Here is a 57,671-nt window from a genome sequence, read left to right on the forward strand (position 1 = left end):
CTTTGTCAAAGTTGAAAACTTTGACAAAGGTTTTTTTACATCATTCATCAACACGAATTTATCAAAAAGAATAAAAAAGTAGTAATTCGCTGTCACGAATTTACTAAAAAATAGTGAGTACATCACCTTTGTCAAAGTTGAAAACTTTGACAAAGGTTTTTTTACATCATTCATCAACACGGATTTATCAAAAAGAATAAAAAAGTAGTAATTCGCCGTCACGAATCTACTAAAAAATAGTGAGTACATTACCTTTGGCAAAGTTGAAAACTTTGCCAAAGGTTTTAATAAGTAATTAGCTAAGATGAATTTACTAAAATGAATTTAAAATAAGTAATTCGTCTTCACGAATTTATTAAGATAAATTGAAAAATAGTAATTCGTCTTAACGAATTTACTGAAATGAATTTAAAATACGCAATTCGCCTTGACGAATTTAGTCTTATAAATTGAAATAACTAATTCGTCTCAACGAATCCATTGTTATAAACTAAAATAACAAATTCGTCGAGACGAATTTTGTGAAATAAAAATAAACAGTTAATTCGTGTTGGCGAATAGATAAAACACTTGCAAGTTTACCTAATTCGTCTTGACTAATTAGTATATTTTTCTTTTATGATAGAAAATAATCCTGACGAATTTCCCTTTGAAGGGGGGAAGAGGGATATCTTTCTCTCGGATACTCGTCTAAAAGAAAATTTTAAGCAAATTAATCCCAATGAATGACTTAAATATAGTAAAGTTAGGATAAATCGCCATGTCCATTCCCCTTTTGAAGCGTGTTAGAAAGATATTCTCCTCTCCAAATCCCCCTTTGAAGGGGTTGGGGGGATGTCCTTCTAAAATAATAACTTAAATATGCTAAAAAGCATATCAATATGGATAACGAATTGCAATTCTATATTTTATAAAAGCAGAAAAAGGAAGAGGCATACAGAAAAATAATACTATTTGCATAGGTATCTTGACACTGATTATTGATTTATTTATATGTAGAAGTAATTCGTGCGCACGAACGATTATAAAATAAATTGAAGCGCCGGTGCAGGGCGTACGTTTTTACCAAACCGACGTAAAACGGATAAGATATAGCTAACCCATTTTAAATTGTAGTTGTTTTCAAGAGTGATTTTCGACCTTGGAGACGAAGCGTTAAAAAAATCAATGAATGAAGCGTGGAAAATATCCGCTGTTCGAAGCGACCGCAGGGAGCAAGTTCGGAGATTTTCAGCGAAATAAAATTGATTTTTAGCGTAGTATCCAAAGTCTTGAATTTTTGGTTCTTTTGTTTCAAGACAAAAGAACAGATATAAAAAGACAAATTACATAGAGGTAGCTATATACCGGCAGAATTACGCCACAATCCTGACCCATACGGCAAAAAACAAAAAATCCGAAAGAAAATAACTTCCGGATTTTTTGTTCTGTATTACGATGAGTGTGTCAAACGCAGAAAGCTGAGCATCAATCTTCATTGATTCTTGTTTTGCGTTTGTTTTCGTTGCGTTCAATTTTATGTGCGGGGCGTGTCCATTTAGGGTTTTCGCCTAAGGCAACAAATTCGGAATCTTCCGCCTCTACGGTGGTGGGTTGGGCGTGCTTTTCAAAGGGTTTTTGCGTGCGAAGTCCCAGCATTTCAAACATCATCATATCTTCATTGATGTTCGGATTGGGGGTGGTCAGTAGTTTGTCGCCCGCAAAAATGGAATTGGCTCCTGCGAAGAAACACATTGCTTGCCCTTCACGGCTCATTTGGGTTCGTCCTGCCGAAAGACGCACCTGTGTTTCAGGCATCACGATACGGGTGGTAGCAATCATCCGAATCATTTCCCAGATTTCAACTGGCTTCTGGTCTTCCATCGGCGTGCCTTCCACCGCCACCAAAGCGTTGATGGGCACGGACTCGGGTTGCGGGTTTAGCGTGGAAAGTGCCACGAGCATTCCCGCACGGTCTTCCAACGATTCACCCATCCCGATGATGCCACCGCTACACACGGTGATGTTTGTTTTCCGGACGTTTTCAATGGTTTGCAGCCGGTCTTCAAAGCCTCTGGTCGAGATGACTTCTTTGTAATATTCTTCCGAAGTATCCAAATTGTGGTTGTAGGCGTACAAGCCGGCTTCTGCCAGTCGTTTCGCCTGATTTTCAGTAATCATACCGAGCGTGCAGCAAACTTCCATATTGAGTTTGTTGATGGTTCGCACCATTTCAAGCACTTGGTCAAATTCGGGTCCGTCTTTCACGTTTCGCCACGCGGCGCCCATACACACGCGTGAAGCCCCCGACGATTTGGCTCGTAAGGCTTGGGCTTTAACGTGCGAAACACTCATCATTTCCTCAACTTCAACTCCCGTGTGATAGCGGGCAGCCTGCGGGCAATAACCACAGTCTTCCGAGCAACCTCCCGTTTTGATAGAGAGCAAGGTCGATACCTGTACCGTGTTGGGGTCGTGGTGTTTACGATGCACGGTGGCGGCTTCGTAAAGTAAATCCATCAGGGGTTTGTTGTAAATGGCGATGATTTCTTCTTTGGTCCAATTATGTCGAGTTTCAGTCATATTTTTTTTTCAGTTTTTATATCTATTAAATAGTGGTCGGGCAAACGAGGTGGTTTTTCAGAGTGAAAACAAATCCGACCCGAAAAATTTTCGAACTGCAAAAATAATAAATATAATGAGTTGTTAATTCTTTTTGAAAAAAAATATTTTCACGAGGCTGTTTCTGCCTAAATGACACCAAAATTATAAAACTCTTGGGGTTGTGTTAATGCGTTTATTATTAGATGTTTATTGTTTTTGAGTTAAATTTTATTACGGCTAATTGAAAAAACTTTTTTATTTTTAAAATTTATTTTTCTACCTTTGTAAATTGTTAAGAAAAACATAATTGTTTATATATGGGACTTGTGAGTGCGCAAGAGGTGGCAAAAGCCATCAATCTTGATAAATATGGGGTTGTAGGAACTTTTGGGGGTTGGACGCTGATGAAGTTGCTCCGACTTTCAAAACTCAATGCCATTTACACCCGAAACAAGCATTTGCAAGGCATTGAATTCCTTAATAGTATCTTGGATGAATTTGAAATTCAGTTTCAAATTCCGGAAGAAGATTTACGAAATATCCCCAAAGACGGCGCTTTTATTACCATATCCAATCACCCTCTCGGGGGAATTGACGGGATTTTATTGCTAAAATTATTGCTTGAAAAACGTCCCGATTTTAAGATTATGGCGAACTTTCTGTTGCAACGTATTGAGCCGTTAGCCCCGTACGTGATGCCCGTTAATCCGTTTGAAAACCACAAAGATGCAAAGTCGAGTGTGTTGGGTTTTAAACAAACAATCAAGCATTTACAAGAAGGAATGCCACTGGGGCTTTTCCCCGCAGGCGAAGTTTCGGTAAGTCGTGAAGGAAAACTCGTGGTGGACAAGCCTTGGGAAGAAGCCGCGATGAAGCTCGCCAAAAAAGCAAAAGTGCCTGTTATCCCGATTTATTTTCACGCCAAAAACAGCAAATTGTTCTATACGCTTTCTAAAATAAGTGATACGTTGCGCACGGCAAAATTGCCTTCTGAATTATTAACGCAAAGAAAAAGAACGATTTATATCCGAATTGGGAAGCCCATTTCCGTTCAGGTACAAGAGGAATATAAAGATATTGAATCGTACACCGAGTTTTTGCGAAAGAAAACGTATATTTTGGCCAACGCCTTTGAGCAGAGTAATAAATTTATTCCGTTGGGAACTGTTTTAAAGTCGAATAAAACGGCAAAACAGCCTGAGGAAATCATTGAGCCTGTTGGTGCAGAACTCGTTGAAAATGAAATTAAATTGATTACCGATAAGGGCTTCCGATTGCTGAAAAATAACAATTACGAAGTGTTTTTAGCACCTTATTGCGAAATTCCGAATATAATGAAGGAGATAGGCAGGCTTCGTGAAGTTACTTTCCGTGAAGTAGGGGAAGGAACAAATGCTTCCATTGATTTGGATAATTTTGATGAATATTACCACCATTTATTCCTTTGGGATTCAGATAATAAAAAAGTGGCGGGAGCTTATCGTATGGGCTTGGGAGCTGAAATTTTCCCTAAACACGGCATTGATGGGTTTTACACGCATAGTTTGTTCCGTTTTGAACCGGAACTTCACGATATGATGAGCAAAACCATTGAAATGGGACGGGCGTTTGTAATCCCTGAGTATCAGCAAAAACCGATGCCGTTATTCTTACTTTGGAAGGGAATTGCTCACACCACATTGCGCCACCCTGAGCATCATTATTTGTTGGGAGGTGTGAGCATCAGTAATCAGTTTTCAAACTTTTCAAAATCGTTGATGATTGAGTTTATGAAATCAAATTTTTACGACCCGTATGTAGCTCAGTACGTGCGTCCTAAAAAAGAATTTAAAGTAAAACTCAACGATGCTGACAAAGATTTTATCTTTGACGAAACACAAGCCGATTTGAATAAATTCGATAAAATTATTGACGAACTTGAGCCCGGAAATCTCCGTTTGCCGGTTTTGATAAAAAAATATATCAAGCAGAATGCCAAGGTGATAGCCTTTAATGTTGATCCGATGTTTAACAACGCCATTGACGGATTGATGTACATCCGCATTGCCGATTTACCCGAAAGTACAATGAAACCGGTGATGGAGGAATTTCAAGCCGAGTTGGAAGCCAAAGCAAAAGAAAAAAACGAAAACGCAGGCTGATTTCCTTATTTTTAAAGCAGTAAATAACTTTTCTTAAATCACTTACCTTTGAAGTGAATGTAAAATCATATATGAGTCCGATACTGAAAAAAACTACTTTCTTTTTGTTTATTCTGTTGATTAACAGTGTTTTTTCACAAGAAATGCCGCCGTTATTCCGCATTGAAAATAACGTGCTGAAAGGTTGTGATTGTGAACAAATTCCGTCAAGTGGGCATATTGAAATCCCATATTTTGTTAAAAAGATTGAGAAAGAGGTTTTTGCAAATTGTTACCAATTAAAGTCGATTGAAATTCCCGATACAATTGAGAGTATTGCAGAGAGAGCATTTTTTAATTGTAACAATATCAAAGTGATAAATATCCCCGATGGTGTTTTACGGATTGAAAAAGAAGCCTTTGCGTCTTGCTCAAATCTGGAAGCACTGCATTTTGCGGGGTCGGTTCAAAAAATTGGTGATGCCGCCTTTAAATCCTGCGTGAGTTTAGAACGAATCACCTTGCCTGAATCCATTATTTCTTTTGGAGCGAGTGTTTTTGAAGATTGCACAAGTTTAAAAAGTGTGATTCTTCCGCAGCAACTTATCAGTTTGCCGTATCGTACTTTTTTTCAGTGTAAAAGCCTAAAAACAATCACTATTCCGCAGCAAATTGCCCACATCGGGGCGAGTGCGTTCGCTTTCTGTAATTCATTGACTTCCGTAAAGATAACGGGCGAATTACAAATTGTTGGTAACGACGCTTTTGAAAATTGCAGGTCGTTAAAAGAAATTCATTTGCCGGAAACCGTTGCCGAATTAGGAGCCAGCGCTTTTTATAACTGTACGCAACTTGAAGTTGTAAGTTTGCCCAAGCAACTTACGCACATCAAGAATGATACCTTTCTGGACTGTACTCAATTGCACACCGTTATATTGCCTGAGAAGTTACAGAAAATTGGAATGAATGCCTTCCGGAATTGTCACAACATCACATATATTGAACTGCCTAATACGGTTACGGACATCCTTTTTGGGGCGTTTAGCGGTTGCAAAAATTTGAAAGTCGTTAAATTATCAAAATTAACGAGCCACTTGGGATATAACGCCTTTGCGGGTTGTGAAAATTTACAACGAATTGAACTGCCTGATATGCTAACGGAAGTGAGCGACAAGGTTTTTTATGATTGTAAACGTTTGGTTTCGGTAAGGATGCCAAAAAATGTGCAACATATCGGGGTGCAGGCTTTTTACGGGTGCGAATCGTTAAGAAGCATACGCATTCCGGAAAGTGTTTCAAAAATTGGTTTGGAAGCCTTTCGAGGGTGCTCCGCTTTGCAAGAAATTCGTTTGGAGGCACTTACCCCACCTGAAATCACTCGCTCTATCGGATATAAGGGAATTATCATCGTGCCTAAAAAGAGCAAACAAGCCTATCAAGAAAATCCGTTGTGGAATGGCAATGTCTTGAAATAGTAGCCTACGCACAATTGTGCATTAGTCCCATCATATAAAAGAATAAAAAGCAGTGAGCAAAATTCGGTAGAACAATAAAAAGAAGGTTAAGCATAGATGTTCTTGCTGTAAAATAATTAAAAGAATAGAAAACAGCAATAAAAATTTGCTTGCAAGAGATGAAATGATAAAAGCACAATTATTAATGATGTACTTCAAGTTGTTTTAAATAGAAATATACACAAAATGTTTTGGCTCAATAAGCGCTGTTTTATGCAGACTTATTGAACCATTTTTATGTTTTGTTTTGATACGCGCACTATCGCCCACGCACTTTCTTTTCCCATTTCCAAGCCGAAGCCATTGCTTCATCTAAGGTTGATTTTGATTTCCAGCCTAAAATGTTGTTTGCTTTGTCGGTATTGGCGTAGGCAGCTGTGATGTCGCCTGCACGTCTTCCAACGATTTGATAATTCAATTTTTCACCGGAAACCCGCTCAAAACTGTTTATTACTTCCAAAACACTGCTTCCCGTTCCTGTCCCCACGTTGAAAACTTCGTAATTTTCAGTGTTCTTCCCGTCCAACAAACGTTGTAAGGCAACTACGTGTGCTTTTGCTAAATCCACCACGTGAATATAATCGCGAATGCAAGTGCCGTCGGGGGTTGGGTAATCATCACCAAAAACAGAAAGTTTTTCACGCAAGCCAATGCCCGTTTGGGTGATGAACGGAACTAAATTTTGAGGAACGCCAATAGGAAGCTCGCCAATTTCAGCCGAAGGGTGCGCCCCAATCGGATTGAAGTAACGCAGTGAAATTGCTTGCAAATGAGGTGTTACTTTGCAGGTGTCGGCAATAATTTCTTCGCCAATTTGCTTTGTGTTTCCGTAAGGCGACTCTGCTTTTTTCACCGGCGCATTTTCCGTAATTGGAAGTTCATCGGCTTGACCATATACCGTGCAGGAGGAGCTAAAAATGAAGTGTGCTTTGTCTTTTTTGCTCAGTTCTTGCAGTAAATATACTAATGTACTGAGGTTATTTTCGTAATAAAGCAAAGGTTTTTCTACGCTTTCGCCCACCGCTTTTGAGGCGGCAAAGTGTATCATTCCGGCAAGGTCTTGATGCCGTTTGAAGAAATCAATAACGGCTTGTTTGTCGCGCAAATCAAATTTCTCGAAAATAGGCTTTATGCCCGTGATGCTTTCAATGCGCGGAAGCACATCTTCTGACGAATTTGATAAATTATCAATGATAACAACCTCGAAACCCGAGTTTTGTAACTCAACTACCGTGTGCGAACCGATAAATCCGAGTCCGCCCGTTACAACAATTTTTTTCATATCTATAAACTATTTTTGTATTTCAACTAAAAATGAGTAAGGCAATTTTTGCTTGAAAATTACCTTATTAATAGCCTGTTCCCGTTTTTCCGGTTACGATGGCAATTCCGTTAGATGTTCCGATACGTTGCACACCCAAATTAATGTATTCCATTGCTGTTTGGAAGTCTCGAACACCGCCCGAAGCCTTAATTTTTGCTTTTCCGCTCACGGACTCTTTCATAAGAGTTACATCGGCAAGTGTAGCCCCGCCGGTGCCAAATCCTGTGGAGGTTTTTACAAAATCAGCCCCTGCTTGCACCGAAAGTTCACACGCCAACCGTTTTTGAGCATCGGTCAGGTAACAAGTCTCTAAAATGACTTTCAGCACCTTATTGCCACAGGCTTTTTTGATGAGCGTAATTTCGTCAAGCACTTTCTGAGTCTCACCCGATAGCAACCAACCTACGTTGATAACCATATCAATTTCGTCGGCTCCATCGGCAAGAGCCTGCTCAGTTTCAAATACTTTTGAGTGGGTGCTCATCGCCCCAAGCGGAAAACCGACAACACTGCATACCTTCACATCGGTTCCGGCTAAAAATTCTTTTGCGTAAGGCACATAACAGCTATTTACGCAAACGGAGAAAAAATTATACTTTACCGCTTCCTCGCAAAGCGTTTTTATTTCCGAAACGGTTGCCGCAGCTTTTAAGAGCGTGTGGTCGATATATTTGTTAAGTTCCATATTTTGATTTTAATATTTATTTTTAGTAAAAGAGTTCAAAATTTTTTAATAATAATATTGGTGAAAGTTGAGTCGTTTTTGTAACTGCTTGCAGAAATGAATTGCAAATTTACGGACTTATTCATTTTTGTGCAACCCATATAGAAAAAATGACGATTTTCTAAGTTTATTTTATTGAAAATCATATCCCTCTGCTCCTTTCAAAGGGGAAATGATACTGATAAATTAGTGTAAATTGCTATGTTTCAAAAGAATCTTCAAATGTTCATCACTGTTTAGTGCTTCACGTAATTTTTCTATATTTTTAACGCTCACCAACACTGTCTCCCCATTTTTTAAGGAAATAAATAACCCTTTGTTACCTGAAATATGATAAACCTTTCCGTATTGTGAACTAATTCTAATACCTGCTTTCATTTTACGATACGTGATGAGTTCCATTGCTTGAATTTCCTTAATAGGAATCGTTTTCTTTGAAAAAGGGAATGCTTCAATTTTAACAGACTGATTTGTAAGGGTTAATGATATATTCATCACGGAGAAAGTTAGTATGACAACAAACCAGAACAAAACCAAAAAAAGTAGCACCATATGCAATATTGGCGACTCTCCAAAAGGATTTTTTACAAAAAGATGTCTGTAAGCCCAGTAAATGAATAGAAGGCAAAATAACCACAAACCTATTTTAATCCAATCGGGAAGTAGTTTCTGTTTTTCAAAAAATAATGCATTTAATTCCATAAAAGTAATCGGTTTTTTAGTACAAAAATACTAAATCAGTTTGTTTCTGTCAATTAAAAAATATAAAAAATGCAGTCAGAGGTAGTGCTGACTGCATTTCGGAGTTTATTTACGTCTTTTTTTTGTTTTTTTGGAAGAAGAAGCGTTTTTCTTCGGATTTACGAGTTTCATTTCGTCAATCAAGTGTTTAGCTCCTGCATATTTGTCAATGACGAACAAAACATAACGAATATCCACCATTATATTACGGCAAATCGACGGGTCGTAGTGAATGTCGCTCATCGTGCCTTCCCAAACTCTGTCGAAGTTCAAACCGATTAAATTACCGTGCGCATCGATGGCGGGGCTTCCTGAATTGCCTCCCGTAGTGTGATTGGTGGCGATAAAACACACCGGCATTTTGCCGTTTTTGTCGGCATAGATTCCATAATCCTTCGTTTGGTAAAGCATTCGGAGTTTCTCGGGAACGTCAAATTCATAGTCTCCCGGCACATATTTTTCCATAACGCCCTCCAAATAAGTAACCGGCTCATAATGAACGGCATCAGAAGGCGAATACCCTTTCACTTTTCCGTATGTTACACGCAATGTGCTGTTGGCATCGGGGAAAATCCGGTCTTCCGGACGTGAAAATTCTAAAATTGCCTTCATATAGGTGCGTTGCAGGGCTTCAATTTCCGCATTGAGCTTGCCGTAAGTCGGGGCAACCTTCGCAACAAAATCATCAATCAAAACCGAAACGAATTGCATTCCCAAGTCGTTTTTAACAAGCTCTTTAAACTGTTCAGGAGAAGCGTTTAACAATTTTTCCACGCCTTCGGAAGAAGCAAGCAACGAATTGTTATACAACTGCTCGGGCAAGGTTTTTGCATCAAATTGCTGTAAATTTCGGCTTAAAAACTGCTTCGGCATATGTTGGGCGTAAAACAACGAGGCTTTTTCGAATACATCTCTGTCCACTGCCTTGTCATAGTCCTTAAACACATTGTTGAAGGTCGATTTTAGGTTTTTCTTTCTATCTTCAAACGACTGAACGCCACGATTTTCCAACACTTTCTCCAATTGCCAAATTCGGTAACCATTTGTAAGCAAATCAATGTTCCGCATTACGAATTCACTAAATAAGTCATTTGCGAGGCTATACGCTTCAATTTCTCGGTATTTTTGCTCAAAACTTGGTAATAAATGCCCGTATTCAGCCGATTTTCTGCTGTTTTTTACATTCTTCTTAAAAATTTCCTCCTGTTTTTGTTTCAAAGCCACGGCATTGGTTTTTTTCAAGCCTTGACTCTCGCCAATCCACTTTTTCCAGTAATTGGCAACGCGTGCATATTTGGAAGCGTACTTAATTTTAATGGCTTGGTCTTTGCGCATATATCCGTCCTGTACTTTTAGAACGACATCACGAATTCCGATTTTTGCAGGGTTTAAAACATCGGTAATCTGCTTAACGGCAACTGCCGGAAGGTATTCTTGCGTACGTCCGGGGTAACCGAAAACCATTGTGAAGTCATCTTCTGCAATTCCATCCAACGAAATGGGGAAATAATGCTTGGGCGTGTAGGGGACGTTGGTTTTTGCGTATTCGGCAGGTCGATTGTTTTGGTCTGCATAGATGCGGAAGAGTGCAAAGTCGCCCGTATGTCGCGGATACGCCCAGTTGTCGGTGTCTGAGCCAAATTTCCCGATGGAAGACGGCGGAGCACCCACCAAACGCACGTCCTTAAAGGTTTCAACAACAAATAAAATATATTGGTTTCCGTTATAGAAAGCCCGCACGCGGTTTTCCTGCCACGCCTCTTTTGGAGCGGATTTGACCAGTTCAGCAGTGTTTTTTTCTATCATTTGGGCTTTTTCGCTCTCGGACATTGCTTTTTCCGTTCCTTTAAGGATAGAAGCCGTAACGTCTTCGATACGAACTACAAACGTAACGGAGAGGTTTGGATTGGGAAGTTCTTCGCTCAAACTTTTTGCCCAGAAGCCCTCAGCCAAGTAATCGTTCTTAACCGAGGAGTGGGACTGAATTTCGCCGTATCCGCAGTGGTGATTGGTCAGCAGTAAGCCTTTGGGAGAAATTACTTCGGAAGTACAGCCGCCGTTAAAGTGTGGTACGGCATCTTTGAGCGACGAATGATTAACGCTGTAAATATCAGCCGCCGACATCTTCATTCCGAGTGATTGCATTTCTTTTTCATTCATTCCTTCCAAAAGCGAAGGAAGCCACATTCCGCCCTGCTGTGCGTAGAGCGAAACACAAAAAAGCAGGCATAAAAATTTTACGTATTTCATTATCTGTATTATTATGGATTAATTTTTTAAATTTTTTGGTTTTTTTATGTGTTATTTACATTAAAAATAATTCCCTGTTGGTATGGGCATATTGCATACGTCCGTTTACAATCCCCCATCGTAGGGGCGAATTGCAATTCGCCCTTACACAGGACGCACGTTGTAGGGACAAAATATTTTTTGCTCATTTATGTTTCCACATTGGTAGGGGCGTATTGCATACGCCCATTCACAATTACGAATTACGTGGGCGAATTGTAATTCGCCCCTACGCGGGATGTATGTTGTTTCTTTATGTTGCATACACCCATTCACAATTACCCATTACGTGGGCGAATTGCAATTCGCCCCTACATTGTGCATATATCATATTCCCGTGTTGAATATATCCGAAAATATATATTTATGGGTGTACGCACTGTGGGCGTATGCAATACGCCCCTACGGGTGTGTAAAAAATGTTAAATAACGTAACGAATAATCATTATATTATAACAATATATTGTGTATATTCATTTGTGTTTCCGCATTGGTAGGGGCGTATTGTATACGCCCATTCATAATACCCCATTACGTGGACGAATTGCAATTCGCCCCTACATTGTGCACATATCATATTCCCGTGTTGAATATATCCGAAAACATATATTTATAGTCGTACGCATTATGGGCGTATGCAATACGCCCATACAATGATGTTTGCACGTGCGGGCGAAATATATTTCGCCCCTACGGGTGTGTAAAAAACATTTTTTGATGGATTAACAATCCTAAAAAACTTATTTTTTACTGCGGCGGGCAACCGTGGTGTTTGCATCGTCAATCACTTGGGCAACGACCTGATAAAAATTTACGTATTTGTTTTCTTCCCGTAAGGCAGTCAAATAATTGACCAACTTGGTGTTGATTGTGGAAAGTAAAGGTCTTTTGAGTGATGTTGCCGATGCTTCGGCTTCGCGGGCAGAGATGGCTTTTTCGTATGCCATTCTTTCGGTTGAAAAAGCGGACTGACGACTGCGAAGCTCCTCAATCGTTTCGGAAACACCCGAAAGTTTACTGATACTTTCTTCCAACTCGGCTACGGAAAGGTCGCGCAAAAGTGAATCGATATGAGCCGACGCACTGGAATAATTCTCGCGCGTGATTTTGGTTCCGTAACGTTCGAAAACGGAATAAAGTTTATCGGCACTCTCCCGAATCTCGGTGGAACGCATTGACTTATATCCTTTAAGGATATTGTTCAGGTTGATGACAGTTTCGTCCCGTAAATTGTCGGCCTCCTCTAATTTTGACACAGCCATTTCTCTTTTTATGGCTACGGAGAGTGCGCTTGTTTGTGATTCGATGTTTGCGAATAGTTTTTTCAAAAACCAATCGGATTGCAATTCGGCTTGTTGTCCAAAAAGTTGAACCAAGCGATTGGCGATGTCTGCCAATTCGGATACGCGTGTTTTGTAATTTATTGTATTCATCTTGTTTTTGATTTTAAAAAATTGTTCTGTTTATAAGTTTGTATTAGTTTAGTAGCAAAAATGATGCCATAAGTTTTATAAAAATTACTCTTTTATGTAAAAAGAAGGTAATGCACAATTGTGCGTTGCTCTCTTTTTGGTTAAGAAGTGAATTTTCTGTTGTTAATTTGCTTCTTTTGGGTTGTGTTAGTAATTTATTGTTGTTTGTTGTGTTTTATTATGTAAAGAAAATAAGTTGCTTTGCTCATTGCTTTTCTTTTTGATAAAGGAATAAAAGCACAATTGTTTGTTGTTTTCTTTTTATTGTTTTGGTTAATTTAGATTTCAAAAATGATTTCTTCTGCCGGAATGCGTGATTTGGGTGTAATGTTCGGCTGATTGCTGTCGTTTGGGTCGCGATAACCGATGGCAACGGCGAAAAGCGTTTTGTATCCGTCTTGTTTTAAAATTTTGTCGTATTCTTCACATTGAATGCCTTCCATCGGGGTGCTATCGATGTTCATTGAAGCGCAGGCGCTTAAAAAATAACCCAGCGCAACGTATACTTGGCGGTGTAGCCAGTTTTTGGTTAGTGCTTCGCCTTGTGGTTTCATTTTTTGGAGGTAGTAATTTGTTTGTCCTTCGTTTAAATATTTTTTGATTTGTGATTGAAAGGTTTCGAGTTTCTCAATTCCTAAGAAGACAATTAAGTGACTTGCATTGTTTATTTTAGGTTCGTTAAAGAAGGAAACTTTTGCCAATTCGGCTTTTTTAGCTTCGTCGGACACAATCACAAACCGCCACGGCTGTGAATTGATGGAAGAAGGTGACAGGCGCAAAATTTCTTTCAGCTGCGCGATTTTCTCATCGGATATTTTTTGTTTTTGATATACTTTGGTGGTATATCGGTTTTTTGCGATTTCTAAAAAGTTCATTACAATTTGTTTAAAAAATGAAAATATGTTGTTTGAGACTCCAAAGGTAGGAAATAATTTTTAGTTTACGAAATTTTTCACGGATAAAATTAACGGCTTGTGCAGGCGATTTGTTTTTCTCGCCGTTGTTTGCAATGGTTTTGAATGGAACTTAATGCGCTTAAAAATACTTTTTTAGTCTCCTTTTTGGATTAAATTTTTGTTTTCCTCAAAAAAAATGTATTTTTGCAGTCTTTACGAAAAAACGATATGAAATTAAAGCACGCATTTCTTGTTATTTTACTAATTTTGATTGTTGACCAATGGAGCAAAATCTACGTTAAAACGCATTTTGTGTTGAATGAAAGCGTAGGGGTGTTTAGTTGGTTTAAAATTCTTTTTATTGAAAATGACGGGGCTGCGTGGGGAACAAAAATACCCGGTGAGTACGGCAAACTTGCCCTTACGCTCTTCCGGATTGTGGCTGTTTGCGGTTTCGGCTATTGGTTGTTTGATGCCGTTAGGAAGAAGCAAGCCTCGGTGTTAATCCTTTCCATCGCGTTGATTTTGGCGGGGGCTTTGGGTAACATCATTGATTCGGTGTTTTACGGGGTTATTTTTGACCACAGTTATGACAATATTGCCACGTTGTTTTCGCAACAACCTTACGGGACGTTGTTCCACGGTAAGGTGGTTGATATGTTTTATTTTCCGCTGATTGATACGAAACTGCCCGATTGGCTTCCGTTTTTTGGCGGTGAACGTTTTCGTTTCTTTGAGCCGGTTTTCAATGTGGCTGATGCAGCCATTAGCGTGGCAGTGGGCTTGCTGCTTGTCTTCAATAAAAAAGCCTTCCCGAAGAAATAAAAGTTTTACGCCTTATTTGCTGAATTTGAAGATGTTTGACGGTGTGATGCAGTAGTTTAGCGCGATGTCAAACGGATTTGTTTCGATAGTTTCCGTCTCCGGATTGAAGAAGGAAAGCCCTATTTTTATGGTTTCGGGCGAACATTGTTGCAAAAAACGGTCGTAAAAACCGCCGCCATACCCAATCCGATTTCCTTTATGGTCGTATGTCAATAGTGGTATGAAAACCACGTCTATTGCGGCAGGCGGGATTTCTTGTCCGTTTACGGGTTCGGGAACGCCCCACGGATTTTTTTTGAGCAGGGTTTCATCAGTGAGCAAAAAATGGCGTAATGTTTTGGTTTTGAGCTCTGTTTTAGGTACGGCAATTTGCTTTTCTTTTCCGTGCAGAATGGTCAAGATGTAACCGGTATCTACTTCTGCCAGTTTTTCAATCGGAAGGAAAATATGATAGGTTTTCAGGTGCCAAATGGGTAGTTTAAGTGCCTGATTGGCAATGTTGATGCTCATCGTATCGCGTTCAGTTTTTGAGAGTGCGAATCGGCGTTCTTTGCATTTGGTGCGGAGTTCGGCTTTTGTCATTTTACTGCTTTAAGGGATTAAGATTTCTTTTATTTTTTCGCGACTTCCGTTGTAAATGTTCAGGTCAATTTTCACTTTTGAACCCGGTGTAATACCATTTTCGGTGAATTGCCACATTGTCCAGTGGTGGAGCGGGGAAGGGGCTGGGACATTGTTGTAGTTGGCTATCCAAAGCGGGTATTTTCGGAAGCGTTGGTGCAGATAATCGTCGTAAAAACTGATATATGTGTAAATAATAGGTTTTTTTCCGTATTTTTTTTCAACGATATCAAGCCAAGTTTGGACATCGTTTAGAAACACGTCGATTGACTTGCTTTTGGGAAGTTTTTCAACGTCCAACACGGGGAGCAAGTCGCCTTTTTGTAATTTTACGTTTCTCAGATATGAATTTGCCTGTAAAACGGGGTCTTCATCGGGTCGGTAAAAGTGATAAGCCCCGCGAATAAGTTTGTATTTCTTGGCTTTTTCCCAAAAGAAAGGAAAATTTCGGTCGGTAGTGTTGTTGCCCATTGTTGCTCGAAAAATGGCGAACTCAAAGCGTATGTTTTTGTTTTTCAGATGGAGGCTGTCCCAAATGATGTCTTCTTTTTCCTGATAATGTGAAAGGTCAATGCCAAATACGTTATTTTTGTGTAAATCAATGATTTTATCAATGCGATGTTCTTCATACAGCGTGTTTATTTTTTTTGAAGAAATTTTATTTATAAGTTTTTGATAATAAGCAGGATATTGATGTCTTACATACAAAATGCCTGCGATGCTGCCACATACGCAAATGAAAAACAACAGCCAAAAGACATTCCACCGCGAATGCTTGTTTTTATGTCGATGTATTTTGCGTTTGTGTTTTTTCATTTTTATTTATGGTTTAAAAAACGGAGTGGCAGCAAGCCAATATTACGGATTGTTTAAGAACCTAAAAATCCGAATCCGTTGAGCTTGTTTTCATCGGTAACCTCAAAAATACTGATAGCGTATCCGCCTGCCGGAACTGAAACAAGTTTGATGGTGGTTTGAGGGGTTACAATTCCTTTGGCTATGTGATAAGCCTGCGGATTGTGTTTATAATCGGCGTTGTGCGCATCGCAGTAAATCGTGGCGATGTATTTTTTGTCGGCATCCAAAAAGTCGAGCAAAATCTCGGAATGAAAATGATGATATCCGGCTACATTACCGATAAACCAGTTGTTGGTGCCTTTGGCTTTTCGGGCTACGGTGATGTATTCACCGGGTTCGGCTTCCAGATAAATGCTTCTGTCCCAATCTACTGCAACATCCTTAATAAACTGAAAAACATCAGGAAAACGCTCATAATGTTCAGGTAGATCGCCTGCCATTTGTAAAGGGCTGTACATCGTAACGTAAAGTGCCAATTGATTACACAAAGTGGAATTCACACGCGAATGGTTTTCAGGATTTATATTGCTGAGTTGCATTTCAAAAATTCCGGGGGTGTAATCCATCGGGCCGCCCATTAATCGGGTAAAGGGCAAGATGCAAGTGTGATTGGGTCTGTTTCCGCCAAAGGCTTGAAATTCTGTTCCTTTTGCGGATTCTTGCGCCAGCAAATTCGGGTAGGTTCTGTGCAAGCCCGTTGGGTGAACCGCTTCGTGTGCATTGACCATAATTTTATATTCGGCAGCTTTTTTCACGGCATAGAGGTAATGATCAACCATCCATTGCCCGTAATGATGTTCCCCGCGCGGGATAATATCGCCCACATATCCGCTTTTCACTGACTTGTAGCCGTTTTCAACCATAAATTGGTAGGCTTTGTCAAGATGACGTTCATAATTCCGTACAGAACTTGACGTTTCGTGGTGCATTTGTAATGAAATGTTTTTGCTTCGGGCGTATTCGGTTAGCATTTTAACGTCAAAATCCGGATAGGGCGTAACAAAATCAAAAACGTAATCTTTTGATTTTCCGAACCAATCTTCCCAGCCTACGTTCCAACCTTCAACCAACAATTCATCAAATCCATTTTCGGCGGCAAAATCAATGTAACGTTTCACGTTTTCGTTATTGGCGCCGTGTTTTCCGTTGGGAGGCAATTTTGAGAAATCGGTAACGCCGAGTTGCACGCTTGGCACATCAGAATATGCCCAAGTGCTTTTGCCGGTAATCATTTCCCACCAGATGCCCATATATTTTACGGGTTTTATCCACGAAGTATCATCAAGGGCGCAAGGGTCGTTTAGGTTTAATATTAGTTTAGAAGCCAGAATGTTACGAGCGTCGTCGCTGATGATTATGGTTCGCCAAGGCGATTGAGCGGGTGCTTGTAAGTAGCCTTTGTAACCTTGTGCATCGGGTGTGAGCCACGTTTGAAAAGTTAGATTTTCATCGTTCAAATTCAGGTTCATAGCCGCGTAATTAACCAAAGCAGCCTCGTGAATATTGACGTAAAGTTTTTGATGAGCTGATTTGAGCATCAACGGTGTTTGGACGGCAGTTTCCGAAAAAACGTGTTGTGAGGCGTTCAGTGTTACGGCTTGTTTGTGTAACTCTCTGATTTCAGATAGTTTAGAAACCGTGTAGTCGTATTCTTGCGTGTCATAATCGCCTGCTATCCACCAAGTGATAAAATCCTCACCCATAGCGAATTGCGTTTTTTCTTCCTTAATGGTAAAATACGTTAGGTTGGGTTGTTGCGGAAATTCATACCGAAAGCCCAATCCGTCGTTAAACAAGCGGAAGTAAATAACCAAACTACGATTTGTGTTTTCTTGTAAGAGTTTGATTTTTAATTCGTTATAATGGTTTCGGATTTCTTTTTCTTCCCCCCAAACAGGTTGCCAAGTTTCATCAAAAGTTGAAATTTCGCTTTCAACCAATTTAAAGTGGTCGTAAAGCGAATGTTTTATAGCTTCGTCACAAACCGAATCACTTTTGGCAAGTTGCAACCCTAAAAAACTGGGTTTGATGACTTCAGTTTCTTTATAATGAAGTGAATAGGAAGGTTTTCCGTCGTTTACAGAAAAATGCAATGTAAGGTTTGTATCGGGGGAATTGAGTGATTGATTATTTTGTGAATTCATTGAAATATTAGCTATTAAATTTGAAACAAAAGGTAAACGATTCATAAACAATAAATACTATTTTTGGGAATGCCATCGCAGGCTTTCCATAATCTTTCGGACGTCTTTTTCCAAATAATGACTTGCCGGCTGAATGGAATCGTAATTTGGTACAACTTTAAAGTAAACAGAGCCGCTAATAAAGTTTGATACACTGTCAGTTACATAAAATTGTGCCTGTGAAGCGGCGTTGCCGTACACTTGGTAAAACATTCCGTAAACCCGTGTAGTATCGTTCATAAATAAATTTGAAGCGATATTATCGGCTTTGATGGTATGGTCATACGTGAATTTTTGTGCATCACGCAACAGATTACGAATATTGTTTTCTACTTTCTTGTAAGACAGATAAATAGTGGCTTTCATTTTTGGGTATTCAATATTGACGTCGCACGATTTGGATTTGCTTTTAATCTGAGCTGCCGTATTTACTTCAAATGAAAACGGACAAGAAGAGTTGTTACTATATGGTTGATAATCAGCTTTTGGATATTCCAACCGAAGTCCGGCTTTGGGCTTGGGAAGGGTTTCCGTTTGGCAGGCTGATAGTAATAAACTGCTTATTATCAAATATGTAAAAAAAAGTTTATTCATTTTGAGTAAGTTACGTTATTTTTCAAATCGATGAATTTTAATTTGTTTGATTCGTTTTTTATCGAAAGCTTCTACCGTAAAGGTGTAATTTTCAAACTGAATAGGGATATTTTTCTGTGGGAAATTTCCGGCAATTTCCAGCAGAAGTCCGGCTAAGGTTTCGGCTTCTCCGCGTTTTTCTTCAAACATAAGTTCTTCATCATCATTAAGTTGTAAAATTCGGTAAACATCTTTCAAGGTTGTTTTTCCTTCAAAAATAAAAGTGTTGTTGTCGATTTTTGAATAGGCAACATCGTCATCATCAAATTCGTCATTGATATTCCCTACGATTTCTTCAATAATATCTTCAAGGGTAACGATACCACGCGTACCGCCGTATTCATCAACCACAACGGCAAGGTGTATTTTTTTCTCTTGAAATTCGCTGAGCAGATCGTCCAGTTTTTTATTTTCAGGAACAAAAAAGGCTTTTCGTTTCACATTAACCCATTGAAAATCTGTTTTTTCGAGATGAGAAAGTAAATCCTTGGTGTAAATAACCCCTGTTATGGTATCAAGATTTTCGCTGTAAACGGGAATGCGTGAATATCCGTTTTTTACGATTTCAGAAAGAGCTTCTTGGAACGAAAGCTCTTCATTAAGGGCAAAAATATCAACGCGCGGAATCATCACTTCCCGTGTTTCGGTATTGCCAAACGAAACGATACTTTGGAGAATTTTCTTTTCTTCGTGAGTGGTGTCTTCTGATGAGGTAAGTTCCAGAGCCTGTGATAGTTGTCCAACTGAAATGTTGCTTGATTTTTTGCCAAATCGCTTTTGAATCCAAACGGTAAAAGCCTTCATCGGTATGGTTAAAGGCGTGAAAAGAATGTCAAGCACGTAAATCGGATAGGCAACCATTCGGGAAAACGAAAGATTATTGCGATTGGCGTATATTTTCGGGATAATTTCCCCGAAAAGCAAAATCATAAAGGTTACCAGCCCAATGTCCAAAATGGCTTTTATGAGCTCACTTTCAATATTTTGGAAAATAAAATTACCCAAATCAACAAACAGAAGCACAATTGAAATGTTAATTAAGTTATTGGCTATCAATATGGTGGCTAATAACTTTTTTGGGTCTTTCAGCAATTTGGCAATAATGTTGCCCACAGGGGATTTTTCTTCTTTAGCGTTGTTAATTTCGGTAGAAGAAAGCGAAAAAAGTGCCACTTCCGACCCTGAAATCAAGGCAGAACAGCCTAAAAGAATAAAAAACACAACAAACTGTATGATAACCGAAATGTCGGGCATACTAAAATTCAAAGCAATCGCAGGGCTTGCCAAGTACGTTAAAAACAGATTAAGGGGAGGCTCTAAATCCAAATCTTTGTAAAATTCGTTAAACAATATAAAACCATAACTTTCTTAATTTGAGGGTTTTGTTTTTTTTAAGTTAAAAAGGTAGCCCGTTGTCTTCCTTTTGCTGGTTTTCCGCAGGAGGAACGTTTGGTGTGCTTTGATTTTCTCTTTTGTTGGGTAACAGATTGATGTCCGTTACGTAAACTTCAACGGCATAGCGCATTGTTCCGTCTTCGGCTTGCCACTGACGGTTTTTCAGCCTGCCTTCCACGTAAATCAAATCGCCTTTGGTGGTGTATTTTTCAATAATTTCCGCCAATTTATTGCGTACCACGATGGTGTGCCAATCGGTATCGGTAACTTTTTCGTTGGTAGCTTTGTTTACGTACTCTTCATTGGTGGCTAACGGAAACCTACCAATGCAGTTACCTCCTTCAAAATAAGTCAGTTTGATGTTATCACCCAACCGACCGATGAGCATCACTTTGTTTAATGTTCCATTCATACTGATAAGGGTCTAATTTTTTCCAAAGATAAAACTAATTTTTTAAAAACCAAAATTCTTTAATGAAATTTGCAGTTAAAACAGAAACCGGAAAAGTTGTGATTTGTTTTGTATCTATTTTATTATCAATTACTTTTGCGATTTCAATAATCCAAAATCGTGCAAAAATATGTTGGTGTGAAAGTTTGTGAATTATTGGATTTTCAGTGTGTTGATATATTTTAAAATCGAAAAAACCTTGTTTTTTTAGTTCGTTTGTAACTTCTTCTTCCGAAAAATCACGCTCGGTTTCAAGAAGCGGAAATTCATAAAGTCCCTGCCAAATGTCTTTTTGTGTGCGTTTTATTAGCGATGTAAAATTCTGATTATCAGTAAAAACTAAATAGTTGAAAAACCGCTTTTTGATTTTGGTTTTCCCGATTTTTTTAGGCAGTTCATTTACATTTTGTCGGGCGTAAGCCACACAGGTTTCAGAGAATATACATTTCTGACAATCAGGTGATTGAGGTGTGCATTGTGTAGCTCCGAAATCCATCAGGGCTTGGTTGTACATTCCCGGATTAGGTTGGTGTAGTAAGTTGTTAGCCAGCGATTTGAAAAATGTTTTTCCTTCGGAAGAATCAATGGGAATGTCGATGCCAAAAACGCGAGCCAATACACGATATACATTTCCATCAACCACTGCGCAAGGTTCTGAATAACAGATTGATGCAATAGCACTTGCTGTGTAATCGCCTATACCTTTGAGTTTTAGGAGCGCCGCATATGATTTTGGGAATACGCCACCTTGTTCAAAAGCAATTTTTTTGGCTGTGTGGTGCAGGTTTCGGGCGCGCGAGTAATATCCCAGTCCTTGCCAGAGTTTTAAAACCTGCTCCTCATCGGCTTGTGCCAAATCAAAAACGGTTGGGAATGTTTCTGTAAATCGTTGATAATAAGGTAATCCTTGTGCTACGCGGGTTTGTTGCAAGATGATTTCGGAAAGCCAAATGCGATAAGGTTCCCTAGTTTTCCGCCAAGGTAAATCGCGCTTTTCAAAGGCATACCATTTGATGAGTTTGGAAGAAAAATCGTGAAAGTCCAAAGGTGATGAATTAAAAGCTGAAAAGGCAAAACAGAAATACATTAACCTGAACAATTGACAATCAATGTATTTCTGTTTTTTATGTAAAGCAAACTATTTTATTTTTTTTCAATAGAAGGCTTATTGTCGTCGGTTTCGTCATTTTTGGTTGCGTCTTTAAATTCTTTAATTCCGCTGCCTAACCCGCGCATTAATTCCGGAATTTTCTTTCCGCCGAAAAGCAATAAAATCAGCACCACAACCACGACAATTTGCCAAGGTCCGAAAATTCCTAAAAATATACTTGAAGCAATCATAATCGTTTTTTATTAAATTGACAGGCAAAGGTATAAATTTTATTTTGAAAAAGTGCAAAAAGAAAAAGTTAAATTTTTCAACAATAATTAACTTGCTGGTTATTAGTTTTTTAAAATTGAAAATAAATAAAGGGTTGTGCGCCACTGGAAGCCGTTGCAAAAACAACCCAGAAAACTAGTGCGATGATGAGCGATTTTACCAAAAGAGGCGATTTTTCAAAGAAAATTTTTAGCTGATTATTCAGTTTTATCGGGAAGAAATGCCAAACAAAACCGATGAGCATCAGTAAAAATACATTTTGGTATCCTTGTGCGATGACCGTCCATTGATGCCAATCAAACGTGATGTTTTTGATGTTGTGAATCATATCCAAAGCGATGTCAAAATCTTTTGCTCGGAAAAAAATCCAGCAAAAAGCCACGAAATGGAACGTGATTAACACAAAAAACGGTTTTAAAACGGGAGTTGCCGTATGGTTTTTCTTGTCAGGAAAAAATTCAAGAAAGGTTTTGTGTACGGCTAATGCCATTCCGTGTAAAGCTCCCCAGACGATGAAACGCAGGTTTGCCCCGTGCCAGAGTCCGCCGAGCAACATCGTGGTCATTTGGTTGAAGTTTGAGTGCAGGGTTTTCTTTCGGTTTTTACCTATTAATAATGATAAAACAAAAACGAAAACGCTTGAACCTGCGATGATTATCGGGATTTTTGTGGTTTCAATTTGCCAATAGCCCCATAGCAAAATGGAAGCGAAAAATATCGTCGGGAAAAAATATCCCCAAAAAGAACCTTTTCGGTTGCCACCCACCGAGATATACAAATAGTCTTTGAGCCAAGTGGAAAGTGAAATGTGCCATCTGCGCCAAAATTCGGTAATGTTTTGCGACTGATATGGCGTTCGGAAGTTGGTAGGCAGGTGAAAACCCATCAGCAACGCCAACCCGATTGCCATATCGGAATATCCCGAAAAATCACAGTAAATTTGCAGTGAATATCCATACACAGCCATTAAATTCTCAAAAGCGGTGTAGTTGTTGGGAGCATCAAAAACCCTATCCACAAAGTTTAATGAAATATAATCTGAGATTACGGCTTTTTTCAGTAATCCGCCGATGATGAGGAACAAAGCCAAAGAGGTTTCTTGTTTGTTGAGTTCTATCTTTTTGTAAATCTGCGGAATAAAATCTTTTGCGCGAACGATGGGACCGGCTACCAATTGCGGAAAAAAACATACGAAAAAGGTAAAATCCAAAAAGGATTTTGCAGGCTCTATTTCACGGCGATACACATCAATGGTGTAACTCATCGTTTGGAACGTATAGAACGAAATCCCGATGGGAAGCACAATATCTTGAAGTGCTAAACTGCCCTGAAACAGGGTGTTAAAGCTGTCAATCAGGAAGTTAGTGTACTTGAAATAGCCCAAAAAACCTAAATTGGTTGCCATACTTGCCGCCAGAAATAATTTTCGGGTTTTGGGGTTTTGACTTTTATGAATTTTTCCGGCGAAGTAATAATCTATAATTGAGGATATTATGAGCAATACAAAAAAATGCCCTCCTGCTTTGTAGTAAAAAAACAGTGAAAACAGCGTAACGTATACCGTACGGAAATGAGCGTGCTTTTTGGTAAGAATATAAACCAAATAAAAAACCAAAAACATACCCAAAAACAGTCCGCTACTGAACAGCAACGGGTTGCTTGAATCGTAAGTAAACCAGCCTTTTACCTGTTCAGAAGTGAATGTTATGTTTTCGGAAAGCCAATTCTGTAAGTCTGTTGCACTCAATGTTTTAATATCTTGGTTTTAGTTGATGATTTTTGTTTTCTCGTAGTTGTTAATCAGTGATTGAAAGAATAAAAATCCTTGTTCTTCGTATCCGCTTGCGGTGTAATGTATGCGGTCTCGGGCTATGAGATTTTGGTTTATCAATCGTGTCATTGTGTCGTCTCCGCCCATTGCCTTGTGCAAATCAAAGGTAGCGTACTCGCCTGTTATTGATTTGTTAATGAGAGTGTTGGCGTAATTCGCGGGATATGGATTAACATCTTGTTTTTTGAAAAGCGATGGCGGAGGTGTGGTCAAAATGATTGGTAACTGCCCATAATTGGCACGAATTGCCTCCATAAAACGCTCGGTTTGTGCGTAAAATTCTTCCGCAGACCATTTTCCAAAACTCTCGTTTGTGCCTAATGAAATGATAATTAAGTCAGGTTCAAGGGCTTTGAGTTGTTGGAAAAACAATTGCGATTTGTTGTAATCAGAAAGGCGAACGCCATTAACCCCGATATTATGGTAAATGATGCCGCTTTTGTTGTTTTCCAGCACCAATCCGTTTAATGAAAAATGATTGTTTTGCGGATTTGGAGTGAGGTAAATTCGGTCTGAAACGTTTAGATTTTCATACATATAATATGTGAAAACCGAATTTGGAGTGCTGATAATGTTAAAGTTAGTCATATCTACGGCTTGGGGTTCCATTTCCGTAGTTGGGATTTTTAATGTGGAGCCAATTTTTATCTTTGTGGTTTTCAGTTTGTTTGCCTGCTGGATTTTCGTAACCGTTGTTTTGTGTTTTTTGGCAATGGCATAAAGGGTTTCACCTTTTTTTATTTTATGTGAGATGCTTTTGGGTTGGCTAGGTTTTAGCGGAATGGTTCCGTTGCTGGTGGCTAACTCAAACATTTGCTGATTGTTAGGCGTGATTATTTTTAGTGTATTGAAGTTGTATTCTTGGTTTTTCACTTCAATTTCAATCAAGAAATTTTTATTTCGGGTGGTAAACGAATAGCCCGAAAGCCCGATGTTGCTAAAATCTTTGGTTTCAGTAATTTTTTGATTTTCCCAAGCGATATTTGACGAAAAACGAACGTTGCGCCCGCCGTTAGTTCTCATAAGTGAATACGGAAAAACGAAGCCTAAGCCGGCATTGCCGAATTTGCTTTGCAATTGTTGGCGGATTACGTTTGTCATCGCATCGGCTTGAATGTGTGAGTCGCCAATGTGTACAATGTTGATTTTACGATCGTTAAAATTTTCCAATCCGTTTAGTTTTTCAAAAAAAGGCAATAGCACTTCGTAGTTGTGCATATTGTCAAATTCTGACGGAACTCGTTTGGAATCAGGTGTTTTTAAATCTTGATAAGCCACTTGATGGTATGCCATATCCACGGGGGAACTGCTGCTTACAGCCGGAAAATTTCCTGTTGGCAAAACATTGGCTTCGGCTGAAAGCGCCCCGAAATAAAACGAGAGAACAGCCGATGACAAGGTAATAAACCCAATTATTTTAGTGCTTTTCATTTTTTATTTTTTTTGTGTTTTTGTTGTGCTGCAATTCATTAAGGGTAGCTGATGGCAAAAATCATTCCGTTTTTTCTTGTAATGGTACGGAATCTTTGGGCGTAGGCAATGAATCTTGTATTATTTTTATGTTTGTCGTGTCTTTTTTAATGTGTAAACTATCAGGTTTTTCTCTTTTTATGGCTTCATTTACAGTTGGTTGTGATTTTATTTGATTGTGTTTTTTTCTGTTTAATGATTTAAAAATTTCGTATTCGTTAATGAGTTCCTGATAGATGAGTTGAGCTATTTTTCTGGAACCGCGTGCATTAAAGTGGGTGTAATCTTTGGTAGCTAACGAAGGTTCCCCTTCAACCCATTGAACCATAGAGTTTTCACCTCCCATTAATTGGTAAAGATTGATAAATCCGGCTTGGTTGTCATCGGCATACTTTTTTTGTGCGTTAATAAGCGGAATTACAGCCAAATCGGTTTTCATTTCCATTTCGTATTTCGTTGATTTGTCGGCAGTTGAAATGATTAATATTGAAGCCTTCGGGAAACAGCGTTTGATTTGCTCCACTACTTTGGTCATTCCTTTTACGTACCACGAGTAATTTAAACTGCCGTGATTCAGCACGTTTGCTCCAAAGTGTAACACAATCAGGTCGTACCGCCCCAATGCTTTGTCAAATTCCTGCATTAGTGCGGGTTTTAACAGTGAAAGTGGAAGTCCTGAATTTCCTCTGCTTGAAAAATTGTCAATATGAACGCCTTTTCCGTTGCCTGAATTAACGCCATAAAACGGAATGGAATCAGCGTTTAAAAAACGTAATTTGATGCTTTTTACGTTGTTTTCGGCAAGTTTTAATGTTTTTAGTAGTTTGTTGGTAATTAGTGGTTTAACTATTTTGGTGGTGTCTCCATTGTACGAAATTTCCACCGAGGCATTTGTGTTTTCAGAAGCCCCGTAAAATAAAACAGGCGAATAAATTTCAGTGATGTGCTTCAACGCATAAGGCTTGTACTCAACCCAAACGGCTTTACCGGCATTTTTCACGAATGAAACCCGCCCGCTAACGCCAAACGGATATTGTGGATTTTTGGTGTTTACAAACGATTGTGTTTTCCAATTTTGGGAATAAGAATGCCGCATACTAACCCGCGTTGCAGCCGATTCGGAGGTGATGGACGCAAACCCGACTCCCAATCCGCCGAAAGCACTTTGGAAAAGAGAACGCAAATCTTGCACAATAAAATCCCCGTCCGTCATCGAATCACCAAAATAACCAATACGAACGCTACCTTCACCCGATGTTTCCAATTGTTGAAGTCGTTCAAAAAATGCTTCCAAATTTTTGTGGGTTTGGCTGTGTATAAGGGTGTCCAAAACCGTATTTATGGCAAGTGAATCGTTGGTAAAAGTAGTTTCTTCTTTGGTGATGGCTTCAAGCATAAGGCTGTCTACCAGTATGTTAGTTGTGGGCTTGGTTGCTTCGGGAAAAATACGTTTCGGCAAGACATTTTTTAGCCCCACAAAAAGTAGGGCTGCCACTAAAAGAATAAAAAAGGCTTGCGTAAAATAAGATTTATTCACGTATGAATCGTTTTTTTCGGGGTGCAAAAGTAATCATTTCTGTCAATTCCGCAAGTTGGTTTTTAATAGTTTTTCCGCATAATTATATTATTGTGTAGCAATTCGTTATTTTTTGATTGGTTCAAAGTACAAATGTTACGACGAAATTTAAGGGCATAAAATTTTTATATTTTTTTAATGAGTTACAAAATTTTATTTGTAAGTGCTTGTTTTTCATATTGTCATTCTGTTTTTGCTGATGGAGAAAGGTGTTGTTTGCCGTTATTTTTTTTCTGATTGTTGAAAAAATAGCTGTTAAATTTAATTGAGGGATAAAAAAATACGCTATCTTTGCCCAATATTTACAAACACACTGATAACTATGGGAATAATAGTTAATTACGCCATTATTGCGGTTTATTGCTTGGCGTTGCTTCTTATTTTTTTGTATAGCCTTTCAATGTTAAACTTATTGGTTAATTATTTGAAACACAGGAAACAAAATGATGAGGCGCCGCGTTTCAATTTGCTTGAACCAAAGGAAATTCCGTATGTAACCATTCAACTTCCGTTGTATAATGAGAAGTATGTGGTGAAGCGTTTACTCGAAAATATCGCACGAATTGAATATCCGAAAAACAAATTGGAAATTCAAGTTTTAGACGATTCCACTGATGAATCGGTTCAGGAAACGGCTCAAATTATTGAAGAATTACAAAAAACCGGGTTGGACATTCAGCACATTCGCCGAACTGACCGTAAAGGCTTCAAAGCCGGTGCTTTAAAAGAGGGAACAGCCATTGCCAAAGGAGATTTTATAGCCATTTTCGATGCTGATTTTATGCCGCAATCCGATTGGCTGAAAAAAACCGTTATCTATTTCAAAGACCCTGAAATCGGTGTGGTACAAACCCGTTGGGGGCATATCAATCGTGATTATTCCATTCTTACTAAAATACAGGCACTTGCGCTTGATGTTCATTTCACGTTGGAGCAAGTGGGACGCAACTCAAAAGGGCATTTCATCAACTTTAACGGAACGGCAGGTATCTGGCGTAAAGAGTGTATTTACGATGCCGGAAACTGGGAAGGTGACACCCTAACCGAAGATTTGGATTTGAGCTATCGCGCACAGCTTAAAAACTGGAAATTCAAGTATTTAGAAAATGTAGAAACGCCGGCTGAACTTCCGGTGGTAATCTCTGCGGCGCGCTCACAACAATTCCGATGGAACAAAGGTGGCGCTGAGAATTTTAGAAAATCCGTTTCACGTGTGCTTGCCGCTAAAAATATCGGACTGAAAACCAAATTCCACGGCGTGATGCATCTTTTAAACAGCTCAATGTTTTTATGGGTTTTCGTAGTTTCAGTGTTGAGCATCCCGATGCTTTATATCAAAAACACGTATGGGCATTTGGGCTGGATTTTCCAAATTACGAGTTTCTTCATTATCAGTACCGTAATTTTGTTTGTCTGTTATTGGGTGACGTACAAGAACTTACAAGGAAAAACCTTTGATGACTTTTTGAGTTACATCAAGCTCTTTTTCACCTTCTTTTCGGTGGCGCTTGGTTTTTCGTTTCACAATACAATTGCCGTGCTTGAAGGACATACAGGGAAGAAAAGCGAATTTGTGCGTACGCCTAAATTCAACATCAATGCCCTCTCCGACACTTGGAAAAACAATAAATACATCAACACAAAACTGTCGCCCAATATGATTTTTGAGTTTATGTTGATGGTTTATTTCATTTTTGGCTTGTACAGCGCCGTGAGGCTCAATGATTTTGGTATGTTCCCTTTCCATTGTATGCTGACTTTGGGCTTTGGGTTTGTTTTCTTCAAATCATTGACTTCAAAAGCGTAACTTTGTAATTTGTTTTCATTTTTAAATAATTTAAATTAATTGGAAAAGTGTTTCGCAAGAGGCACTTTTCGTTTTTTTACCACTATTTTAAACAAATATAACCGATTGATTCTTACAATAAGCAGATGAAAAACGTACTGGTGATTGATAATTACGATAGTTTTGTGTACAATTTAGTGCACTACTTGGAAGCACTTGATTGCAAGGTGGTTGTCAGGCGAAACGACCTTGTTACACTTGATGAGGTGAACGATTTTGAGAAAATATTGCTCTCTCCGGGACCCGGTGTGCCGGAGCAGGCGGGTTTGCTCAAAGAAATCATTCGAAAATATGCGCCTTTTAAAAGCATTTTCGGAGTTTGTTTGGGGCAACAGGCCATCGGGGAGGTTTTTGGCGGGGAATTGGTTAATTTACATCAGGTATATCACGGAATTGCCACGCCTGTAACGCTTTTGGAAGATGATGTACTCTTCAAAAATATGCCCCGAACCTTCAACGTGGGGCGATATCACTCGTGGGTGGTGAAAAATTCGTTGCCCGAGGTGTTAGTAGCCACATCGGTTGATGAAAACGGACAAATAATGTCGCTTCGGCATAAAAAATATGACGTTCGGGGCGTGCAATACCACCCTGAATCCGTTTTGACACCCTTAGGAAAGCAAATCTTACAGAATTGGATTGAAAATTAACGCTTTTCCTTATGTATTTGGGCGAAATATATTTCGCCCCTACATAAAAATACGCCATTCCTCTTTTATTGATTAAGCAAACATATCATTTTCTTTGTCAGAATTCCAGACGTATTCAATATGCGTGGCGATTTGCTGTGCTTTCTCTTGCCCGAGTCTGTCTGCCACAAAAGCCAAAGCCATATCAATCCCTGCGGAAACCCCTGACGAGGTGTAAAACTTTCCGTCCACCACCCAGCGGGCTTTTCGCTTCCAACAAACCTCAGGAGCCATTTGCAGTGCCCAATCAAAAGCCTTTTTGTTGGAAGTTGCTTCACGATTGTTGAGCAATCCTGTTTTGGCAAGCAATACGCTACCCGTACAAATACCTAAACAAAATGAAGCTTTTTCCACAAATGAAACAAGCGTTTCTATAAAAATGGAATCATCAACCAGCCTTCTTGTTCCTTGTCCGCCCGGGATTACTAAAATGTCCGTAGGCTTGGCTTCCGTTATTTTCTGTGTGATAATTTGTGTTCCCTGTTTGCTTGTTACAATCCCTCCGTTGATGGAAAAATATTTCAGATTGAATGTTTCTACCTTGCCCAAAATCTCCACAGGACCAAACAAATCTAACGTTTCAAAATCGTCAAACAGCAGTAGGTTTATATTCCTCATATGATCACATTTAGATATTTTAGTAATGAAAGGGAATTGCAATCCGCCCCTACACGGATACTATTTGTCCCGTGTTGCGAATCACATTGTACGGACGAATTGCAATCTGCCCCTACACGGATACTGTTTGTTCCGTGTTGCGAATCACATTGTATGGGTGAATTGCAATTCGTCCCTACATTAATACTATTAGTAATATCTTATAAAACTACTTTTTATCCTCAATGCCAAACTCACGCCACTGACTTTGCGGGAAATCCATCTTGGTTCGTTTCTTAGCAATGGATTGTTTTTCAGCAAGCAGTTTGAATTCCTTGTCAAAGGCTTCTGTTTTTGTCTTTAAATCAGCTTTGAGCTTTTCTTGCTCACTATTTAAGGTTTCTACCTTGTTTTTCAAGGATTCCAACGTATCGATGAAAGCCTCATCGATGCCTGCGGGTAGGTTATCCTTGTGATTTCGAAGTCCGTCAATCATTAATTTGATTGCCTTGATGTTCTCTGCGTACGATTTACTTGCCATAATCTAAAAAGTTATTAAGTTAATATTTCGTTTATGATAACAACATTTTTAAGTGTTACTTCTGATGTTGTTTCAGAAAATATAGAAGCAAAAATCAAGCCAAAAATAATTCATTTTCAAATTTTTATAAACAGAGTTATTCACAGTTTGGATTTTTATCAAGATGTTTTGATATTATTTTATATTGAATGATGTATTTTTTAGGCAAAAAATATTTCACACAAACACATATGTGTTATATTTTATGTTGGAAATAGCATCGTAGGGGCGAATTGCAATTCGCCCTTACACAGATTGATGTTGTTTTATATTGGATTATGTATTATTCGGGCGAAAAATGTTTCATCCCTACACGTATATGTTATATTTTATATTGAAATGTGTATCGTAGGGGCGAATTGCAATTCGCCCTTACACAGATTGATGTTGTTTTATATTGGATTATGTATTATTCGGGCGAAAAATGTTTCATCCCTACACGTATATGTTATATTTTATATTGAATGATGTATTGTTCGGGCGAAATATATTTCGCCTCTACACGTGTATACTATATTTTATATTGAAATGTGTATCGTAGGGGCGAATTGCAATTCGCCCTTACACAGATTGATGTTGTTTTATATTGGATTATGTATTATTCGGGCGAAAAATGTTTCGTCCCTACACGTATATGTTATATTTTATGTTGGAATATGTATCGTATGGGCAAAATGTTTTTTGTCCGTACACATTGTAATATCATTTTATATAAAAAAATATATTTTACAGATAAAAAATCATTGTTTTTTACATAAAAATATTCAATATCTAATGGATTTGATTCAAAGGCACGTGGATTTTGTTTAAATTCAGATAAAAAATGATGTTTTTTATGTTGAAATGCGAATCGTAGGGGCAAATTGCAATTCGCCTGTACACGTGTTGATGTTATTTTATATTAAATGATGTATTGTACGGGCGAAAAATATTTCGCCCCTACATAAAATGTTTTTGTTTTATATTGGAATGCGTATCGTACGGGCGAATTGCAATTCGTCCCTACATAAATATACACAAAAAAGGACGGAATATATTCCGTCCCTACAAAATATGTATATTATCTATCTTCCTTTTTGAAAAAGATTATTGGGTGTCGAGCCTCTCGACCTAACCGACACTTCCTTCCAAAGAGATTTCCAACAATTTCTGAGCTTCTACGGCAAATTCCATTGGGAGTTTGTTTAAAACCTCCTTGCTGAAACCGTTTACAATCAGGGCGATGGCTTTTTCCGTGTCGATGCCTCGTTGATTGCAGTAGAAAATTTGGTCTTCCCCAATTTTGGAAGTCGTTGCCTCGTGTTCTATTTGGGCAGTCTTGTTTTTTGCCTCGATATACGGGAAGGTATGAGCCCCGCACTCGTTGCCCATCAAAAGGGAATCACACTGCGAGAAGTTTCGTGCATTCTCGGCGTTTGCTCCAACTTTCACCAATCCTCGGTATGAATTTTGCGATTGTCCGGCAGAAATCCCTTTGGAAATAATGGTTGAACGGGTGTTTTTTCCTAAATGAATCATCTTCGTCCCGGTGTCCGCCTGTTGGAAGTGATTGGTAACGGCGATGGAGTAAAATTCCCCAATCGAATTATCACCTTTCAGCACACACGAAGGATATTTCCACGTTACGGCGGAACCTGTCTCGACCTGCGTCCAAGATATTTTGGCGTTCTTTTCACATAAACCGCGTTTGGTTACAAAATTGAAAACCCCTCCTTTACCATCTTTATCCCCTGGGAACCAGTTCTGAACGGTTGAGTATTTTATCTCGGCATTGTCCAAAGCAATGAGCTCCACTACGGCAGCGTGTAATTGGTTTTCGTCACGTTGCGGAGCGGTACATCCTTCAAGATACGACACGTAACTACCTTCATCGGCGATTACCAGTGTACGCTCAAACTGCCCCGTACCTGCCTGATTGATACGGAAATATGTCGAAAGTTCCATCGGACAACGAACGCCCTTCGGTATGTAACAGAACGACCCATCGGAAAATACCGCCGAGTTTAGGGCAGCATAAAAATTGTCGGTTCGTGGTACTACCGAGCCGATGTATTTTTGCACAAGCTCGGGGTGTTCTTTGATGGCTTCGGAGATGGAACAGAAAATGATTCCTTTTTCTGCCAAAGTCTTTTTGAAAGTTGTTGTCACCGAAACGGAATCCATCACGATGTCCATCGCAACAGGAGCAACGCCCGTGAGACGTTTCTGCTCTTCGATGGAAATTCCCAGTTTGTTAAAGGTTTCTAAAAGTTTGGGGTCTACTTCGTCCAAACTTTCATATTGAGGTTTTTGTTTGGGAGCGGAATAATACGAAATGTCTTGGAAATCAGGTTTTTCGTAATTTACATTTACCCAATGCGTGGGTTCTTCCATTTCCTTCCAAGTGCGGAAGGCTTCGAGTCGCCAATTGGTCATCCACTCGGGTTCGTTTTTCTTTTTTGAGATTGCGATAACGATTTCCTCGCTCAGCCCCTTAGGAAAGGTTTCGGCCTCAATGTCGGTGTAAAAACCGTACGCATATTCTTTGGTTTGCAGCTCGTCGCGCAAGTCGTCTTCTGTGTATTTTGCCATTTTACGGTGTTTTTTTGTCTGAATTTGTTTTAAAGTAAGTGATTAAGGGTGCAAAAATATAAAATTTTTGGTTAGGTTGTGGGCTAAGTGTCAATTTTACGAATTTTTATTTTTTATTTGGGGTTTTTATGCTGATTATGAGTTGTTTTACAAAGAATGAAAATCATTGCCAGATTGGTTTTCTGAATTTGTAAATAAATAATTTTGATGAGATGTTCGGAAAATTATTCTGTTTTTTTTAACTTTGCTGAAACTTTGTGAACTTCAAAAAAGGTGATTAGAAATGAAGAATATCAAAAAAATATATGCTTGTTGGGCATATGTGAGTGATTTGGAAGCTTCAAAAAACTTTTTTGAGAGTCTTGGTTTTGTGTCGAAATTTAGGCAAGATGATTGGATAGAATTTGATTTGGGAGCTACTTCGTTTGCCATTTTAAAACGTCCGCCGGAAAAAGGAAACGTCGTACCACAGAAAACGCGTATAATGTTTGAAGTTGAAGATATAAAACGGATGTTCAGTACTTTGGTAGCCAATAATGTAAGGATTATAGGAGACATTCGTGATGAACATTACGGAAAATTACTAACATTTGAAGACCTTGATGGCAATTGGTTTGAATTTTTTGAAAATAAAAGTAAAAGATAATGAAAAATAGTAAAGTTATAACACTTTCAAAAGCCGAATTGGCTGATTTTGCAGCTGATTTTAAGAATAATGAACAGTGGAAATCCTTCCATTTGATTTTGGATTTACTTTCGGTTAAAGATTTGGAAAACAAAGATTTAAAACCCTTTGTGGAGCTTTCCAAATATCATAACAAGAAAAATAAAAAGTCCATAGTAATTGTAAATGATGAAATTACATATGCCGATATTCCTAATGAGGTGAATGTAACACCCACATTACAAGAGGCTTATGATATCATCGAAATGGAAGATATTCAACGTGATTTAGGGTTTTAATCAGAAAAAATATTTTGTGGAATTAACAATTTTAGGTTGCCATAGTGCCACGCCACGTACCAATGCTCGTCCGTCTTCGCAGGTTTTGGAAATGCGCGGACATTTGTTTTTGATTGACTGCGGGGAAGGTACGCAAATGGCACTTCGTAATGCAAACGTCCGATTTTCAAGGATTAAGCACGTTTTTATTTCGCACCTGCACGGCGACCATTTTTTCGGGTTGCCAGGGCTGATTTCCACTTTCCAACTTTTGGGCAGAGAAACCGATTTGCACATTTACGGACCCAAAGGCATCAAAGAAGTCATTTTGTTGCTGTTGAAATTGGGCGGAGCGTGGTCGTCTTTCAAAATATATTTCCACGAATTGGAAAGTGCTGATTCTGAACTTCTTTTGGAAGATGAGAAACTTTTGGTACGCACCATTCCGCTTCGGCATCGCGTGTACACCAACGGATTTTTATTTCAAGAGAAACAAACCGAACGCCGTTTAAACATCGATGCAATTCAAAATTACGGCATACAAATCTGTGATTATCAGAATATAAAAAATGGAAAAGACATTCTGCTTGAAAACGGAAAACTTATCAAGAATGAGGTTTTGAGTTTTGAACCTATCGCTCCGCAAAGTTATGCGTATTGCAGTGATACGCTGTATTTTGAGGCGTTGGCTGACGAAATTCGGGGCGTGCGGGTGCTTTACCACGAGTCCACTTTTTTGCAACAACACAACGATTTGGCTCAAAAAACGATGCACTCCACCGCTTGGCAAGCCGCCACGATTGCCCAAAATGCCCACGTCGAAGCCCTTATTTTGGGGCATTATTCGTCCAGATATTCCGATAAAAAATTGTTTTTAAACGAAGCCCAAACCGTTTTTCAAAATACATTTTTAAGCGAAGACGGAAAGAAATTTGTTTTTCAGAATTAAAAGTAGCGAAAAATGAAAAATAAATTACAAATAATCCCCATTGATTTGCTTGACGACTATTTGCAACAAGCTCCCAAAAACTTACGTGAAGCATTTGAAACATTGGAAGACGCTGATATTTCGACAGATATATTCAGTTTTTACGTTTCGGTTTCGTCGGTCTACAGCTCTAAAATTGAGGGTGAGGAAGTGGAATTGGATAGTTACGTAAAGCACAAAAAATTCGGAATAGCGTTTTTGCCTGATTACACCAAAAAAATTGACGACCTTTACAACGCTTCGATTTTTGCAAAAAACAATGCGTTAAATCTTGAAAATGTGTCGAAAGCACACGCTTTGTTGAGCAAACACATTGTAAATCCGGCTTGGCAGGGAAAATTTCGCCATCAGCATATGTACGTCATCACGCCCAACGGAAAAATCGAATATGTGGCAACACCACCCGACAAGGTTGAAACGGAAATTAAAAAACTTTTCAACGATATTGAAATTTTATTAAAAAGCGAACTAAGCATTGCCGAAGTATTTTATTTTGCGGCGTTTATCTATTTGATTTTTGTAAAAATTCATCCGTGGAACGACGGAAACGGAAGGTCGGCAAGGTTACTCGAAAAGTGGTTCTTGGCTCAAAAATTAGGACATAAAGCGTGGTTTATTCAAAGTGAAAAAATGTATTATGACAAACACGAAGCGTATTATGAAAATATTCGCTTGCTGGGCTTGGAATATTCCGAATTGGATTTTAAAAAATCATTACCTTTTTTACTGATGTTACCGACTTCGATATAAAAATCAGAATATTAGATAATTAAGAAAAAAATAATTTTGATAAAAGTGGAAAAAGATTTAAGCAATTACCGAAAAATTTACCAAAAACGCGAATTGTTGGAGGCGAACATTCCGGATAATCCGTTGCAATTGTTTCAAACTTGGTTTTACGAAGTGGAAGAAAACGGCGGCGTTGATGAAACCAATGCGATGACGATTTCGACCATTGGGCAGGACGGATTCCCAAAAGCTCGTGTGGTGCTGCTGAAACGTTATACGCACGAGGGATTTATTTTCTATACGAATTATGAAAGCGAAAAAGGCAAGGCGATGGCTCAAAACCCCAATGTGTGTTTGTCTTTTTTTTGGGCGAGTATGGAAAGGCAGGTGATAATCAAAGGAATAGCTGAAAAACTGGCAGAAAATTTGTCGGACGGATATTTTGAATCGCGTCCGTTGGGCAGCAAACTCGGGGCGTTGGTTTCTCCGCAGAGTGAGGTTATTCCCTCGCGCGATTTTTTGGAAAACAAATTGCAATTGCTTGAAAAACAATATGCTGACTCGGAAGTTGCTCGTCCTGCGTATTGGGGCGGTTATTTGGTCAGACCACAATCAATAGAATTTTGGCAAGGGCGACCCAATCGTTTGCACGACCGTATTCGGTACTCATTAACAGAGGATTACGACTGGAAAATAGAGCGTTTAGCACCCTGATTTTTAGCAATGTTTCCGATGATTTTAAATCCTAAATTGACGTAGTTCAATTATTTTGAAAATATAAAAAACATTAAAAAAGTCCTTGATAATCAAGGATTTTTTATTTTATGATGGAATTATATACAATTCGCTGTATTTTAGGGCGAACGCTTTCTTTAATAAGCAGGTTATTTTCGGCTGTGGGAAAAGTTCTGTTGGATAAAAATACGATAACAATCTCATTATCAGGGTCAGCCCAAGCGTATGTCCCCGTGAAGCCCGTATGCCCGAAGCTTGACATCGGTACGCAACCACAAGTGGGACCATCGCCTTCAAGTTGCGGTTTGTCAAATCCTAATCCCCTGCGGTTGTTTTCATTACAGAACATACAGGTATTGAACAAATTAACTACTTGAGGTTGTAAATACCATTGCCCGCCGTAATACCCTTTTTGCAAAAACATTTGCATCATTTTTGCCACATCATCGGCGTTACCGAAAAGCCCTGCGTGTCCGCCCACACCGCCCAACAAGGCAGCTCCTTGATCGTGAACGTATCCGCGAATTTCTTGTTTTCGGAAAGACGTATCCACCTCCGAAGGCGCAATTTGTCCGGACGAAAAATGTTGTAACGGAAAGTAAGTCAGGTGATATGCTCCCATACTTCGGTAAAAATCCCTCTGAACCACTTCGGCAAGTGAGGTTTTTGATTGCTTCTCGATATATTTTTTGAAGTAATAATACGGAAGGTCGCTGTACAGATATTTTTTTCGTTTTATCAAATCACACTGGTCGATTCGTTTGAAAATTGTGTCGGTATAACTTTTTCTTATATACAGATTTTTAGCTACTTGTACTGAAAATTCATCCGTTTGTGTGGTGTTGTAAATCTCTTTAAGCGGTTTTTTTTGTGCATCTAAGGTTTTTAAATAAAACGGAATCCACGACGGAAATAAAGCGTAGTGTGACAGCACATTAGCCATTTTCATATTGCCTTTGTTGGTGTTTTTCAGTTCGGGCAACAAGTCTGAAAATGTGGAGTTTATGTTAAAATCTTCTTGGGCATACATCTTCATCAGCTCGGGGAGTGTTGCCAGAATTTTGGTAAGCGATGCCAAATCATAAATGGTATTGTCTTTCACCAAATTTTTTTCGTTGTAATCAAGCGTTCCGAAATTTTTCCGATAGATGATTTTTCCTTGTTTGGCGACCAAAATTTGCATTCCGGGAGCCATTCTTTTGGCAAGAACAATTTTAGCGATGCTGTCAATGCCCTCCAATTTTTTTGAGTTAATCCCGACACTTTCAGGAATTCCGTAAGAAAGACGACCAATTTTTGGGGTGCTTATCGAAGTGTTTACAGGCAATTCAGGGTGAGCCGAAACCGGCAAAACGCCTTTTCCTTCAATGGCACCGAAAATAAGTTGTGCGGTTTTTTCCTGAGCCACTTTGTGATTTTGGTACGAAATAACGATACTTTCAATGTTTTTAAGATTTTTCACGTCAAGCAACGCATACGGACGCGTAAAAATGTTCAAAATAACTTTCTTTTTCTTAGCGATATTTTCAAGCCAAAGCAACTCATTTTGCGTGAATTTATAAGCGTCCCAAGGGGTTTTGTCGGGTTTGTGCAGACCGATAATTACCGTTTCAAAAGGCTCTAAGGCATTGATTAGCTGTTCGTTTGATTTTGGTTCTATGATTGCCACATCGGCATACTTCCGAAGTGCGGTGTAAAAAGCCCAACCGCTGTCATTTCCAAATTTTACGTATGCAATTCGTTGTTTGTCAAGTTCTTTCAGCGGAAGCAGTTTGTCGTCATTTTTGGCAACGGTCAAAGCGTTCTCAAAAATTTCTTCCAAAAGCAAATCATCTTCAAGGGTATGTAAATTTTTGTAGATATCTTTCTCATTTAAAGGCGTATAGCTTTGCAACCCTACTTTATATTTTGCCATCAGGATTTTTTTTACGGAATACGCCAATCGTTCTTCCGTAATTTTGTTGGTGTTGTGGGCTTTTTTGATGGCGTTGAATCCTTTGATTACATCACTGGGCATCAGTAAGATATCGTTTCCTGCCAGAAAAGCGGCAACCTCCACTTCACCTACGGGCAAATATTCCGAAACGCCTTTCATTCCGAGGGCGTCGGTAAAAACAAGTCCGTCAAATTGCATTCTATCTTTCAGAATATCAGTAATAATATGATGAGAAAGCGATGAAGGCAATCCTTTTTTTGATTCCAATGCAGGGATGTTCAAATGCCCGACCATCACGCTGGCAACGCCGTTTTTGACAAGCTCACGAAACGGATACATTTCCACTTCATTGAGCCTATCCGATGAAAAATCAATCAGAGGCAGGGTTTTGTGTGAGTCTTTTGAGGTGTCGCCGTGACCCGGAAAATGCTTGGCACTGCCCAACACGCCGGCGGATTGCATTCCTTTGGTGAGGGCAATTCCTTTGAGAGCCACGTTTTGCTTGTCTTCCCCGAACGAACGATTTCCGATGATGGGATTTGCCGGATTGGTGTTGATGTCGATATCCGGAGCAAAATTAAACTGCATTCCCAACTCTTTGCAATGCTTCCCGATACGAAAACCTGCTTTTTCAATGATATTATTGTCTTTCACGGCACCCATCGTCATATTCCAAGGGTAAGCAAAAGTGGAATCCAGCCGCATTGCCAAACCCCATTCGGCATCCATCGACATAAAAAGCGGAATTTTTGACAACGATTGGTACTCATTGGTAAGTTTTGCCTGCCGTTTAGGTCCGCCTTTTGAGAAAATGATGCCTCCGATGTGATATTTTTTGATTAATTCTTTGACGAATTCGGTGTTTTTTGTTTCGATTTGGCTTGAAAATACTGAAACCATAAATAATTGTCCGATTTTTTCATCCAAAGACATATTTTTATAGGTTTCTTCTACCCATTTTTGTTGTTTTTCCGGATTTTCAGCAAGCAACGGATTTATTTTCTGCGAAAAAATGTTTTGGAAAATAAAAAATAAAATAAAAGTATATACGTACTTCATTGGCGTATTCTGATTTTTATGATTAATGATTATTTTGGTTTTCAGTAACTTTGTGTTTTGTAGGCAAGAAAAACGAAGCCGGTTTTTGTTTGAAACGCTGCCAAACGGATTTTGTCAGATTTTTGAGTTCTGAAATCGGAATTTCGCGCGAACGCAAAGCAATGCCCAACGAAAGGGAAAAACTCACAATGAAATTCCCAAAACCGATGATGAAAATACCTAAAATTGTCCAGATAAGGAGGTTTAACGTTACGTTAAAATCCGCTCCGAAAAGCCCTAATGCCAAACTTCCGCTAGCAAAAGTGATGTGCCGAATGTCTAAATTCAGCCCCAAAAAGGTTCCGATGACGCCTGTGCTTCCCATAAAAAAGCCAAACCAAATGTTGGAAACAATGCCGGGCCATTTTTTTTGCATCCAATCGGCGATTTTTATCATTCGTTCTTTTCCTATAACAGCTTTTAAAACAGGATGTTCTGACAATCGGTAATAAAAATTATTAAAATTGTTCACACTCGCCACATTGCCGGCAATAATTCCCGAAAGGAACAAAAACACGCCCGCAATGCACGAATGAAAGAAAACAGGTGTTTGACGTAAGTCTAACTCTGCCAATAGCTTAGCACTTTTTGATTCGGCAAAATTGTAGCCTCCGCTCAACTGAAAAATGCCCCAGACCAATACCAATGCCACGGGGAACGCCGCCAGCACATTTCCTGCAAAAGCGATAAATTGTGAACGGAAAAGCCGCGCAAACAGAGCCGAAAACTCCAAATACTGCCTGTTTTTTTCTTTTTTATCGTTCGTTGTCAAGTTTTCAAGCGTTTTGGCGATGGTTGAAGCCGTCATTGCCGGTTGTTTGGTAGCCAAAGTGGCGCCGGTGAGGTAAATAATAACAAAACCAATGGCATAATTCAAGCTGTATGTCAGGGCATAACCGAATTCACTCAAATCCTGTTTGGAAAGTAATAGTTTTATCAAGCACATAAACCCAACGATAACCCCGCCGCCAAAAGCGGTTTTGAACATACTGAAATATTCCCGCGTTCCGGAAGTGATGTAATGCTCGCCTGTTTTTCCGGTGTAGTTGGTGATTTCGTAGGTAATGTTGTAAACGCTATCGTCAATGAGTTTTCGTACGTTATTCTTTTTGGTGTTGTGCTTTACCAGCGTTAAATAAAACCGAATCGTATTGCTTTGTTTTTCTGCTTCATTGCTGATAAAGAGCATTGTGTAAAGCCTACGAATACGCTTGATTTGTTGGCGGATAAGCAAAAGCGTTTGGTTTACGCTGAATGAAATGCCGTATTTTGACGTGTTGCTCATTGCCGCACTCACAAAACTTTCACATTGGTCAGCCAGAATGTTTAACTGCTTGTAATCCAAGTTGTAGGTTTCCATATCCAGATAGGCTTTGCCTTCGGCTTCCATTTTTTTATGCAAGTCATTCAACTCGTTATCCAAAGCGATGAACGGACTTTCAAGCGATGAATATTCCGGAACCATACGTATCACATCGGTTTGAAGTGCGAAACCACCCATTCGTTGGGAGAGAATCATTATCGCCAAGAGAATTTCTTTGGAAGTGGTTTTGTTTTTGGCATCTTCATAAAATGTTTTCAGTGAAAGAACCTCAAAGAGTTCGTTCCAATTTTCAGTGGGGATTGCGTGCAGCCAATTGCTGTCAGAAGGTTTGTAAAATATCTGATTCAGAACGTATTGTATGCTGTCGTGTGCGGGCTGGTCGGGAATGAGTTGGCGGGAGAGCCTTCGGCGGAGTTCCTTAAAAAAGGAAACACTGCTGAGAAGCCCTGCATCGGTCATTAAAATGGTTTTCTTTTTTCCGGAAAAAACCGAAGATAAGTTTTCTTTTAAAAAATCGGCTTTTTCAGGGCTGTTTTTCACCTCCGTAATCAGTTCGTCTAAGGTAACGGAGGCATTTTTTTTTGAGAATTTTTGTCGGTAATAGTCGGCTAAATCAAAAACAAATTCAATGGCTTCGTGCTTTGCCGATTGGTATTTTTCAAAAATGGCACGTACCGATTGATGATTTCGTTTTATTGTTAGCATATTAAGCGATTTGTTATAAATTCGGGCAAAGATAGAAAAAAGTTGTGAGTTGTGCTGAAAAAATAAAAAGTGAAGACCAAAAAAATAGGTTTCTTCACTTTTTATTTCCAAAAAATGAGTTAATGTTAATACTCTCTGTATATCACATCTTTTATCTGATACGTTGTGATAGAGGCACTTGCCTTACTTATTACGAATAAGGTATTTTCTGAAAACGCAAATGATTGCACGTTTAACGGATTTGATTGATAATGAGTAACTTTATCTGTAAATTCCCTTTTTTCAAGATTTACTCTGGCAAAACCAAACTCACCCAAGCCGGCATACAAGTGCCCTCTGAATGTTGCCAATTGAAGTATGTTTTTATCAAAATTGATTTTTGCCGAAGGACCTTGTTCGTTGTTGATAGCCATCGCATCGTTCAAATTATATATTTCAATTGATTTATTATCAGCTAAATATATATTTTTATTAATTTGCGCTAATGACGTATTGTTTTTTGCTGAAAAAGCACTTTTCACGCTTGCCGATATTTTTTTAGATTTTTCAGGGCTAATATCTGCATTGGCGTAAAATAAAAGCCTGCGCCCGTCGCGAACCAATAAGTGATTTTCCGAAGGCAGCAACGCAAAGGCTGAAAACATTCCGTTGTTGTGGTATCCTTCTGTTCCCGAACCGATAACCATATACGGCATATAATTTTGTCGGTTAAAAACTTGAACCGTATTTGCCTGCGTAATGAAAATATGTTGGTCAGAAATCGCTACGTCTTTAATTTCTTTTAAGTTTGCGATTACCTCCGTAAGAGCGCCCGTTTGCACGTCTAATTTTTGCAGGCTGTATGTTTTGGCAGAGCCTTCGGTGGTTTCAATTCCTATGAAAATATCATCAGCTTGGCAATCAATGCTTATAAATGATTGATTTTCTTTTTTATTGGTTAAAATAGGCAATTCTTCTTTGAAGTAATAGGCAATGTTGTGCTTCGTTTTTGCCTGTGGCTCTATTTCTACTATTTTTTCAATTTTCTTTTCTATGATAACTTCCTCGATTTGCTTTCCGCAAGAAAACAAAACTGATAATGAAGTAAATATAATTATTTTTTTCATTGCTAAGATGCTATTATTTTTGGGTGTATGGATATTCTGAAAAAGGTAATTGTTTGTCTTTCAGCATTTGTTGATAAATTTTCATTGTAAGCGGTACAATTCCGTGTAAGTTGGCAGGTCTGTAATAGGTCATATTTCCGTTATGCCCGTAGCCGGCCACGTGGCTAAACTCGTGTACCCAAGTGTCGAGCGGAGAACTTATGGCTCTTAAAGGCTCTAACTGTTTGTAAAAATTGTTGTTAGGGTTGCCAAGATATTCCCTACGGATACCAAAAGTGTCGCCACCACCCAAGCCTAAAATGCCGTATTTTACAACAATACCCAGGTTTTGTCTCGGCACATTGCGAAACCGCCTTACGATGTCGGCTTTATCAAGGGTTCTTCCGTTGTCTTGAAAATCGTAAGGAGCGTTAAGCACGGCATTTTCAAATTCATCAGAGCTGAACACATACGCCAGATTCAGAGCCAAAGGCAGGTAGTTACGGGCGTCTACGTTGGTTACTTTGTCCCACTTGTTATCTTTTTCATAAGGGCGGAAACAATAAAAGGTGTTGAGTTTGATGGTTTTAAGTTTGGCAAACATCGGGTCGTCACTCACCAAGGTGAATTTGAAGTTGGAGGTTGGGAGATTTTTGATATTTTCCACCGAAATTTTATTGCCCTCAATGGTTTGCAAAAAGGTTTCACCATCGGCAAACGGCAGGTCGCCAACGTATTCATACAAAGGCGGAAACGATTCAAAATGAGCTACTTTTATAGGTGAATTTACCCCTTCAATGGTCATTTGAATTTCCACATTGGTAAATGTATGCGGTAAAAAGTTTCGCACGCGGTACGTACCACCTGCAAGGGCACGCACTTCCAGCATTTCGTTAATACGGAAAGCACGCAAATCGTCGTTGTAGAGAATTACCTGCCCGTTTACCGCTTCATTATCAGCTTCGGTAAACATCTCATTACCTGACTCTTGCACTTGTGAAGCGGTGAGTGTGGCAAATGTGATAGGGGTGATTTCTTTCACTACCTGTTTTTCAACTTCCACTTCCACGATTTTTTCTTCTTTTTCAATTTTTGTACAGGAAAATGCGAGTAAACCTGTGATAACAAGTGTTTTAACTTGTAAGTTTTTAGTAAGTAGTTTCATTAAAATGGAATTAATTTTTTTTTCGGGCGCAAAAATACCAACTTTTGTGAGAAACTTGTTTTGAATAAATGATTTTTAGAAAAAATTAACAGCCTTATCACTTGCCTACTTGAATATTTTTTCTATTTTTGCCTCGTGTAATGGATGAAGAATAATTTTGTATAAAAAAAGAAAAGTGAATTTTTTGTGAAATTACCTATGAAAAATTTGTGTAAGTCATATAAAATCAGTATCTTTGTGAGTGCCTTGGCACAGCACAGCACAGCACAGCACATAAATTGCTTAAAAATATAAACCTAATGTAGGTAAGCCGCTGTTTTGCAGAAAAACTTCTGCAAAACAGCGGCTTTTTTTGTTATCTGAAAAAAGGTGTTATTTTACATATTTTATTAATTTAAATTTTTACAAACAATGAAGAAATTTTTTGTTACAGTAGGGGTTGCCATTGCAACCGTGTTTACAGCTCAAGCACAAGAGCTTAAATTTGGTGTAAAAGCAGGTTTAAACATTGCTACATTGTCAAGCAGCATCAATGAAGCAAATGGAACAGAAAAACTTGTTTCTGAATTTAATGAAAGTTATAAAACAGGATACCATATCGGTGCTTTTGCCGAGTTGGGGCTTTCTGAAAAACTTTTCTTGGAAGCAGGTTTGGGTTATACCGCACAGGGTGCTAAATACAAATCGGCAGACCTTAAGGTTTATTCAAATGGTAATCTTGTTGAAACAGTAAAGGCTGATTTTAAAGATGCTTACACCAATGTAGGGCTAATTACCTTGCCGGTATGGATAAAATATGACATTTCAGGTTTCCGTCCAAAAGCCGGTATTAGCTTGGGGTATGCCGTAAACTCTAAGACATCTGTTTGGGATAAGGAGTCAACATCAGCAGAGGTTATAACCAAAACTAAAAGCGCTTTTGATTTTGGTTTAGGTGTAGGTGCCGAGTACAATTTGCCTTTTGGTTTATTCTTTGATGCTACGTTTAATTTTGGTTTAACCAGTTTGTCGCAAGAAACTCCAAAAGATAAGGATGGAACGGCTAACGCTGATTTCAAATTTAAAAACCGTGTATTCCAAATTGGGGTAGGTTACAAATTTTAATAAGATAACAGTAAAAAATGTGTCGCAAATCACACTCGTTTAGAGTAAGGTAACATCTTTTTACAACCGACACATTTTATCTGTTAAAAATAATTTATTGGCAAACAATGCCTTGAACAGTTGATGCTGTTTGAGGCATTGTTGCGTGATAAGCGGATATAAAATCGACTGTTTTATGCAAAAGGAGGCATAAATTTGCTTGAAAATCCAAAAAAAAACTATCTTTGCACAGAGAAAAACGTTTGAAATTAAAAATCCAATTTATTTTACTGAAATGCAGCGATTTTTTATGGTACTGCTCTTGCAGGGGCTGTTTTTGGGTGCTTCTTTGTTTGCCCAACAAAAATATACATTGAGTGGCGTGGTTTCCGATGCTTCAACCGGTGAGAAGTTATTGGGCGTAAACTTCGTTATCAAAGAGTTACACACCGGAACAACTACCAATGAGTACGGTTTTTATTCCATTACGCTTCCACAAGGAAAGTACACTATTTCGGTGGAATATATCGGTTTTAAAACACATCAAGAGGTTATTGATTTGAATCAAAATATCCGTCGTGATTACAAATTGTCACCCGAAGCTATTGAATTAGATGGGGTTGAGGTTTCGGCAACGACATCGCAAAAGGCAAATATCCGCAAGCCCGAAATGAGTACGGTGACGGTGCCTGTTGCAACGATTAAAAAACTTCCTGTTTTGGTAGGCGAGGTGGATATTATCAAAAGTTTGATGCAAATGCCCGGAGTGAGTAACGCCGGTGAAGCTTCATCGGGCTTTAACGTTCGCGGTGGGGCGGTTGATCAAAATTTGGTAATTCTTGACGAAGCCACCATTTTCAACGCCTCGCACTTGTTTGGTTTTTTGAGCGTTTTTAATGCCGATGCGGTGCGTGATATGAAACTTTACAAAGGCGGAATGCCGGCTCGATACGGAGGCAGAACGGCTTCGGTATTAGATATTTACCAAAAAGACGGAAATCGGAATAACTATCATACAACAGGTGGTATCGGCTTGCTTTCATCGCGCCTTTTGGTGGAAGGTCCTTTGCAAAAAGAGAGAAGTTCGTTTTTGCTTGGCGGGAGAGCCTCGTATGCGCATTTGTTTTTAAAACTGACCAACAACAAAAACAGCGCTTATTTTTATGATTTGAACACCAAACTTTCGTACCAGCTCGATGCTAACAACACGTTGTACCTTTCGGGCTATTTTGGACGTGATTTTTTCAATTTGAATAAAAATTTGATGAATGTTTACGGAAATTCGCTTGTGAATTTGCGTTGGAATCATATTTTTAACGACCGGCTTTTTGCTAATATGTCGCTCATTTTCAGTGATTATTACTACGGGTTTAGTTTTGAACGCATTGGTTTTGAATGGAATTCGGGCATTCAGAACATAAACCTGAAATACGATTTTCGCGCCTATCTTTCCGAGCGTTTAAAGCTCTCGTACGGACTTCAATCCATCGGCTATCGGTTTGTGCCGGGCAAACTTGCACCCACTTCGCCCGATTCGTACATTAAAGAACGTTATTTACCTAATAAGTACGCCATTGAAGCAGGTATTTATGCCGAGGCGGAACATAAACTTACCGAAAAACTCAATGTGTCGTACGGGTTGCGCATCAATTCGTTTTATCAGTTGGGGGCACGCGTGCTGAATCGGTATAAAAACGATGAAGCCGTGGATTTTAATGCCGCACGTCGCATTTATCAAAAGGCAACACCCATCGGAACACAAGAGTACGGCAGCGGGAAACTCATTGATGTTTTCGGGCATCTCGAACCCCGTCTTACCTTGTCGTATGCACTGAATGACAACCATTCCGTAAAGGCAAGTTACGGCAGAAATGCGCAGTATTTGCACTTGATTTCAAACACCTCGTCACCCACACCGCTCGACGTTTGGACACCGAGCGACCGTTACCTCAAACCGCAACTGGGCAATCAGGTAGCGGTGGGCTATGCCGGTAATTTTCTTGAAGATGCGTACAGTTTTGAAGCTGAAACATATTACAAAACCACCCAAAATCGACTTGATTACATTGACGGAGCCGACCTTATCGCCAACGAAGCCATTGAACAGGTGGTTCTGAGCGGGCACAGTCGTGCTTACGGGTTGGAATTGCTCTTTCGTAAAAACACGGGGAAACTCACCGGTTGGATTGCCTACACGCTTTCAAAGTCAGAACAACAAACCCAAGGGCGAACACCCGATGAGCCCGGAATTAATAACGGGGCGTGGTACAGCACGCCTTATGACAAGCCTCACGACCTGTCGGTAACGGCTACTTATGCACTCAACCCCAAATGGACGTTCGGTGCGGCATTCAATTTGCAAACGGGGCTTCCGGCAAATTATCCCGTTGGGGCGTATGATTATTTGGGGCAAACCATTCTGAATTACAGTAAACGAAACGAATACCGCTTGCCTACCTATCATCGGCTTGATGTATCGGCAACCTATACCCCACAGCGCCAAAACAAACGCTGGAAGAGCGAATGGGTTTTCGGGATTTACAATTTGTACAACAGAAAAAATGCCGTATCAATTTCGTTTCGTGAAAATGAAACCACACGCCAAAACGAGGCGGTCAAACTTTCTATTTTCGGGATTATCCCCAGTGTAACCTATAATTTTACGTTTTAATGATGAAAAAAAAATTTTACGTCTATTGTTTTTTACTGATGTTACTGGCTTCGTGCGAGGAAGTGATTGACGTGAACCTTGATTCACAAGCCCAAATGTTGGTCATTGATGCCCGTATTGATTGGAAAAAAGGCGAAAATAAAGCCTATCCCGTTGTGCATCTGACCCATACGCGCGATTATTACCACGATGCCATCTCAAAACCCGTGCGGGGTGCCGTGGTGAAAATCATTGCTGAAAACGGCAAGGAGTTTGCGCTTTCCGAAATGTCTTTTGAGGCAATTCCGTACGAAGTACCGGGTTTTTATTTTGACATTCCTTTTGGCGTAGGCGGAAGTTTTTACGTTTGCAAAGAAGAATTTATCCCGGCCTTAAATCAGGAATATGAGTTACGAGTTGATTTTCAGGGAGAATCGTATACCGCAAAAGCAACGATGCACGAAACAGCCACTATTGATGTTTCGCGGGCTGAACAGAACAACAACGGCGGGTTTTTAGGTGATAAAATAGAAGTTAAATTCTTTTTTGACGGCATTGAAAACGAAGAAAATAACTATCTGGTGAAAATGAACGACACGGCTCGTGATGAGCTTTTTACGTTAGACGATAAGTTTTTAGCACGTAAAAAATTCTTTTTCACCACACTTGGTTTGGAACACGAATTGAAGGTGAATGACACCATAAAAATGAGTCTGTATCGCATTTCGCCCGATTATATGCAAATAGCCAAGTTGTTACGAAGTGTAGCCATCAGTGATGGTGGCGGACGTGGTGGTCCGCCTTCGTACACCGTTCCGACGCGGGTTTACGGCAATATTGTCAATACAAAAGATGCTACTAAAAATCCGTTGGGGGCATTTCGGGTATCGCAGTACTCTCAGGAACAATATATTATCAAGTAAAACCGATGACAGTTGCTGTTGTAATTCTCAATTGGAACGGAAGGGCGCTTTTGGAGAAGTTTTTGCCTTCGGTGTTGTGTTATTCTCCCCAAGCTGCTGTTTATGTGGTAGATAACGCTTCAACAGATGATTCGGTAACGATGCTGAAAACTGATTTTCCGCAGGTCGAAGTAATTGAACTGCCCTTTAACGGAGGATATGCCCGAGGCTACAATGCTGCATTAGAGCAAATTACAGCCGATGTGTACTGCTTGCTTAATTCAGATGTTGAGGTTACCGAAAATTGGCTTGCAAACGTCCCGAAATGGTTTGCCGATGATGCCGTAGGGGCGGTTCAACCCAAAATTTTGGACTACAAACACCGTGAAAAGTTTGAATATGCCGGTGCGGCGGGCGGTTTTATCGATAAATACGGATTTCCGTTCTGTCGAGGACGTATTTTTGATACCATCGAAACCGATAACGGGCAGTATGACACTGAAAAAACAATTTTCTGGGCTTCTGGCGCTTGTTTTTTTGTCCGTTCAGCTGTTTTTCATCGGCTTAACGGCTTTGACACCGATTTTTTTGCGCATCAAGAGGAAATTGACTTCTGTTGGCGATTGCATCACTTGGGCAAAAAGGTGGTTTTTAGTCCTGAAAGCGTGGTTTATCATATCGGAGGAGCTACCTTGCCAACCGATAATCCGCAAAAAACCTATCTCAATTTTCGAAACAGCCTGTTTATGCTTTTGAAAAACCTGCCTCAACAAGGGTTGTATAGCACTTTATTCTTGCGGATGGTGCTTGATGGCATAGCGGGCGTACGATTTGCTTTGCAAGGTAAGTTTTGGTTTACGTGGGCAATCGTTCGGGCTCATTTTGGTTTTTATAAGCGTTTTTTTGCTGTTAAAAGTAAGCGAACACCTGGCTTGTTTTCATCGTATTATTACATAAAATCAGTGGTTTGGGCATACTTTGTTAAAAATAAAAAGTTTTTTAACGAGCTTAATTGAGAAAAAATAGTAAATTTGCACACGAACCTTATAAAATAAACAAAGTTAGAAATGAGAAAAATTTTAGTTGTTGTTTCATTGGTCGGTTTTTTAGCAACATCTTGTGTTTCAAATAAAAAGTATAATGAATTGGCAGAGAAACACAAACAAACCGAAGATTTGCTAAACACGGCAACAATGAAATTGAATGTATGTTTGAAAGATTATGAGAGTTTGCAACATCAGGTAACAAGCCTCAAAAATCAAAATGATTTGCTTAAAGAAAACAATCAGCAACTTATCAGCAATGTGGGCAATTTAACCACGCTGACCCAAAAAGGAGCTGAAAACCTTGAAAAATCATTGGAAAGCCTTCGCGAAAAGGATTTGACAATCCGTAACTTACGCGATGCCGTAACGCGCCGTGACTCAATTAATTTGGCTTTGGTACAAAGCCTGAAAGGAGCCGTAGGGAATTTGGACGACCAAGATATTGAAATTAAGGTTGAAAAAGGAGTGGTTTTCGTAAATATTTCCGATAAATTGCTTTTCAGCAGCGGAAGTTATGCCGTTACCAGCCGAGCCAAAGAAGTGTTGGGCAAAGTAGCCGCTGTGGTTAAAAATAAACCCGATTTTGAATTTATGGTAGAAGGACATACTGATAATGTGCCGTTTAGGGCAAACAGTTCCGTAAAAGATAACTGGGATTTGAGCGTGCTTCGAGCCACTGCGGTAGTGCGTATATTGCAAAACGATTTCGGGGTTACCCCTTCGCGGATGACTGCCGCCGGACGCAGTGAATACGTTCCGGTAACCAGCAACGCGACCAAAGAAGGCAAGGCTCAAAACCGAAGAACCCGCATTGTGGTGCTTCCGAAATTGGATCAATTCTACAATATGATTGAAGAAGGAATCAAAGACCCTGCCATTAACAAATAACAGAAATTTAGAAAAACGTGGTAAAAATCGGTTATTCAGCAAGTGAATAACCGATTTTTATTTTGCTGAAAATTAAATTTTTTTAAAGCAAAATATTGGTGAAATTCCAAAACGTTGCCAAGTTTTTAGGTAAGAAAAACAACCATTTAAAAAATAATCAAATCATTGCAAAATGCCCGTAAAATTAATATCTTTGCGAAATAATTTGTAATAGTTTTAAAATGTTGTATAAAAGAAGCAGTGAGCTTTTCGCCGAAGCAAAAAAAGTATTGCCCGGTGGGGTTAATTCGCCCGTTCGGGCTTTTAATGCAGTAGGCGGAGAGCCAATTTTCATAAAACAAGCGCAAGGAGCATATCTTTACGATGAGGATAATCGAAAGTATATTGATTATATTGCCTCGTGGGGTCCGTTAATTTTAGGGCACGCCCACCGGCCGGTGGTTAAAGCCATTACCGAAAAAGCCGCTTGCGGAACCTCGTTCGGGATACCAACCGAGTTAGAAATCCGCATTGCCGAGTTAGCTGTTTCGATGGTTCCGAATATTGATAAAATTCGTTTTGTAAACAGTGGAACCGAAGCCTGTATGAGTGCCGTGCGTTTGGCACGTGGGTACACCAACCGCGAAAAAATTATCAAATTCGCAGGTTGTTATCACGGGCATTCCGATTCGTTTTTGATTGAAGCAGGCAGTGGAGCGGTTACCTTTGGTAGTCCCAGCAGCCCCGGTATTACGCAAGGAACGGCAAAAGACACACTTTTAGCTGCTTACAACGATATAGAGTCGGTAAAAGTGCTTTTTGAAGCCAATCCTGAGCAAATCGCTGCCGTGATTATCGAACCCGTAGCCGGAAATATGGGCTGTGTGCCGCCCCAAGCAGGATTTTTGGAAGCCTTGCGTAAATTGTGTACTGAAAACGGAAGTTTACTTATTTTTGATGAAGTGATGACCGGATTTCGCTTGGCAAAAGGAGGGGCGCAGGAAGTTCTTGGTATAAAGGCAGATATTGTTACCTTCGGGAAAGTAATCGGTGGCGGATTGCCCGTAGGGGCTTTTGCAGCAAGCCGTGAAATTATGCGTTTTTTAGCGCCCGAAGGTCCCGTGTATCAGGCGGGTACGTTGAGCGGCAATCCGTTGGCGATGAGTGCCGGTTTGGCGATGCTTACCGAGTTGAATCAGCGTCCTGAAGTGTTTGAAAGTCTCGCCAAAAAAACAGAATATCTACATAAAGGATTTGAAGCGGTACTTTCGGCTACCGACATTCCGTTTCAAATTAACAGGTTTGGCTCAATGATTTCATTGCATTTTAATGAAAATCAGGTAGTTGATTTTGTGTCTTCGGCTAAAAGTAATATGGAACTTTTCAAAAAATACTTCCACGGAATGCTTGCCGAAGGTATTTATTTACCGCCAAGCGCCTTTGAGAGTTACTTCCTGAATGATGCTCTTTCATATGCTGATTTAGACCAAACCATTATCGCTTTTGAAAAGGTAATCAAAGCTTTTTAAGTGTTATTGTTATTTTAATGCTGAAAAAAGGCTTTGTTTCAAAATAATTAGCTACTTTTGTAAATAGATATGTAAAAATAGAAAGAAAAATGACTAAAAAAGCAACCATTATTTATACAAAAACGGACGAAGCACCGCTTTTGGCTACGCATTCTTTATTACCTATTATTAAGCGTTTTACGGCTTCGTCGGGGATTGATTTTCAGCTCAAAGACATTTCATTAGCAGGGCGAATTTTGGCAAACTTCCCTGATTTTTTAAAGAAAGAACAACAAGTGGAAGATGCCCTTACTGAACTCGGAAAACTGGCAACCCAGCCCGAGGCAAACATTATCAAATTGCCTAACATCAGTGCGTCGGTTCCGCAGTTGGTGGCTGCCATAAAGGAATTACAATCAAAAGGTTACGATTTGCCCGACTATCCGGAAGAACCGAAAACCGAAGCCGAAAAGCTCATCAAAACGCGCTACGATAAAGTGAAAGGAAGTGCCGTAAATCCGGTGCTTCGCGAAGGAAATTCTGACCGTCGTGCTCCCAAAGCCGTGAAAAATTACGCCCGAAAACACCCGCACAGTATGGGGGCTTGGGCGAAAGATTCCGGCACGCAGGTGGCAACAATGCAGCAGGGCGATTTCTTCCATAGTGAAAAATCCGTTACAACCCAAAAGGCTGATAACGTGAAGATTGAACTAGTAACCGCATCGGGTGAAAAAATCGTTTTGAAAGAAAAAACCGCATTACAAACAGGCGAAATCATTGACGCTGCCGTGATGAGCAAAAAAGCCCTACTCGCCTTCTTAAAAGAACAGGTGAAAGTGGCAAAAGAAAACGGATTGTTGTTTTCCTTGCATATGAAAGCCACGATGATGAAGGTTTCCGACCCGATTATTTTTGGGCACGCCGTACGTACGTTTTTTGCCGATGTATTTGAAAAACACGCCGATACGCTCAAAAAAATCGGTGCTGATGCCAATAACGGATTTGGCGATATCGTTGCAAAAATCGCAAATTTAGAATCTTCTGAAAGAGAAAAAATAGAAAAAGATATCCAAATTGCTTTGGAAAATTCCCCCGCTTTGGCGATGGTGAATTCCGACAAGGGAATTACTAACTTGCACGTTCCCAGTGATGTAATTATCGATGCTTCGATGCCGGCAATGATTCGCAATTCGGGAAAAATGTGGAATGCCAAAGGCGAAACGCAAGACACTTTGGCGGTTATTCCCGACAGCAGTTACGCGGGAATTTACACCGAAGTTATCAATTTCTGTAAGGAAAACGGAGCCTTCGACCCCACCACAATGGGAACCGTACCGAACGTGGGATTGATGGCACAAAAAGCGGAAGAATACGGTTCACACGACAAAACTTTTGAAATAGAACACAATGGTGTGGTGAACGTAGTGGGCGAAGACGGAACTGTGTATCTATCACAAAATGTGGAAGTTGGTGATATTTGGCGTATGTGCCAAGTGAAGGACGCTCCTGTTCAGGATTGGGTGAAATTAGCCGTGTCGCGAGCCAAAGCCACACAAACGCCCGCCGTTTTCTGGTTAGACGAAAAACGTGCCCACGATGCCGAACTTATCAAAAAAGTAACGAAATATTTACGTCAGCACGACACTAACGGACTGGAAATTAAAACTTTATCCCCGGAAGAAGCAACACGCTACACGCTCAATCGTTTGGCGAAAGGCGAGGATACGATTTCGGTAACGGGCAACGTACTTCGCGATTACTTAACGGATTTGTTCCCGATTTTGGAGTTAGGAACCAGTGCCAAAATGCTTTCGATTGTGCCGCTTATGAACGGTGGCGGACTTTTTGAAACGGGTGCAGGCGGTTCAGCCCCCAAACACGTGGAGCAGTTTTTGGGTGAAAATTATTTGCGTTGGGATTCGCTAGGCGAGTTTTTGGCGTTGGAAGTTTCGTTGGAGCATTTGGCAAACACTTTTAACAACCCGAAAGCGTTGGTTTTGGCAAATACGTTGGGCGAGGCGACCGAGAAAATTTTGGAAAACGACAAGTCGCCACAACGAAAATTAGGTCAGCTTGACAATCGCGGAAGTCATTTCTATTTGGCACTTTACTGGGCGGAAGCCTTAGCCTCACAAACGCAAGATGCTGATTTGGCAAGGGAGTTCGCTCCGATTGCTAAACAATTGAAAGACAATGAAGAACGAATCGTTTCGGAACTTGCCCAAGTACAAGGGAATTCCGTTAATATCAACGGATATTACTTCCCCGAAACGAAAAAAACGTACGAAGCGATGCAACCGAGTTATACGTTTAATAAGATACTTTCGGTATAATCAAGTAAAATATGAAAAACAGCACAGAAACCTGTGCTGTTTTTTTTATTGAAAAATCCAAAAAGCATAAAAAAAGACTTTCTGAATACAGAAAGTCCTTTTTCACAATGCATATAAATACTACTACTAACTCCTATTTTATTTTTTTAACAGGTTTCCATCTTTGTCAAAGTACACCACGAAAGCCTCTGAATTACTGTCGGTTGCTTCAATTTTGTACTCTTCCTTGGCATTGACAAATGCTTTGTTGATGGTTGCTCCTTCATAGGTTTTTGCAAAAGCCTCTACCACAGCGGCAGGGAGTTTATCTTTTTCAACTTCGGTGTACTCTTCCTCTTGAATGGCAGTAACCGCTGATTTTTCAATTTCTACATTTCTTTCCTGTGCAAAAGCCGATAGGCTACCTAATGCTAATACGCTTAAAAATAAAGTTTTTTTCATAAGTTTTTACTTTAAAAATTAATAATTGTTTTTTGTGCTAAAAGATGTTAAATTGTAATTTAGTTTTTTCTAATTTTTTGCTTTAATGTCTGTTTCAAATGATTGTTTTAATGATTAATTTTAATTTTACAGTAATGAATAAATTTTTGTTTTTTTTTTCTAATTTTTTGTTTTATACCAATTATAATTGTTTTTATCCTAATTTTTTGTTTTGAAAAAGGTAATGATCACTTTATAAACCTTTTCCATAAAAGTGGGTGCGTTTTTCAGTTGAGCAACATTTTCCTGTTTTTTATCCTCTTGAAAAATCATTTCCATTATGCCGTCATAAATCACAACTGGATTCAAATTTGACAAATTATTTATTCTTGAAGTTAAATTTTCTGTTGCCATAACTTTTATTTTTTGTGTTTACGTTAGTTATATTGAAAAAAGTGTACCAAATTAACTCTGGTTGAGAATTATTGTTTTAAAATATTGGTAATCATTGTATTGTTGTTGAATTAAATTTTGTGTACACTGTGTATGCTTCGTTAAAATATGTGTAAATTACACAAAACGCATATAAAAATTACACACAATTTGTGTTTCCTTACTTGAAAAAATGTGTATTAAAAGTAGAATAGTAGATTTATGTAAATACAAATAAAAGAAGGATTGTTACTCAAAACAACCCTTCTCTGTTTAAATAAATCTAATAGCACGAAAAAACATAAATGTGAGATTCCCATCTCATTCATTTACACGGCTAATTTACTAAAAAGCGACAGGAAAAACAAGTGTTTAGTAAATATTAACTTTTCTTTTCAACCAATTCCAATTGCGATAACGTAACGGAGGTGGTAAACATTCCGTAATTGACGATGGCCTTGTCCCGCTCAATTTTGTCGATGCTTCCCACGCTGCGGCTGTCCTTAATCCGCACACGATCACCGACTTTCAAGGCTCGTTGCATTTTTTCTTTGGCGACTTTTTCTTGTTTTATTTTCTCTTTTTTCTCGGCTTTTTTCTGCTCCCGAATGGTTTCCATTTGTTTTTGAACTTCGGCTTCGGTTTCTTTTTTCTGCTGTTTTTGTTTGTGCTTTTCCAATTTTGAAAGTTGTTTGCGTTTGGCGTTTTCACTTTCTATAATTCGCAGTATATCAGAAACTAACGGACGTTTTTTGCCGTCGTAAAAATACCGCTCGGCAACTTCGTCGATTTTATTTCCTAATGAAATCATTCGCTGATTTTGGTCGTACAATTCTTGATAATTCACCAATTTGGATTTTATGCGGTCGTTGAGTTGTTCCAATCGTTTGGCTTCTTCGCGTGCTTTTGTTTCTTCATCTTTCAGATTTTCAGCGGTTTTCTCCATTTTGCTGCGTTCTTTTTGCAACTTGGCGATGGTGGCATCAAACCGCACCTTGTCTTTTTCAATTTTCTTTTTTGCCCGATTTATAAGTCCGAACGGAATGCCGTTTTTCTGTGCCACTTCAAAGGTGAATGAGCTACCCGCCTCGCCCACAATGAGTTTGTAAATGGGCTCTAACGTCTTGTCATTGAACAACATATTGGCGTTGGTAGCGTGCGGAAGTTCATTGGCAAGTATCTTCAAATTGGCGTAATGGGTGGTAATCACGCCAAAAGCCTTTCGGTGGTAAAATTCTTCTAAGAAAACCTCTGCCAAAGCTCCGCCCAGTTCGGGGTCGCTTCCCGTTCCAAATTCATCAATCAAAAACAGGGTTTCGGCATTGCATTTCCGTAAGAAATAATTCATATTTTTAAGTCGATAACTATACGTACTTAAATGATTTTCAATGGATTGATTGTCGCCAATATCGGTTAAAATTCTGCTGAATAAACACATTTTTGACCGATGATGCACAGGAACGAGCATCGCACTTTGCAACATTAGTTGCAGTAATCCGATGGTTTTCAGGGTGATACTTTTTCCTCCGGCGTTCGGGCCCGAAATGACGATAATTCGCGATTGGTCAGAGAGTTGAATGTTTTGAGGATAGGTGGGACTGCCTTCCTTTTGGTTGTTCAAGTAGAGCAACGGGTGGTAGGCTTCCTTCAAGTCCAAAATGCGTTCGTCGGTAATTTCAGGTAGTAACCCATTCATATTCAGCGCATATTTCGCTTTGGCATAAATAATGTCGATGGCTGTTACGTAACTTTGATAATCTTTGAAAAGCCATACAAATTCGCTCAAAAATGCGGTGAGTTGCTTTAAAATCCGTTGGATTTCTTCCTTTTCGTCATACAGCAAGTTGGTCAGCTCGCGGGAGTACATTTCGGTTTGTTTCGGTTCGATGTAAACGATGCTTCCTGTTTTTGAACTTCCTAATACTGTGCCACTTACCTTGCGTCTGTGCATCGCTTTTACGGCAAGCACGCGACGGTTTTCAACTACGGTTTCGCGAATGTCATCCAAATAATCCGAAGCGTTGTATTCTGCCAATGCACGGTTAAAACTCTCGTTGATTTTTCCTTTTAACTGACTGATTTCCTTTCGGATAGTAGCCAAAGCGGGTGAGGCTTCGTTTTTGATTTCGCCAAATTTATCAATAATTTTTTCGACGGCTTCCGCAATTTCGGTGGTGTACTCAATGCTCTCGGAAGTTTGGTGCAAAATCGGGTACAATTCTTTAAATTTTCGAAAGAAAAGAATGTGCATATTAACGGTTTGCGAAAGCGTATAGAGTTTCCGAATGCCGGCAATTTCCAGCGTAGTATCCTCAATTTGAAGCAGTTTGATTTCCGAGCTTACTTTCTCGCAGCCGTGAGCGGGAATCACGTTGTTATTTTGAAAAGAAGACACGTATTCGTTGGTTTGTTGTAAGGCGAAAAGCAATGCTTCTTTATCGTCAAAGGGTTTGATTTTCAGTGCATATTTTTTCCCCAGTTCGGTTTGGCAAATTTCGGAAATTTGTGAAAGTACCGTGCCAAACTCCAAATCTTCAAGTGTTTTTTGAGTCA

General features: G+C 39.4%; 46 protein-coding genes (1 of these 46 only partly in view). 17 read left to right on the forward strand and 29 right to left on the reverse strand.

Going from position 1 to position 57,671, the window contains the following annotated elements; all coding sequences use genetic code 11:
- Window positions 1-1,355: 1,355 nt before the first annotated feature.
- Both Q4D72_RS01270 and bioB read right to left on the reverse strand, forming a co-directional pair.
- Entirely contained in the window at window positions 1,356-1,478 is a 123-nt protein-coding gene (locus Q4D72_RS01270) for a hypothetical protein (protein ID WP_303075605.1), read from the reverse strand.
- Window positions 1,468-2,562: a biotin synthase BioB gene (gene bioB / locus Q4D72_RS01275; protein ID WP_303075606.1), complete on the reverse strand. Its 1,095-nt coding sequence runs from the start codon at window positions 2,560-2,562 to the stop codon at window positions 1,468-1,470. Before bioB ends, Q4D72_RS01270 begins: the two co-directional genes overlap by 11 nt.
- 338 nt (window positions 2,563-2,900) lie before the next feature.
- Between bioB and Q4D72_RS01280 the strand changes: the two genes are divergently transcribed.
- A complete protein-coding gene (locus Q4D72_RS01280) occupies window positions 2,901-4,724 on the forward strand; it encodes a lysophospholipid acyltransferase family protein (protein ID WP_303075607.1) in 1,824 nt (607 codons plus the stop codon).
- 71 nt (window positions 4,725-4,795) lie between these two features.
- The gene (locus Q4D72_RS01285; RefSeq protein WP_303075608.1) at window positions 4,796-6,178 is read left to right on the forward strand and encodes a leucine-rich repeat domain-containing protein; all 1,383 of its coding nucleotides are present in this window, start codon (window positions 4,796-4,798) and stop codon (window positions 6,176-6,178) included.
- A 298-nt stretch (window positions 6,179-6,476) separates the two neighbouring features.
- Here Q4D72_RS01285 and galE read toward each other — a convergent pair whose 3' ends face one another.
- The 6 genes from galE to Q4D72_RS01315 all read right to left on the reverse strand — a co-directional run bounded on the left by galE (window position 6,477) and on the right by Q4D72_RS01315 (window position 13,642).
- Complete coding sequence (galE, locus tag Q4D72_RS01290; protein ID WP_303075609.1) at window positions 6,477-7,499, reverse strand: UDP-glucose 4-epimerase GalE; 1,023 nt, start codon at window positions 7,497-7,499, stop codon at window positions 6,477-6,479.
- 67 nt (window positions 7,500-7,566) lie between these two features.
- Window positions 7,567-8,226: a deoxyribose-phosphate aldolase gene (deoC, locus tag Q4D72_RS01295; RefSeq protein WP_303075610.1), complete on the reverse strand. Its 660-nt coding sequence runs from the start codon at window positions 8,224-8,226 to the stop codon at window positions 7,567-7,569.
- A gap of 225 nt (window positions 8,227-8,451) precedes the next feature.
- The gene (locus Q4D72_RS01300) at window positions 8,452-8,967 is read right to left on the reverse strand and encodes a hypothetical protein (protein WP_303075611.1); all 516 of its coding nucleotides are present in this window, start codon (window positions 8,965-8,967) and stop codon (window positions 8,452-8,454) included.
- 105 nt (window positions 8,968-9,072) lie between these two features.
- Window positions 9,073-11,256 (reverse strand): S46 family peptidase, encoded by a 2,184-nt coding sequence (locus Q4D72_RS01305; protein WP_303075612.1) that lies wholly within the window; start codon window positions 11,254-11,256, stop codon window positions 9,073-9,075.
- A 779-nt stretch (window positions 11,257-12,035) separates the two neighbouring features.
- Window positions 12,036-12,728: a DUF6261 family protein gene (locus Q4D72_RS01310; RefSeq protein WP_303075613.1), complete on the reverse strand. Its 693-nt coding sequence runs from the start codon at window positions 12,726-12,728 to the stop codon at window positions 12,036-12,038.
- 317 nt (window positions 12,729-13,045) lie between these two features.
- On the reverse strand, window positions 13,046-13,642 hold the full coding sequence (locus Q4D72_RS01315) for a nitroreductase family protein (protein WP_303075614.1): 597 nt from the start codon (window positions 13,640-13,642) through the stop codon (window positions 13,046-13,048).
- Window positions 13,643-13,891: 249 nt separating this feature from the next.
- Here Q4D72_RS01315 and Q4D72_RS01320 point away from each other — a divergent pair, with 249 nt between their 5' ends.
- Window positions 13,892-14,488, forward strand: coding sequence for a lipoprotein signal peptidase (locus Q4D72_RS01320; protein WP_303075615.1), 597 nt, complete (start codon window positions 13,892-13,894; stop codon window positions 14,486-14,488).
- Between the two features lie 12 nt (window positions 14,489-14,500).
- Here the strand turns inward: Q4D72_RS01320 and Q4D72_RS01325 are convergent, their stop codons facing one another.
- The 11 genes from Q4D72_RS01325 to Q4D72_RS01375 form a co-directional block, all read right to left on the reverse strand.
- Window positions 14,501-15,070, reverse strand: a complete 570-nt coding sequence (locus tag Q4D72_RS01325) for a 5-formyltetrahydrofolate cyclo-ligase (RefSeq protein WP_303075616.1) — start codon at window positions 15,068-15,070, stop codon at window positions 14,501-14,503.
- Between the two features lie 9 nt (window positions 15,071-15,079).
- Window positions 15,080-15,925 carry a glycoside hydrolase family 25 protein gene (locus Q4D72_RS01330; protein WP_303075617.1) on the reverse strand — a complete coding sequence of 282 codons (846 nt, stop codon included), beginning with the start codon at window positions 15,923-15,925 and terminating at the stop codon, window positions 15,080-15,082.
- Between the two features lie 53 nt (window positions 15,926-15,978).
- The gene (locus Q4D72_RS01335) at window positions 15,979-18,111 is read right to left on the reverse strand and encodes a glycoside hydrolase family 97 protein (RefSeq protein WP_303075618.1); all 2,133 of its coding nucleotides are present in this window, start codon (window positions 18,109-18,111) and stop codon (window positions 15,979-15,981) included.
- A gap of 57 nt (window positions 18,112-18,168) precedes the next feature.
- Complete coding sequence (gene gldD, locus Q4D72_RS01340; RefSeq protein WP_303075619.1) at window positions 18,169-18,744, reverse strand: gliding motility lipoprotein GldD; 576 nt, start codon at window positions 18,742-18,744, stop codon at window positions 18,169-18,171.
- 15 nt (window positions 18,745-18,759) lie between these two features.
- On the reverse strand, window positions 18,760-20,037 hold the full coding sequence (gene gldE / locus Q4D72_RS01345) for a gliding motility-associated protein GldE (RefSeq protein ID WP_303075700.1): 1,278 nt from the start codon (window positions 20,035-20,037) through the stop codon (window positions 18,760-18,762).
- Between the two features lie 142 nt (window positions 20,038-20,179).
- On the reverse strand, window positions 20,180-20,590 hold the full coding sequence (locus Q4D72_RS01350) for a single-stranded DNA-binding protein (RefSeq protein ID WP_303075620.1): 411 nt from the start codon (window positions 20,588-20,590) through the stop codon (window positions 20,180-20,182).
- A gap of 34 nt (window positions 20,591-20,624) precedes the next feature.
- Window positions 20,625-21,716 (reverse strand): A/G-specific adenine glycosylase, encoded by a 1,092-nt coding sequence (gene mutY, locus Q4D72_RS01355; protein WP_303075621.1) that lies wholly within the window; start codon window positions 21,714-21,716, stop codon window positions 20,625-20,627.
- 56 nt (window positions 21,717-21,772) lie between these two features.
- Window positions 21,773-21,970: a twin-arginine translocase TatA/TatE family subunit gene (tatA, locus tag Q4D72_RS01360; RefSeq protein WP_303075622.1), complete on the reverse strand. Its 198-nt coding sequence runs from the start codon at window positions 21,968-21,970 to the stop codon at window positions 21,773-21,775.
- 110 nt (window positions 21,971-22,080) lie between these two features.
- Window positions 22,081-23,757 carry an MBOAT family protein gene (locus Q4D72_RS01365; RefSeq protein ID WP_303075623.1) on the reverse strand — a complete coding sequence of 559 codons (1,677 nt, stop codon included), beginning with the start codon at window positions 23,755-23,757 and terminating at the stop codon, window positions 22,081-22,083.
- Between the two features lie 18 nt (window positions 23,758-23,775).
- Window positions 23,776-25,272: a LysM peptidoglycan-binding domain-containing protein gene (locus Q4D72_RS01370; protein WP_303075624.1), complete on the reverse strand. Its 1,497-nt coding sequence runs from the start codon at window positions 25,270-25,272 to the stop codon at window positions 23,776-23,778.
- 61 nt (window positions 25,273-25,333) lie between these two features.
- Window positions 25,334-26,848, reverse strand: a complete 1,515-nt coding sequence (locus Q4D72_RS01375) for a hypothetical protein (protein WP_303075625.1) — start codon at window positions 26,846-26,848, stop codon at window positions 25,334-25,336.
- A 361-nt stretch (window positions 26,849-27,209) separates the two neighbouring features.
- On the opposite strand from Q4D72_RS01375, the gene Q4D72_RS01380 reads away from it, so the two are divergent.
- Window positions 27,210-28,694 carry a cellulose synthase family protein gene (locus Q4D72_RS01380; protein WP_303075626.1) on the forward strand — a complete coding sequence of 495 codons (1,485 nt, stop codon included), beginning with the start codon at window positions 27,210-27,212 and terminating at the stop codon, window positions 28,692-28,694.
- A gap of 125 nt (window positions 28,695-28,819) precedes the next feature.
- Window positions 28,820-29,383, forward strand: coding sequence for an aminodeoxychorismate/anthranilate synthase component II (locus tag Q4D72_RS01385; protein WP_303075627.1), 564 nt, complete (start codon window positions 28,820-28,822; stop codon window positions 29,381-29,383).
- Between the two features lie 72 nt (window positions 29,384-29,455).
- On the opposite strand, the gene Q4D72_RS01390 is transcribed toward Q4D72_RS01385, so the two are convergent.
- From Q4D72_RS01390 to sufB, 3 genes are all read right to left on the reverse strand, one after another.
- On the reverse strand, window positions 29,456-30,040 hold the full coding sequence (locus Q4D72_RS01390; RefSeq protein ID WP_303075628.1) for a DJ-1/PfpI family protein: 585 nt from the start codon (window positions 30,038-30,040) through the stop codon (window positions 29,456-29,458).
- A 208-nt stretch (window positions 30,041-30,248) separates the two neighbouring features.
- The gene (locus Q4D72_RS01395) at window positions 30,249-30,560 is read right to left on the reverse strand and encodes a membrane-binding protein (RefSeq protein ID WP_303075629.1); all 312 of its coding nucleotides are present in this window, start codon (window positions 30,558-30,560) and stop codon (window positions 30,249-30,251) included.
- Window positions 30,561-31,709: 1,149 nt separating this feature from the next.
- Complete coding sequence (gene sufB, locus Q4D72_RS01400) at window positions 31,710-33,170, reverse strand: Fe-S cluster assembly protein SufB (RefSeq protein ID WP_303075630.1); 1,461 nt, start codon at window positions 33,168-33,170, stop codon at window positions 31,710-31,712.
- A gap of 283 nt (window positions 33,171-33,453) precedes the next feature.
- On the opposite strand from sufB, the gene Q4D72_RS01405 reads away from it, so the two are divergent.
- The 5 genes from Q4D72_RS01405 to pdxH are packed head-to-tail and all read left to right on the forward strand — an operon-like array spanning window position 33,454 to window position 36,543.
- Window positions 33,454-33,816, forward strand: coding sequence for a VOC family protein (locus tag Q4D72_RS01405; RefSeq protein WP_303075631.1), 363 nt, complete (start codon window positions 33,454-33,456; stop codon window positions 33,814-33,816).
- Entirely contained in the window at window positions 33,816-34,133 is a 318-nt protein-coding gene (locus Q4D72_RS01410) for a ribonuclease Z (protein WP_303075632.1), read from the forward strand. The genes Q4D72_RS01405 and Q4D72_RS01410 overlap by 1 nt, the downstream gene beginning before the upstream one ends.
- 16 nt (window positions 34,134-34,149) lie before the next feature.
- On the forward strand, window positions 34,150-35,061 hold the full coding sequence (locus tag Q4D72_RS01415) for a ribonuclease Z (protein ID WP_303075633.1): 912 nt from the start codon (window positions 34,150-34,152) through the stop codon (window positions 35,059-35,061).
- A gap of 12 nt (window positions 35,062-35,073) precedes the next feature.
- Window positions 35,074-35,850: a Fic family protein gene (locus tag Q4D72_RS01420; protein ID WP_303075634.1), complete on the forward strand. Its 777-nt coding sequence runs from the start codon at window positions 35,074-35,076 to the stop codon at window positions 35,848-35,850.
- Window positions 35,851-35,895: 45 nt separating this feature from the next.
- On the forward strand, window positions 35,896-36,543 hold the full coding sequence (gene pdxH / locus Q4D72_RS01425) for a pyridoxamine 5'-phosphate oxidase (RefSeq protein ID WP_303075635.1): 648 nt from the start codon (window positions 35,896-35,898) through the stop codon (window positions 36,541-36,543).
- Between the two features lie 103 nt (window positions 36,544-36,646).
- Here the strand turns inward: pdxH and Q4D72_RS01430 are convergent, their stop codons facing one another.
- The 4 genes from Q4D72_RS01430 to Q4D72_RS01445 all read right to left on the reverse strand — a co-directional run bounded on the left by Q4D72_RS01430 (window position 36,647) and on the right by Q4D72_RS01445 (window position 43,877).
- The gene (locus Q4D72_RS01430; RefSeq protein WP_303075636.1) at window positions 36,647-39,559 is read right to left on the reverse strand and encodes a glycoside hydrolase family 3 N-terminal domain-containing protein; all 2,913 of its coding nucleotides are present in this window, start codon (window positions 39,557-39,559) and stop codon (window positions 36,647-36,649) included.
- A 22-nt stretch (window positions 39,560-39,581) separates the two neighbouring features.
- Window positions 39,582-41,627: a recombinase gene (locus Q4D72_RS01435; protein WP_303075637.1), complete on the reverse strand. Its 2,046-nt coding sequence runs from the start codon at window positions 41,625-41,627 to the stop codon at window positions 39,582-39,584.
- Window positions 41,628-41,752: 125 nt separating this feature from the next.
- Window positions 41,753-42,733 (reverse strand): hypothetical protein, encoded by a 981-nt coding sequence (locus Q4D72_RS01440; RefSeq protein WP_303075638.1) that lies wholly within the window; start codon window positions 42,731-42,733, stop codon window positions 41,753-41,755.
- Between the two features lie 13 nt (window positions 42,734-42,746).
- Window positions 42,747-43,877, reverse strand: a complete 1,131-nt coding sequence (locus tag Q4D72_RS01445; protein ID WP_303075639.1) for a hypothetical protein — start codon at window positions 43,875-43,877, stop codon at window positions 42,747-42,749.
- A gap of 411 nt (window positions 43,878-44,288) precedes the next feature.
- Here Q4D72_RS01445 and Q4D72_RS01450 point away from each other — a divergent pair, with 411 nt between their 5' ends.
- The 7 genes from Q4D72_RS01450 (at window position 44,289) to Q4D72_RS01480 (ending at window position 54,266) form a co-directional block, all read left to right on the forward strand.
- The gene (locus Q4D72_RS01450) at window positions 44,289-44,981 is read left to right on the forward strand and encodes a porin family protein (RefSeq protein WP_303075640.1); all 693 of its coding nucleotides are present in this window, start codon (window positions 44,289-44,291) and stop codon (window positions 44,979-44,981) included.
- Window positions 44,982-45,255: 274 nt separating this feature from the next.
- Window positions 45,256-47,631, forward strand: coding sequence for a TonB-dependent receptor (locus Q4D72_RS01455; protein ID WP_303075641.1), 2,376 nt, complete (start codon window positions 45,256-45,258; stop codon window positions 47,629-47,631).
- Complete coding sequence (locus tag Q4D72_RS01460; protein ID WP_303075642.1) at window positions 47,631-48,533, forward strand: DUF4249 family protein; 903 nt, start codon at window positions 47,631-47,633, stop codon at window positions 48,531-48,533. Before Q4D72_RS01455 ends, Q4D72_RS01460 begins: the two co-directional genes overlap by 1 nt.
- 5 nt (window positions 48,534-48,538) lie before the next feature.
- Complete coding sequence (locus Q4D72_RS01465; RefSeq protein ID WP_303075643.1) at window positions 48,539-49,528, forward strand: glycosyltransferase family 2 protein; 990 nt, start codon at window positions 48,539-48,541, stop codon at window positions 49,526-49,528.
- Window positions 49,529-49,579: 51 nt separating this feature from the next.
- Window positions 49,580-50,446 carry an OmpA family protein gene (locus Q4D72_RS01470; protein ID WP_303075644.1) on the forward strand — a complete coding sequence of 289 codons (867 nt, stop codon included), beginning with the start codon at window positions 49,580-49,582 and terminating at the stop codon, window positions 50,444-50,446.
- 221 nt (window positions 50,447-50,667) lie between these two features.
- Window positions 50,668-51,954 (forward strand): glutamate-1-semialdehyde 2,1-aminomutase, encoded by a 1,287-nt coding sequence (hemL, locus tag Q4D72_RS01475; RefSeq protein ID WP_303075645.1) that lies wholly within the window; start codon window positions 50,668-50,670, stop codon window positions 51,952-51,954.
- Window positions 51,955-52,043: 89 nt separating this feature from the next.
- Window positions 52,044-54,266: an NADP-dependent isocitrate dehydrogenase gene (locus tag Q4D72_RS01480; RefSeq protein ID WP_303075646.1), complete on the forward strand. Its 2,223-nt coding sequence runs from the start codon at window positions 52,044-52,046 to the stop codon at window positions 54,264-54,266.
- Window positions 54,267-54,404: 138 nt separating this feature from the next.
- On the opposite strand, the gene Q4D72_RS01485 is transcribed toward Q4D72_RS01480, so the two are convergent.
- The 3 genes from Q4D72_RS01485 to Q4D72_RS01495 all read right to left on the reverse strand — a co-directional run.
- A complete protein-coding gene (locus tag Q4D72_RS01485) occupies window positions 54,405-54,707 on the reverse strand; it encodes a PepSY-like domain-containing protein (RefSeq protein WP_303075647.1) in 303 nt (100 codons plus the stop codon).
- A gap of 198 nt (window positions 54,708-54,905) precedes the next feature.
- Entirely contained in the window at window positions 54,906-55,100 is a 195-nt protein-coding gene (locus Q4D72_RS01490) for a hypothetical protein (protein WP_303075648.1), read from the reverse strand.
- 400 nt (window positions 55,101-55,500) lie between these two features.
- Window positions 55,501-57,671: the 3' portion of a DNA mismatch repair protein MutS gene (locus Q4D72_RS01495; RefSeq protein ID WP_303075649.1), read on the reverse strand. Its footprint extends 1 nt past the window's final position; only the last 2,171 of its 2,172 coding nucleotides appear in the window; the start codon is cut by the window's right edge — 2 of its three bases fall inside, at window positions 57,670-57,671; its stop codon occupies window positions 55,501-55,503.

The sequence above is a fragment of the Capnocytophaga sp. genome (assembly GCF_030532915.1).
GTDB lineage: Bacteria > Bacteroidota > Bacteroidia > Flavobacteriales > Flavobacteriaceae > Capnocytophaga.

Coding starts and splice junctions, on each gene's coding strand:
- Q4D72_RS01270 (WP_303075605.1), bottom strand. CDS start 1,478: ATGAAGATTGATGCTCAGCTTTCTGCGTTTGACACACTCATCGTAATA.
- bioB (WP_303075606.1), bottom strand. CDS start 2,562: ATGACTGAAACTCGACATAATTGGACCAAAGAAGAAATCATCGCCATT.
- Q4D72_RS01280 (WP_303075607.1), top strand. CDS start 2,901: ATGGGACTTGTGAGTGCGCAAGAGGTGGCAAAAGCCATCAATCTTGAT.
- Q4D72_RS01285 (WP_303075608.1), top strand. CDS start 4,796: ATGAGTCCGATACTGAAAAAAACTACTTTCTTTTTGTTTATTCTGTTG.
- galE (WP_303075609.1), bottom strand. CDS start 7,499: ATGAAAAAAATTGTTGTAACGGGCGGACTCGGATTTATCGGTTCGCAC.
- deoC (WP_303075610.1), bottom strand. CDS start 8,226: ATGGAACTTAACAAATATATCGACCACACGCTCTTAAAAGCTGCGGCA.
- Q4D72_RS01300 (WP_303075611.1), bottom strand. CDS start 8,967: ATGGAATTAAATGCATTATTTTTTGAAAAACAGAAACTACTTCCCGAT.
- Q4D72_RS01305 (WP_303075612.1), bottom strand. CDS start 11,256: ATGAAATACGTAAAATTTTTATGCCTGCTTTTTTGTGTTTCGCTCTAC.
- Q4D72_RS01310 (WP_303075613.1), bottom strand. CDS start 12,728: ATGAATACAATAAATTACAAAACACGCGTATCCGAATTGGCAGACATC.
- Q4D72_RS01315 (WP_303075614.1), bottom strand. CDS start 13,642: ATGAACTTTTTAGAAATCGCAAAAAACCGATATACCACCAAAGTATAT.
- Q4D72_RS01320 (WP_303075615.1), top strand. CDS start 13,892: ATGAAATTAAAGCACGCATTTCTTGTTATTTTACTAATTTTGATTGTT.
- Q4D72_RS01325 (WP_303075616.1), bottom strand. CDS start 15,070: ATGACAAAAGCCGAACTCCGCACCAAATGCAAAGAACGCCGATTCGCA.
- Q4D72_RS01330 (WP_303075617.1), bottom strand. CDS start 15,925: ATGAAAAAACACAAACGCAAAATACATCGACATAAAAACAAGCATTCG.
- Q4D72_RS01335 (WP_303075618.1), bottom strand. CDS start 18,111: ATGAATTCACAAAATAATCAATCACTCAATTCCCCCGATACAAACCTT.
- gldD (WP_303075619.1), bottom strand. CDS start 18,744: ATGAATAAACTTTTTTTTACATATTTGATAATAAGCAGTTTATTACTA.
- gldE (WP_303075700.1), bottom strand. CDS start 20,037: ATGCCCGACATTTCGGTTATCATACAGTTTGTTGTGTTTTTTATTCTT.
- Q4D72_RS01350 (WP_303075620.1), bottom strand. CDS start 20,590: ATGAATGGAACATTAAACAAAGTGATGCTCATCGGTCGGTTGGGTGAT.
- mutY (WP_303075621.1), bottom strand. CDS start 21,716: ATGTATTTCTGTTTTGCCTTTTCAGCTTTTAATTCATCACCTTTGGAC.
- tatA (WP_303075622.1), bottom strand. CDS start 21,970: ATGATTGCTTCAAGTATATTTTTAGGAATTTTCGGACCTTGGCAAATT.
- Q4D72_RS01370 (WP_303075624.1), bottom strand. CDS start 25,272: ATGAAAAGCACTAAAATAATTGGGTTTATTACCTTGTCATCGGCTGTT.
- Q4D72_RS01380 (WP_303075626.1), top strand. CDS start 27,210: ATGGGAATAATAGTTAATTACGCCATTATTGCGGTTTATTGCTTGGCG.
- Q4D72_RS01385 (WP_303075627.1), top strand. CDS start 28,820: ATGAAAAACGTACTGGTGATTGATAATTACGATAGTTTTGTGTACAAT.
- Q4D72_RS01390 (WP_303075628.1), bottom strand. CDS start 30,040: ATGAGGAATATAAACCTACTGCTGTTTGACGATTTTGAAACGTTAGAT.
- Q4D72_RS01395 (WP_303075629.1), bottom strand. CDS start 30,560: ATGGCAAGTAAATCGTACGCAGAGAACATCAAGGCAATCAAATTAATG.
- sufB (WP_303075630.1), bottom strand. CDS start 33,170: ATGGCAAAATACACAGAAGACGACTTGCGCGACGAGCTGCAAACCAAA.
- Q4D72_RS01405 (WP_303075631.1), top strand. CDS start 33,454: ATGAAGAATATCAAAAAAATATATGCTTGTTGGGCATATGTGAGTGAT.
- Q4D72_RS01410 (WP_303075632.1), top strand. CDS start 33,816: ATGAAAAATAGTAAAGTTATAACACTTTCAAAAGCCGAATTGGCTGAT.
- Q4D72_RS01420 (WP_303075634.1), top strand. CDS start 35,074: ATGAAAAATAAATTACAAATAATCCCCATTGATTTGCTTGACGACTAT.
- Q4D72_RS01430 (WP_303075636.1), bottom strand. CDS start 39,559: ATGAAGTACGTATATACTTTTATTTTATTTTTTATTTTCCAAAACATT.
- Q4D72_RS01435 (WP_303075637.1), bottom strand. CDS start 41,627: ATGCTAACAATAAAACGAAATCATCAATCGGTACGTGCCATTTTTGAA.
- Q4D72_RS01440 (WP_303075638.1), bottom strand. CDS start 42,733: ATGAAAAAAATAATTATATTTACTTCATTATCAGTTTTGTTTTCTTGC.
- Q4D72_RS01445 (WP_303075639.1), bottom strand. CDS start 43,877: ATGAAACTACTTACTAAAAACTTACAAGTTAAAACACTTGTTATCACA.
- Q4D72_RS01450 (WP_303075640.1), top strand. CDS start 44,289: ATGAAGAAATTTTTTGTTACAGTAGGGGTTGCCATTGCAACCGTGTTT.
- Q4D72_RS01455 (WP_303075641.1), top strand. CDS start 45,256: ATGCAGCGATTTTTTATGGTACTGCTCTTGCAGGGGCTGTTTTTGGGT.
- Q4D72_RS01460 (WP_303075642.1), top strand. CDS start 47,631: ATGATGAAAAAAAAATTTTACGTCTATTGTTTTTTACTGATGTTACTG.
- Q4D72_RS01465 (WP_303075643.1), top strand. CDS start 48,539: ATGACAGTTGCTGTTGTAATTCTCAATTGGAACGGAAGGGCGCTTTTG.
- Q4D72_RS01470 (WP_303075644.1), top strand. CDS start 49,580: ATGAGAAAAATTTTAGTTGTTGTTTCATTGGTCGGTTTTTTAGCAACA.
- hemL (WP_303075645.1), top strand. CDS start 50,668: ATGTTGTATAAAAGAAGCAGTGAGCTTTTCGCCGAAGCAAAAAAAGTA.
- Q4D72_RS01480 (WP_303075646.1), top strand. CDS start 52,044: ATGACTAAAAAAGCAACCATTATTTATACAAAAACGGACGAAGCACCG.
- Q4D72_RS01485 (WP_303075647.1), bottom strand. CDS start 54,707: ATGAAAAAAACTTTATTTTTAAGCGTATTAGCATTAGGTAGCCTATCG.
- Q4D72_RS01490 (WP_303075648.1), bottom strand. CDS start 55,100: ATGGCAACAGAAAATTTAACTTCAAGAATAAATAATTTGTCAAATTTG.